Annotated in this window: 52 protein-coding genes (2 of these 52 only partly in view); 23 read left to right on the top strand and 29 right to left on the bottom strand. The window is 60.8% G+C overall.

The features are described 5' to 3' along the window. On the top strand, positions 1–1193 hold the 3' portion of the coding sequence (gene chrA, locus AD659_RS10295) for a chromate efflux transporter (RefSeq protein ID WP_053120797.1). 166 nt of this gene lie to the left of the window's left edge; 1193 of the gene's 1359 nt are visible here — the last part of the coding sequence; its start codon lies off the left edge, out of view; its stop codon occupies positions 1191–1193. Here the strand turns inward: chrA and arsN2 are convergent. Further along, the gene (gene arsN2, locus AD659_RS10290) at positions 1190–1621 is read right to left on the bottom strand and encodes an arsenic resistance N-acetyltransferase ArsN2 (RefSeq protein ID WP_053120795.1); all 432 of its coding nucleotides are present in this window, start codon (positions 1619–1621) and stop codon (positions 1190–1192) included. The genes chrA and arsN2 overlap by 4 nt on opposite strands. A 118-nt stretch (positions 1622–1739) precedes the next feature. Here arsN2 and AD659_RS10285 point away from each other — a divergent pair, with 118 nt between their 5' ends. Further along, on the top strand, positions 1740–2228 hold the full coding sequence (locus AD659_RS10285) for a hypothetical protein (RefSeq protein ID WP_053120793.1): 489 nt from the start codon (positions 1740–1742) through the stop codon (positions 2226–2228). Between the two features lie 32 nt (positions 2229–2260). Here the strand turns inward: AD659_RS10285 and AD659_RS10280 are convergent, their stop codons facing one another. Together AD659_RS10280 and AD659_RS10275 are read right to left on the bottom strand one after the other, a co-directional pair. After that, the gene (locus tag AD659_RS10280; RefSeq protein WP_153044001.1) at positions 2261–2494 is read right to left on the bottom strand and encodes a hypothetical protein; all 234 of its coding nucleotides are present in this window, start codon (positions 2492–2494) and stop codon (positions 2261–2263) included. A gap of 145 nt (positions 2495–2639) precedes the next feature. Beyond that, complete coding sequence (locus tag AD659_RS10275) at positions 2640–3857, bottom strand: MFS transporter (protein ID WP_053120788.1); 1218 nt, start codon at positions 3855–3857, stop codon at positions 2640–2642. Positions 3858–4196: 339 nt separating this feature from the next. Between AD659_RS10275 and AD659_RS10270 the strand changes: the two genes are divergently transcribed. Beyond that, positions 4197–5114 (top strand): AraC family transcriptional regulator, encoded by a 918-nt coding sequence (locus AD659_RS10270; protein WP_053120785.1) that lies wholly within the window; start codon positions 4197–4199, stop codon positions 5112–5114. 145 nt (positions 5115–5259) lie between these two features. On the opposite strand, the gene cuyB is transcribed toward AD659_RS10270, so the two are convergent. Next, entirely contained in the window at positions 5260–6774 is a 1515-nt protein-coding gene (cuyB, locus tag AD659_RS10265) for a cysteate racemase (RefSeq protein WP_053120784.1), read from the bottom strand. 10 nt (positions 6775–6784) lie between these two features. Beyond that, positions 6785–8080 (bottom strand): dicarboxylate/amino acid:cation symporter, encoded by a 1296-nt coding sequence (locus AD659_RS10260; protein ID WP_053120780.1) that lies wholly within the window; start codon positions 8078–8080, stop codon positions 6785–6787. Positions 8081–8262: 182 nt separating this feature from the next. Here AD659_RS10260 and AD659_RS10255 point away from each other — a divergent pair, with 182 nt between their 5' ends. Continuing rightward, entirely contained in the window at positions 8263–9210 is a 948-nt protein-coding gene (locus tag AD659_RS10255; RefSeq protein ID WP_053120778.1) for a LysR substrate-binding domain-containing protein, read from the top strand. A 9-nt stretch (positions 9211–9219) separates the two neighbouring features. Here the strand turns inward: AD659_RS10255 and AD659_RS10250 are convergent, their stop codons facing one another. The 3 genes from AD659_RS10250 to AD659_RS10240 all read right to left on the bottom strand — a co-directional run bounded on the left by AD659_RS10250 (position 9220) and on the right by AD659_RS10240 (position 10900). Next, positions 9220–10083 carry a nickel/cobalt efflux protein RcnA gene (locus tag AD659_RS10250; protein ID WP_053120776.1) on the bottom strand — a complete coding sequence of 288 codons (864 nt, stop codon included), beginning with the start codon at positions 10081–10083 and terminating at the stop codon, positions 9220–9222. A 7-nt stretch (positions 10084–10090) separates the two neighbouring features. Next, the gene (locus AD659_RS10245) at positions 10091–10378 is read right to left on the bottom strand and encodes a metal-sensing transcriptional repressor (protein ID WP_053120774.1); all 288 of its coding nucleotides are present in this window, start codon (positions 10376–10378) and stop codon (positions 10091–10093) included. A gap of 246 nt (positions 10379–10624) precedes the next feature. Next, the gene (locus AD659_RS10240; protein WP_013692639.1) at positions 10625–10900 is read right to left on the bottom strand and encodes a hypothetical protein; all 276 of its coding nucleotides are present in this window, start codon (positions 10898–10900) and stop codon (positions 10625–10627) included. A gap of 644 nt (positions 10901–11544) precedes the next feature. On the opposite strand from AD659_RS10240, the gene AD659_RS29755 reads away from it, so the two are divergent. From AD659_RS29755 to tal, 5 genes are all read left to right on the top strand, one after another. Beyond that, positions 11545–11715 carry a YhfG family protein gene (locus AD659_RS29755; RefSeq protein ID WP_003199786.1) on the top strand — a complete coding sequence of 57 codons (171 nt, stop codon included), beginning with the start codon at positions 11545–11547 and terminating at the stop codon, positions 11713–11715. Beyond that, positions 11715–12314 carry a putative adenosine monophosphate-protein transferase Fic gene (locus tag AD659_RS10235; protein ID WP_053120772.1) on the top strand — a complete coding sequence of 200 codons (600 nt, stop codon included), beginning with the start codon at positions 11715–11717 and terminating at the stop codon, positions 12312–12314. Before AD659_RS29755 ends, AD659_RS10235 begins: the two co-directional genes overlap by 1 nt. A gap of 93 nt (positions 12315–12407) precedes the next feature. Next, on the top strand, positions 12408–13130 hold the full coding sequence (locus AD659_RS10230; RefSeq protein ID WP_053120770.1) for a metallophosphoesterase: 723 nt from the start codon (positions 12408–12410) through the stop codon (positions 13128–13130). 196 nt (positions 13131–13326) lie between these two features. Next, the gene (gene dusA / locus AD659_RS10225; protein ID WP_082343537.1) at positions 13327–14313 is read left to right on the top strand and encodes a tRNA dihydrouridine(20/20a) synthase DusA; all 987 of its coding nucleotides are present in this window, start codon (positions 13327–13329) and stop codon (positions 14311–14313) included. A gap of 178 nt (positions 14314–14491) precedes the next feature. After that, on the top strand, positions 14492–15418 hold the full coding sequence (tal, locus tag AD659_RS10220; protein WP_053120766.1) for a transaldolase: 927 nt from the start codon (positions 14492–14494) through the stop codon (positions 15416–15418). A 231-nt stretch (positions 15419–15649) separates the two neighbouring features. On the opposite strand, the gene rssC is transcribed toward tal, so the two are convergent. The 3 genes from rssC to AD659_RS10205 all read right to left on the bottom strand — a co-directional run bounded on the left by rssC (position 15650) and on the right by AD659_RS10205 (position 18348). Next, positions 15650–16132 carry an anti-sigma factor antagonist RssC gene (gene rssC, locus AD659_RS10215; RefSeq protein ID WP_025212773.1) on the bottom strand — a complete coding sequence of 161 codons (483 nt, stop codon included), beginning with the start codon at positions 16130–16132 and terminating at the stop codon, positions 15650–15652. Continuing rightward, complete coding sequence (gene rssB / locus AD659_RS10210) at positions 16132–17313, bottom strand: two-component system response regulator RssB (protein WP_053120765.1); 1182 nt, start codon at positions 17311–17313, stop codon at positions 16132–16134. The genes rssC and rssB overlap by 1 nt, the downstream gene beginning before the upstream one ends. Before the next feature lie 345 nt (positions 17314–17658). Continuing rightward, positions 17659–18348 (bottom strand): MlaA family lipoprotein, encoded by a 690-nt coding sequence (locus AD659_RS10205; protein ID WP_053120763.1) that lies wholly within the window; start codon positions 18346–18348, stop codon positions 17659–17661. Between the two features lie 201 nt (positions 18349–18549). On the opposite strand from AD659_RS10205, the gene pcrP reads away from it, so the two are divergent. Then, positions 18550–19170, top strand: a complete 621-nt coding sequence (gene pcrP, locus AD659_RS10200) for an HAD superfamily inactivated hydrolase PcrP (protein WP_053120761.1) — start codon at positions 18550–18552, stop codon at positions 19168–19170. Positions 19171–19279: 109 nt separating this feature from the next. Then, positions 19280–19543, top strand: a complete 264-nt coding sequence (locus AD659_RS10195) for a DUF4404 family protein (RefSeq protein ID WP_053120759.1) — start codon at positions 19280–19282, stop codon at positions 19541–19543. A gap of 173 nt (positions 19544–19716) precedes the next feature. Here AD659_RS10195 and queF read toward each other — a convergent pair whose 3' ends face one another. Beyond that, positions 19717–20547, bottom strand: a complete 831-nt coding sequence (gene queF, locus AD659_RS10190) for an NADPH-dependent 7-cyano-7-deazaguanine reductase QueF (protein WP_053120757.1) — start codon at positions 20545–20547, stop codon at positions 19717–19719. 61 nt (positions 20548–20608) lie between these two features. Then, positions 20609–21130, bottom strand: coding sequence for a copper-resistant cuproprotein CopI (copI, locus tag AD659_RS10185; RefSeq protein ID WP_053120755.1), 522 nt, complete (start codon positions 21128–21130; stop codon positions 20609–20611). A gap of 152 nt (positions 21131–21282) precedes the next feature. On the opposite strand from copI, the gene AD659_RS10180 reads away from it, so the two are divergent. Further along, positions 21283–21963, top strand: coding sequence for a heavy metal response regulator transcription factor (locus AD659_RS10180; protein WP_053120753.1), 681 nt, complete (start codon positions 21283–21285; stop codon positions 21961–21963). Beyond that, positions 21960–23312: a heavy metal sensor histidine kinase gene (locus tag AD659_RS10175; protein ID WP_053120750.1), complete on the top strand. Its 1353-nt coding sequence runs from the start codon at positions 21960–21962 to the stop codon at positions 23310–23312. The genes AD659_RS10180 and AD659_RS10175 overlap by 4 nt, the downstream gene beginning before the upstream one ends. Before the next feature lie 203 nt (positions 23313–23515). Here the strand turns inward: AD659_RS10175 and AD659_RS10170 are convergent, their stop codons facing one another. The 3 genes from AD659_RS10170 to AD659_RS10160 form a co-directional block, all read right to left on the bottom strand. Beyond that, positions 23516–24760, bottom strand: a complete 1245-nt coding sequence (locus AD659_RS10170; RefSeq protein WP_053120747.1) for a lipoprotein-releasing ABC transporter permease subunit — start codon at positions 24758–24760, stop codon at positions 23516–23518. Positions 24761–24823: 63 nt separating this feature from the next. Further along, positions 24824–25507, bottom strand: a complete 684-nt coding sequence (lolD, locus tag AD659_RS10165; protein WP_162843734.1) for a lipoprotein-releasing ABC transporter ATP-binding protein LolD — start codon at positions 25505–25507, stop codon at positions 24824–24826. A gap of 7 nt (positions 25508–25514) precedes the next feature. Continuing rightward, positions 25515–26765: a lipoprotein-releasing ABC transporter permease subunit gene (locus AD659_RS10160; RefSeq protein WP_053120745.1), complete on the bottom strand. Its 1251-nt coding sequence runs from the start codon at positions 26763–26765 to the stop codon at positions 25515–25517. A gap of 94 nt (positions 26766–26859) precedes the next feature. On the opposite strand from AD659_RS10160, the gene AD659_RS10155 reads away from it, so the two are divergent. Further along, positions 26860–27456 carry a PilZ domain-containing protein gene (locus AD659_RS10155; RefSeq protein WP_053120743.1) on the top strand — a complete coding sequence of 199 codons (597 nt, stop codon included), beginning with the start codon at positions 26860–26862 and terminating at the stop codon, positions 27454–27456. Then, positions 27453–28175, top strand: a complete 723-nt coding sequence (locus AD659_RS10150; RefSeq protein WP_053120741.1) for a glycerophosphodiester phosphodiesterase — start codon at positions 27453–27455, stop codon at positions 28173–28175. The genes AD659_RS10155 and AD659_RS10150 overlap by 4 nt, the downstream gene beginning before the upstream one ends. Before the next feature lie 42 nt (positions 28176–28217). Here AD659_RS10150 and sthA read toward each other — a convergent pair whose 3' ends face one another. Both sthA and AD659_RS10140 read right to left on the bottom strand, forming a co-directional pair. Beyond that, positions 28218–29612 (bottom strand): Si-specific NAD(P)(+) transhydrogenase, encoded by a 1395-nt coding sequence (gene sthA, locus AD659_RS10145; protein WP_003183399.1) that lies wholly within the window; start codon positions 29610–29612, stop codon positions 28218–28220. A gap of 357 nt (positions 29613–29969) precedes the next feature. Next, entirely contained in the window at positions 29970–30959 is a 990-nt protein-coding gene (locus AD659_RS10140; protein ID WP_053120740.1) for an FAD:protein FMN transferase, read from the bottom strand. 205 nt (positions 30960–31164) lie between these two features. Between AD659_RS10140 and tcuC the strand changes: the two genes are divergently transcribed. Further along, positions 31165–32463 carry an MFS transporter gene (tcuC, locus tag AD659_RS10135; RefSeq protein WP_053120738.1) on the top strand — a complete coding sequence of 433 codons (1299 nt, stop codon included), beginning with the start codon at positions 31165–31167 and terminating at the stop codon, positions 32461–32463. 107 nt (positions 32464–32570) lie between these two features. On the opposite strand, the gene AD659_RS10130 is transcribed toward tcuC, so the two are convergent. Continuing rightward, positions 32571–34034 carry a glyceraldehyde-3-phosphate dehydrogenase gene (locus AD659_RS10130; protein ID WP_053120736.1) on the bottom strand — a complete coding sequence of 488 codons (1464 nt, stop codon included), beginning with the start codon at positions 34032–34034 and terminating at the stop codon, positions 32571–32573. Positions 34035–34202: 168 nt separating this feature from the next. On the opposite strand from AD659_RS10130, the gene mfd reads away from it, so the two are divergent. The 3 genes from mfd to AD659_RS10115 are packed head-to-tail and all read left to right on the top strand — an operon-like array spanning position 34203 to position 40934. Further along, positions 34203–37652 (top strand): transcription-repair coupling factor, encoded by a 3450-nt coding sequence (mfd, locus tag AD659_RS10125; RefSeq protein WP_053120734.1) that lies wholly within the window; start codon positions 34203–34205, stop codon positions 37650–37652. 10 nt (positions 37653–37662) lie between these two features. Further along, positions 37663–38229 carry a CsiV family protein gene (locus tag AD659_RS10120; RefSeq protein WP_053120732.1) on the top strand — a complete coding sequence of 189 codons (567 nt, stop codon included), beginning with the start codon at positions 37663–37665 and terminating at the stop codon, positions 38227–38229. A gap of 11 nt (positions 38230–38240) precedes the next feature. After that, entirely contained in the window at positions 38241–40934 is a 2694-nt protein-coding gene (locus AD659_RS10115) for a DEAD/DEAH box helicase (RefSeq protein ID WP_053120730.1), read from the top strand. 382 nt (positions 40935–41316) lie between these two features. Here the strand turns inward: AD659_RS10115 and nagZ are convergent, their stop codons facing one another. Both nagZ and AD659_RS10105 read right to left on the bottom strand, forming a co-directional pair. Continuing rightward, positions 41317–42315 (bottom strand): beta-N-acetylhexosaminidase, encoded by a 999-nt coding sequence (nagZ, locus tag AD659_RS10110; RefSeq protein ID WP_173667204.1) that lies wholly within the window; start codon positions 42313–42315, stop codon positions 41317–41319. A gap of 183 nt (positions 42316–42498) precedes the next feature. Then, positions 42499–43206, bottom strand: coding sequence for a TetR/AcrR family transcriptional regulator (locus tag AD659_RS10105; RefSeq protein ID WP_053120726.1), 708 nt, complete (start codon positions 43204–43206; stop codon positions 42499–42501). Between the two features lie 241 nt (positions 43207–43447). On the opposite strand from AD659_RS10105, the gene lexA reads away from it, so the two are divergent. Further along, positions 43448–44056, top strand: coding sequence for a transcriptional repressor LexA (gene lexA / locus AD659_RS10100; protein ID WP_003199651.1), 609 nt, complete (start codon positions 43448–43450; stop codon positions 44054–44056). Positions 44057–44066: 10 nt separating this feature from the next. Then, positions 44067–44540 (top strand): SOS-induced cell division inhibitor SulA, encoded by a 474-nt coding sequence (sulA, locus tag AD659_RS10095; protein WP_053120724.1) that lies wholly within the window; start codon positions 44067–44069, stop codon positions 44538–44540. A 70-nt stretch (positions 44541–44610) separates the two neighbouring features. On the opposite strand, the gene AD659_RS29185 is transcribed toward sulA, so the two are convergent. The 7 genes from AD659_RS29185 to AD659_RS10060 all read right to left on the bottom strand — a co-directional run bounded on the left by AD659_RS29185 (position 44611) and on the right by AD659_RS10060 (position 53183). Next, positions 44611–44844, bottom strand: coding sequence for a hypothetical protein (locus AD659_RS29185; protein WP_003183419.1), 234 nt, complete (start codon positions 44842–44844; stop codon positions 44611–44613). A 106-nt stretch (positions 44845–44950) separates the two neighbouring features. Continuing rightward, entirely contained in the window at positions 44951–45475 is a 525-nt protein-coding gene (locus AD659_RS10085) for a DUF6586 family protein (RefSeq protein ID WP_053120722.1), read from the bottom strand. Positions 45476–45709: 234 nt separating this feature from the next. Continuing rightward, positions 45710–48322, bottom strand: coding sequence for a type I DNA topoisomerase (gene topA, locus AD659_RS10080; RefSeq protein ID WP_053120720.1), 2613 nt, complete (start codon positions 48320–48322; stop codon positions 45710–45712). A gap of 115 nt (positions 48323–48437) precedes the next feature. Next, positions 48438–48674, bottom strand: a complete 237-nt coding sequence (locus AD659_RS10075; RefSeq protein ID WP_041020099.1) for a DUF1653 domain-containing protein — start codon at positions 48672–48674, stop codon at positions 48438–48440. A 110-nt stretch (positions 48675–48784) separates the two neighbouring features. Beyond that, positions 48785–49960, bottom strand: a complete 1176-nt coding sequence (gene fadA / locus AD659_RS10070) for an acetyl-CoA C-acyltransferase FadA (protein WP_053120718.1) — start codon at positions 49958–49960, stop codon at positions 48785–48787. Between the two features lie 30 nt (positions 49961–49990). Beyond that, the gene (gene fadB, locus AD659_RS10065) at positions 49991–52138 is read right to left on the bottom strand and encodes a fatty acid oxidation complex subunit alpha FadB (protein WP_053120716.1); all 2148 of its coding nucleotides are present in this window, start codon (positions 52136–52138) and stop codon (positions 49991–49993) included. A 607-nt stretch (positions 52139–52745) separates the two neighbouring features. Further along, the gene (locus tag AD659_RS10060; RefSeq protein ID WP_053120714.1) at positions 52746–53183 is read right to left on the bottom strand and encodes a hypothetical protein; all 438 of its coding nucleotides are present in this window, start codon (positions 53181–53183) and stop codon (positions 52746–52748) included. A 101-nt stretch (positions 53184–53284) separates the two neighbouring features. Here AD659_RS10060 and AD659_RS10055 point away from each other — a divergent pair, with 101 nt between their 5' ends. Next, the gene (locus AD659_RS10055) at positions 53285–53725 is read left to right on the top strand and encodes a universal stress protein (protein ID WP_053120712.1); all 441 of its coding nucleotides are present in this window, start codon (positions 53285–53287) and stop codon (positions 53723–53725) included. 61 nt (positions 53726–53786) lie between these two features. Here the strand turns inward: AD659_RS10055 and AD659_RS10050 are convergent, their stop codons facing one another. Next, positions 53787–55706 (bottom strand): ATP-binding cassette domain-containing protein, encoded by a 1920-nt coding sequence (locus AD659_RS10050; RefSeq protein ID WP_053120710.1) that lies wholly within the window; start codon positions 55704–55706, stop codon positions 53787–53789. 214 nt (positions 55707–55920) lie between these two features. Here AD659_RS10050 and AD659_RS10045 point away from each other — a divergent pair, with 214 nt between their 5' ends. Next, on the top strand, positions 55921–57671 hold the 5' portion of the coding sequence (locus tag AD659_RS10045; protein ID WP_053120708.1) for a transglycosylase SLT domain-containing protein. Its footprint extends 178 nt past the window's final position; 1751 of the gene's 1929 nt are visible here — the first part of the coding sequence; the start codon lies at positions 55921–55923; its stop codon lies off the right edge, out of view.

Genomic DNA, 57671 nt, shown 5'->3' with positions numbered 1-57671 from the left:
GGATTTCCGAGCGGCGCTTCCTGCATGCCCTCAATTACTGCATGTTGCTGCCAGGGCCCGAGGCCCAGCAACTGGCGACCTACCTGGGCTGGCTGATGCACCGGAGCTGGGGTGGGGTGATCGCCGGGGCATTGTTCGTGCTGCCTTCGCTGTTCATTCTCATCGCGCTGTCGTGGCTGTACATCGCCTTTGGCGAAGTGCCGGTAGTGGCAGGCATTTTCTATGGCATCAAGCCGGCCGTGACGGCCATCGTCGTGCATGCCGCCCACCGGATCGGCTCCCGCGCACTCAAGAATAATTGGCTATGGGCGATCGCGGCGGCATCGTTCACCGCGATCTTCGCCTTTGACCTCCCCTTCCCACTGATCGTGCTGGGTGCGGCTGCCGTCGGTTACTTCGGCGGGCGCTGGGCACCGGAAAAATTCAGCCTGGGCGGTCACGCTACGCAACATAAATCCTTCGGCCCCGCCTTGATCGACGACGACACGCCGACCCCGGACCACGCCCGGTTCAGCGCTGCCAGGTTGGCCCGCCTGGCAGTCGTCGGTGCCCTGTTGTGGGTCGTGCCCATGGGCCTGCTGACCGCCCTGTTCGGCTGGCACGGCACGTTGACGCAAATGGCCTGGTTCTTTACCAAGGCCGCACTGCTGACCTTCGGCGGCGCCTATGCGGTCTTGCCCTACGTGTACCAGGGCGCCGTCGGACACTTCGGCTGGCTGACGCCGACACAGATGATCGACGGCCTGGCCTTGGGCGAAACCACACCCGGACCATTGATCATGGTCGTGGCCTTCGTCGGTTTCGTTGGCGGCTACGTGATGCAGGTGTTCGGCCCCGAACAGGCCTTTCTCGCCGGGGCGGTCGCGGCCACGCTGGTGACCTGGTTCACGTTCCTGCCCTCGTTCCTGTTCATCCTGGCCGGCGGCCCGCTGGTGGAATCGACCCACAACGCGTTGAAATTCACCGCGCCGCTGACTGCGATTACCGCCGCGGTGGTCGGAGTGATCCTCAACCTGGCGTGCTTCTTCGGTTACCACGTGCTTTGGCCCAACGGTTTTGCAGGTGCCCTGGACTGGCCGTCGGCAATCATCGCAATCGCCGCGGCCATTGCGCTGTTTCGCTACAAGCGCGGAGTGATCCAGGTGTTGCTGGCGTGCGGCTTGGCCGGACTAGCGGTGCATTTGCTGCGCTAGACGAGGCGCTTGCTCAGGTACGTCGCCGAAGCCGGGCACAAGGTCTTGAACTGGGCCGTCGCGCTGATCGAAGCGGGCGCCAGCGAGCGATCCTCCAGCTGATAGCCCTGGCCGGTAAAAAACGCGGCGGCGCTGTCGGTCAACAGGTGGAGCCGCTGTGCGCCCTCGCGTTTCGCAAACGCTTCGATAGCGGCCAGCACCGCCGCGCCAGCCCCCTTGCCCCGCTGCCCCTCAAGGACAACCAGCGAGCGCAGCAACCGCTCGGCGCCCTCCCCCTCGATGCCACCAAACGCCACGTCAACACCTTGGTGGCTGAAGCTGAAGAACTGTCGACCGGGATACGTCAGGTCGTCCACGGGTAGCCCGGCCAGGGTGAGCGCATCGCGCAACGGGTCCAGGTCGTTATTGCTCAGTGCTCTCATTTGCATGACTTGCTTCCTCGCGACTGTCTCGGTGATCGTCATTGCCACCAGCCCATGACCCAGCGCAAAAGAACGCCCCAGCCCATCAGCTAAGCTCAACCTATCATCACGACAGGGAATCGACATGAGCAAGGCAGACGAGCTAGCGGCCAAACTGAGGAAAACCCAGCAGACCCGCGCGGATACCGACAATTGCGCCGACCTGGCGATCGAGCACTGGCCCGCCCAGGTCTACGAACTGTATCGCCAGATCGAAATCTGGCTGGCGCCCGTGTGCGAGGCCGGCCTGGACATTCGGCGCAACCCCACCCACGTCTTTGAAAGTCATTCCAACGGTTCGACGTACAACTACGCCATCGATCAATTGGTGATCGAAGGCAATCACCGCCGCATTTCATTCGATCCGATTGCGCGTTTCTCGCCCGAGGGCGAGGGCTGCATTGAGGTCCATATGAAGGGGCAGGAACGCTGCATCCTGCGCACACTCGGCGAGCACGGTGAATCGCTGTGGCATATCCAGGCCCTGCGTTTGACCGGGCAACCGCGCCCGGAACCTGCCGTTCTGGATGAGGACGCCTTACTCTCGCTGATAGAAGAAGGCCTTGGCCTTTAACGCAAATGGGCGACCCTTGAGGTCGCCCATTTTCATTGCGGCGCTGATTCAAGTGTTGGGTCGGTCCCTGACACCGGTAGCGTCAATGCTTGCGCCGGTCTTCCCACAAGTTTATTCAAGGCATTGTCGATTTCGTCCGCCGCACCTTGCGCATACCGGGCGTCCGCCCAGCTCCAGTACGGATCGGATATCAGCCCGCCCACGGCGTGTGCGCACAATTCATCGCTGCTGATGCCCATCTTCCCGGCAGTGGCGATCACGGCCATAAGGGCTTGCTCTAATTGGGAAGTTCGCTCGATAGTCACAATCAACCAACATGCTGGATAACAAACCCAGAGCATAACAAGCCATCAATGTGCCACCAACCTCAGGCGCCCAACGGTCGCCCTCTCTTGGCTTACAGGACTGGCCTCAACTCGCTGTGCCATAGGAGGCCGTGTCCGAAGTCAATAATGACTCACGGACCGCTGAGCGAGCCGCCAGTACCGTAAGAACAGCGGCAACGCCCAGCACGGCCGCACTGGTTTCGAAGGTCGCGTGATAACCACTCAGATCAAACAGAACGCCACCCACTGTCGCGCCCCCGGCGATGGCGAGTTGGACGATCGCTACCATCAGGCCGCCGCCGGCTTCGGCATCTTCCGGCAGCGTTCGCGAGAGCCAGGTCCACCAGCCCACGGGCGCTGCCGTGGCCACCAGGCCCCAGAGGCCAAGCAGGAGGGTCGTGATGGTTACCGAGCCGCCGAATCCCACCAGGGCGATGGCAATCGCGGCCATCAGCAGCGGGATGACGATGAGCGTCCGATAGAGGTTGTTTTTCAAGCAGGCCCCGATCAGGAAGGTGCCCAGCAGCCCCGCCACACCGATCACCAGCAACATGAAGGACAGCATGGAAACGCTCACCTGCGTCACCGACTCAAGGAACGGTCGCAGGTAGGTGAACAGCATGAACTGGCCCATGAAAAACGTGCTGACCGCCAGCATCCCCAGCGCGACCGGTGTTCGGGTCATCAACTTGAAGACGTTGGTGCTGCCCCGCTTCCCCTGCGAGGGCATGGAGGGCAGGCGCAACAGCAGCCAGACCAGGGCGATGGCGGCGACGGGCACAATGCAGAAAAACGCGCCACGCCAACCAATGATCGCTCCGAGGAAACTGCCCAGCGGCGCAGCGACCACGGTCGCCAGGGCATTGCCGCCGTTGACGAGGGCCAGTGCCTGCGGAACCTGAGCGTCCGGCACGAGCCGCATGGCCGTGGCCGCCGACAGCGACCAAAAGCCGCCAATCGCCACGCCGATCAACGCACGGCCGACCATGAATACCGCGTAGTTCGGTGCGAACGCCACCACGGTGCCTGAAACGATCATCAGCAAGGTCAGTCCCAGCAGGAGCCACTTGCGGTCGACCCGGGCGGCGATCGAGGCGATGAACAAGCTGGTGATCAGGGCAAAGGCGCCGGAGACGGCAATGCCTTGGCCGGCCTGTCCTTCGCTGATGTGGAGATCGGCCGCTACCGGCGTCAGCAAGCTGACGGGCATGAACTCAGAGGCAACGAGCACGAACGCGGCGAGGGCCATGGCAAATACCGCGCCCCAGGCAGGCGGGTCTTGTGGCGATGATTTATCGGTCATTGAGTGAGAATCCTGTATTGCTTGATGAACCTGTGGGAGCGAGCCTGCTCGCGATGGCGGCGGTACATTCAACATCACCGCCCCAGGCAGACCGCTATCGCGAGCAAGCTCGCTCCCACCGTTTTGAATGGCGGCGTTCACCTATTTCGTACCCGCCACGCATCTTGCTGGGTTGAGTGAGGTTGTATCTTCATCGCCCAGATCAATGTGCAGGTAGTGCATACCGATGAGACTCTTGCCTGATCCTGTGAGTTTTCCCAGCGCATATAGGCAGCGCTTCGCTTGGCACGTTAATGTTCTGCCTATAGCGCTTGAGCCAAGACGACACCCGGAGCCGACATGGCCATCCAACGCAGATCCGTACAAGAGACATTGACCACAGTCATTGGCGCCTGGACCCCACACCCGGGCGACTTCGAAACACCCATCCCCGGCCTTGCCTTCTTTCGACGTGAAGCTCCGGCACCGCCGGTGATCTGCATGATCGAACCGAGCATCGTGCTGGTGGCCCAAGGCATGAAGCAGGTATGGATCGGTGGCGAGGCCTACGGCTACGACACCGGGCGGTTCCTCATGACCTCCCTGGACATCCCGGCCAATTCCGAAGTGCTGCAGGCAAGTCCGGAACAACCCTGCCTGGGCTTGGTGCTGAGGCTCGATTTGCGCATGGTGGCCGACCTGATCGCCCAGGGCAGCCTGTCGCCGCCGCGTGATCGAGCGGTTGGGATTGGCGCGGGCATCGGCACCGCGACACCCGACCTTTTGGCGCCGTTCGCACGCCTGCTGGCGTTGCTGGATGAACCGGAAGCGATTCCGATACTGGCACCGTTGATCCAGCGCGAGATCCACTACCGGCTGCTGCTCAGCGACCAGGCCGCGCGGCTGCGGCAGATCGCCTCGGTCGATAGCCAGGGCTACCGGATCGCCAAGGCCATCGACTGGTTGAAGTTGAACTACACCGAGCCCGTACGCGTGGACGACCTCGCGGCGAGGGTGCAGATGAGCGCGCCGACGTTTCACCACCACTTCCGCCAGCTCACGGCGATGAGCCCGCTGCAATACCAGAAGTGGCTGCGGTTGAACGAAGCAAAACGCTTGATGCTCAACGAGCACGTGGACGTCGCGAGTGCGGCCTTCAGGGTGGGCTATGAAAGCCCTTCCCAGTTCAGCCGCGAGTACGCCCGTTTGTTTGGCGTGCCGCCCAAGCGGGACATTGCGGCGTTGCGCGGGGCAGGCAAGCACACCAAGGCGGTTTGATTGACTCAGGTTTGATCCATTGTGGCCTGATTCATTGTGGCGAGGGAGCTTGCTCCCGCTTGAGTGCGAAGCGCTCACAAAAAAAGGGGCCGCTACGCAGCCCAGCGGGAGCAAGCTCCCTCGCCACAGGGGGCAATTTCAACCGTCAGATCACAGCGAGATCATCAGTCACTTTCAGGACGCTGATCGGATCTTCAGCCTTCTGCGCCAACGCCACACACTTCAACGCCAGGATCATCGTCGGGTCAACCAGCGCCACCTTATGCCCGTTGATCTCGAACGCCTCGCAATGCGCCAACACCAGCGGCAACTCGGTACACCCCAGGATCAATACCCCTGCCCCCAACTCGCACAGGTGCTCAGCCGCCAGCAACAGTTGCTCCTTGCAAAGCCCTTGCGTGAAGCCCGCCTTGATACCGCGCGGTCCGTAGATGGCGTCCATGACCATCGCCTGGTAATCGACACCGGGCGTAAGGACCTGAAGCCCGGCATGGCGCGCCGCCTGGTGATAGACCTGGCTCTGTACCGTACCGGACGTCGCCAGCAGGCCAATCACCTTGCCCGAACCATAGGTGCGCGCGATCCACTCCACCGTCTCGCTCAGCATGTTCACGATGGGCACCCTCAAGTGCGCCTGGATCCGCTCGACGAAGGCATGGGCGGTGTTACAGGGAATTGCAATGGCGTTGGCGCCGGCACTTTCGAGACGTCTGCACGTGGCGTACATCGCCATCGTCGGATCGGTCTCGTCCCGCAACAGGCTGGCCGTCCGGTCCGGAATCTGCGGGTTCTGCTCGACCACCATCTTGATGTGGTCCTGATCCTTGCCCGCCGGCGTATTGGCCACCACCTTGGCCATGAAGTCCACGGTGGCGGCCGGCCCGACGCCCCCGACGATGCCCAGCTTGAACGGTGGCTGCCTGGACTGCGGGTCCAGTGTCGCGAAGTCGGCGTAGATCGCATTGATGTCCAGCACGGTCATCCCGCGGCGCTGCAAGTCGGCACAGACCAGGGAAAGCTCGGTCATGCCGGGCAGGATCACCGTCGCCCCCTGGGCCTGCAACGACAGGCACGCCTGGTAGACCGCTTCAAGCGGCGCGCCTTCGAGGTGACCGTCCTTGATGCCATTGAGGCCGTACATCGCCTCCATCAACCCCGCTTGATCATCTGGGTCGGGGTAAACAATCTGGAAGTCTTTGCCAAAATGTCGCTCGAACAAGCCGCAATGGCGCACGAAGTCGGAGGCAATCACCCCCAATGTCATCCGGGGCGATACCGTATGGCGAACGTGCCGGGCCAAGGCGGCCATCATGTCCAGCACCGGAATGCCCAATTCCTCCTCGATTTCAGCGCGAAACGTCTGGCTGGCGAAGCATGGGAGCATCACCGCATCGAAGCCACTGTCCTCGAACGACTTGCACACCTGAAACACATAGAACTTGCGCGACGTCATGCTCGCGCCCTGATCCAGTGGCAGCAGCACATCCTTGAAGGGGTGCTGCTCGAACAGGAAATGGTAGCGCCCCTGATCTTCGAGCACCGCCCGGGACTTGACCAACTTGTAGAACAGATCGCCTCCGGCCAGTGACCCAAGCCCGCCGACGATGCCCAACTTGCGCACAACGGAAGCCTTGCGGCTCGACTTCGCTTTAGCCTTCATGACCTTTTCCTCAAGCCACCGGCACCGGCTCGGATCGCGACCGAACCGGGACATGTGCACCCTCGTCCTCATCAGCTTCTTCGTGGGGTTCGGACTTGGCGACCACCGCCGTCGCAATGCTGTTACCCACCACGTTGGTGGCGGTGCGGGCCATGTCTAGGAACTGATCGATGCCGATGATCAACAGCAGCCCTGCCTCGGGAAGATTGAACATCGGCAACGTGGCCGCGACCACGACCACCGAAGCCCGGGCGACACCGGCCATGCCCTTGCTGGTGATCATCAGCGTCAGAAGAATCAGCATCTGCTGAGTGAAACTCAAATCGATGTTGTAGGCCTGGGCGATGAACAGAATGGCGAACGCCTGGTACATCATCGAGCCGTCGAGGTTGAACGAATAACCCAGGGGCAACACGAAACTGGACACGCGTTTGGGCGCACCAAATTTCTCCAGCGCTTCAATGGTTTTCGGGTAGGCGGATTCGCTGCTGGCGGTGGAAAAGGCCAGGAGAATCGGTTCGCGAATGAGCTTGCCGAGGTGAAAAACCGAGCGACCAAGGAACAGGTAACCGGCACCGAACAGCAATGCCCAGAGAATCAGGATCCCCAGGTAGAACTCAGCAATCAACTTGCCGTAATCCACCAGCAGACCAAGCCCCTGGGTAGTAATCGCCGAGGCGATGGCGGCAAACACCCCAATCGGCGCGAAGGCCATCACGTAGTCGGTGATCTTGAACATTACCTTTGCCAGCTCTTCGATGGAATCGGTGATCCGGGTGTAGCCCGCCCGTTTCACGCCCGCCAGTGCAAAGCCGAAGAAGAGCGAAAACACCACGATCTGCAGGATCTCGTTGTTGGCCATCGCTTCGGCAATGCTGCGGGGAAACACGTGGCCGATGAACGCCTTGAGACTGAAGTCACCGGTATTGACCGGCACGGCCGCCGTTGCGTGCTGGGCCACGTCCATGTTCAGCCCGGCACCGGGCTGAAACAAGTTGACCAGCCCCATGCCGATCAGCAGCGAGACGACCGAGGCGGTGACAAACCAGGCCATCGCCCGCGCCCCGATCCTGCCGACGGAACGGGAGTTGCCCATGCTGGCGATACCGCCCACCAACGTTGCGAAGACTAGGGGCGCGATGATCATCTTGATCATGCGCAGGAAAATATCAGTGACCATCGAGAAGTAACTGGCGATCTCTTTGGCACTTTGCTCGCTCCCTGCGAAATGGTGACACGCCCAACCGACCAGCACGCCCAGGGCAATGCCCATTGCAATTCGGCGCGGGAGCTTATTCTTCTTCACGGTGCTGTCCTCAAGTAGTTCTTGGAGTTTTTTACTTGGCAGGATCAATTCTAAGGAGCGGATCCGGAGGGATGATGAGTAATCCAGCTAGCCCCATGCGTTTTTGGAATAGTTAGTGAAAGGCCTCGCTGTGCCGGGGAATTGCGCAGTAAAATCGTGCTCTCACGGGGGGAGTTCTCGATATGCAACTCAAATGGCTGGATGATCTTCTGGCGATTGGCGAATGGAAAAACTTCTCCCGCGCGGCCGAGGTACGTTGCGTGACGCAATCGGCCCTGTCCCGGCGCATCCGCTCACTGGAGGAATGGGTGGGGGTCAAGTTGGTGGACCGGGGCACCTACCCTGTCCAGCTCACGCCCGCGGGGGTCACTTTCTGCGATGAAAGCCGAGAGGCCCTCGCCGGGTTATTGAGGTTGCGCTCGACCCTGCGCGACGTGGAACGAATGCCCGGACGCTCGATCCAGATCACCGCCGGCCATAGTTTGTCGATGACCTTCCTGCCCAAGTGGCTTTCGCAGTTCCAACAACACAACGAGCAGTTCAACGCCCGGGTGGTGGCCGCCAACATTCATGACGCCGTCATTGCGCTGGAAGAAGGCAGTTGCGACTTGATGATGGTCTACCACCACCCGCTTGCCCCCATCCTGCTGGACCCCGAGCGTTTTGGCAGCCTGGTGCTTGGCCACGACGCGTTCATTCCCCTGTGCGCGCCCAACCGCAAGGGCGAGCCGCTGTTCCGCCTGCCCGGCCGCGCCGGAAAACCGGTGCCCTACCTGGCCTACACGGCAACGACGTTCCTCGGGCGCGTCGCCGACATCGTCATCACCAACGGCCCTGAACCGATCGCGCTGGAGCGCTGCTATGAAGCGGACATGGCGATGCTGCTGATGCGCATGGCCATCGAGGGCTACGGCGTGGCCTGGTTGCCGCAGAGTGCGGTGGCCGACGAGTTGGAGCGTGGGCTGTTGGTGCGGGCCGGTGGCGAGCAATGGAGCACGCGATTGGAGATTCGCTCGTACTGTGCGATTGCCAATCGCAACCCAACGATGCGCAAGCTGTGGAAGACATTGGAAGGCGCTTCGTTGCAGCGGCCGGGCAGCGCACCCTCTGTGCCAGAAGATGCGAACTGATCCATGAGGCTAGGTGTTCAAGCCGATCCAACCGTGTATGCCCACGTAGAGGCCCACACCGATGATCAACACGCTGGACAAGTAAGGTGCCCGGCGAGCAACGGTGCCCAGCCAAGGCCAGCGATTGGACGCCTGCCTTGCGCCAATGGCCGCCGCAGCCCCAACGGTCACTAACGTCATCGCTAGGCCGATGCTGAAACACAGGACAAGCAGGCCGCCCAGCGCGACCTCTTTGACTTGCAAGCAAAGCAGCAGGACGGTAATGGCCGCAGGGCAAGGAATCAGCCCGCCCGTCAGGCCGAACAGGATGATCTGGCCCGTGGTGACCTCCCGGTTGGTGAAGCGCTTGCGGATGTCGTTGGCATGCGCTTGTTCGTGGGCGTCCTGATAACCCGCCAGTGACAGCGTCAGGCCTCTGGGTTCGGGGTGCCCGTGGTTATGTTCGTGGTGATGGTCGTGATCGTGATCGTGATCGTGATCGTGATCGTGATGATGGTGGTCATGCCTTTGTGCGAACTTGAACATCTGCTCGCCGCGCCAGGTTCGCCATAGCATCCACAGCGCGATGACAATGATCAGCGCAGAAGACGCCAGTTGGAAATAAGGCTCCGTGGTTTCGGCATCCAGCCCCTGGCCCAGGTACATGCCGCCGATAGCGACCAGCCACACCACGGCAGTGTGGGACAGCGTCGCCGCCAGTCCCAGTAACACCGCCTGTTTGACCGAGCCCCGGATCGCCACGATAAACGCCGCCATCATGGTTTTCGAATGACCAGGCTCCAGGCCATGCAAGGCGCCCAGCAAGATAGCACTGGGGAAATACAGCCAGGCGTGAGTGCCACCCTGTTGCAGCAATTCAGCAAAATTGGGCATGTCGGGCCTAGAGGTACTTGGTGATTTGTTTGAAAGCTTCCAGCGGCGCGCGCTCGCCTTTATTCAACGACGAAACGGTGTCCTCCAGGCAGTGATCGATGTGATCCTGGATCAACGTCCGCTTGGCCTGGCACACCGCTTTTTCCACCGCGTGCAACTGCTGGGCGATATCCACGCACTCACGCCCCTCTTCGATCATCGTGATGATGCTGCGCAAATGACCGTCCGCCCGCTTGAGACGCTTGACGATCGCCGCATGGCTTTGGTGGGGATGTTCGTGGTCGTGCTCAGTCATGGTTTGAGCCCTGGATTTCGATGAATTTACGCCACCATCCTATCCCCCCAGGGAGGATACAAGCAAACCCATCGAAACGCCGACCAACCTGTGGGAGCGAGCTTGCTCGCGATAACGGCATCACATCCAACATCCCCAACAACTGACCCACCGCTTTCGCGAGCAAGCCCGCTCCTACAGGGTTGCCGACTGCAAAGGGTGATGAGCAAGACAGTGCAGGCGACCTCGTGAGGTCGCCCACTTCCCTTACGACGCCAACACCTGCGCCTGCAATCGCCGCCCAATCACATCCAGCAAATCACACCCATCGCGCAGTGGGATCGCTAGCACTTGGGCAAAATCATGGAGTATCACGGCATCCGTACTGATGTCGGAACGCATGGCGAGGTTTTCCAGCAACTGGGTTACAGCGGCGATGCGGTAAGCGGCGGTATCGTGCAGCACGTCCAACGGCGCTTCTGTGTCGATCAGGAGCGCGTGGAAGTTGTTTTCGATACCGGTGATGGGCATGTAACGGGACATGAGGGGGTTACTCCTGCAGGGATGGGAGGTCAGTGGCGGATTGGGACGCCGCTGGCAAAGGGAGCGAATTCGGGATCGAAATTCGGATATTTGGCAGGAAAGATTCTTGGATGACGCTAGACGAAAGCCACCTTGGATTGGTTGTGGTTTTCGGAGGGTTAGGGGTGAGCTTTTTCATTGGCTGATTCCTTAGTGAGAAAAAATCTGCCGACATCACTTCCACATGATGGGTGGCAGCTGTACGCGGGTGTGGAAGGTCCGAGCACTAAGGATCTCGGCGCGTCCGAAGACGCCCCGCGTACAGCCGCCATAATTTAACAGCAGACATAAGAAAAGCGCCTGCTTTAAATTTTGCGACGCTACGCGTCTTAGTGAAGAGGGCTTCCACACCCTGCCGCTGAATTTGCAGCGACGGGGAAAACTTAGCGCACGGGGTGATGCGGTGGATAGTCAGCGGGGAGCGACGCGTCTTGAGGGAAATTTCCGATGGGGGTGTCCGGCGATGGATTGGGCAGCGCAGCTACGAGCACAAAGAAAAATCTCGAAACGAATAAGTGCTCACGCCTTTCGCCCGAGCCGCAACATAGGCCACGTCTGCGGGATGGGCTATAATCCGCCCACCAGCGCGATTTGAGGTCCAGCCCATGGGCAATGTCAGCCTTGAGACCAAAAAGGCCTATGCCGCCAGGACGCGTAGATCCAACTACGCGGCCAGCCTCCGTCTGGAAGGTTTCAAAACGACCTTCGCCGACGGCGAACGCAAAATGCCAACGCGTGAAGAGGTCTTGAAGGCCTTTACCCAGACCAGAACCTGATGGCTGACAAATATGGAGTCGGTGAAGACGCTTATTGCTATCCCGGCTCCACTGTCCTTCGCAACAAACTCGATATTCGAGACGAACCGACCCTGAGCGAAGCCGAACAACAGCTCTCGGCCATCGCAGCGGACAACGTCGAGTTCAGCCCTCCTCCCCACAGCCTGACCTACCTTCAAAACATTCATCGAATTCTTTTTTCTGACCTGTTCGAATGGGCCGGAGAGCTGCGCACCGTCGGCATGTCCAAACAAGCCACCCGCTTTTGCCAACCTGAGTACATGGAGAAGGAAGCCAATAAGATCTTCGCCAACATGGCCGCAGCAAACTGGTTCGAGGGCATGGCGCGGGCTGAGCTGATAGTCGTTGTGGCAGAGGCCTATTCCGACATCAACGTCGTACACCCATTCCGCGAAGGCAATGGCCGTGCGCAGCGGATTCTGTTTGAACACCTCATCATGAATGTCGGGTTTGAAATCAGTTGGTGGGGGATTGAGAAGGACGAGTGGATCTTTGCCAACATTGCGGCTTATAACGGGGTCATGGAGCCTATGGAGCAGGTTTTTGAGAAGTGTATCGGGCAGGCGATTCAAGCTTGATCGTACAAACGTTATTCCTTCGCTCACCGCCTTACGGTTTATTTCACCAAGTGATAAAGTCACCGCCAATCAACATCTGCTGAAGCACTGAACATGTACAGGACGAAATCATTCCCACCCAACAAAAAAGGTCGCGACTTTGTGGTGGGCGACATTCACGGGCATTTCAAACTTCTAACAGCAGCCTTAAACAAGCTGGATTTCAATACCGAGCTGGATCGTATTTTTTCCGTGGGAGACCTCATCGACCGAGGCCCCGACTCCATAGATGTATTGAACTGGCTTGAGAAGCCTTGGTTCCACGCCGTACGCGGCAATCACGAACAGATGCTTATTGACTGCATCTCCGGCTATGGAGACATACCCCGACATATCCGAAACGGTGGCGCCTGGCTCTACGAGTTACAACCCGACATTCAGCAAGAACTATCAAAAGCCCTGCAAGCACTTCCATTGATCATTGAAATCAATTTACCAAGCGATCAAACAATTGGAATAGTTCATGCTGAAATTCCTGTCATCCGAAGTGACGATGGATGGCAGGAAGCCAAAGACGCTATCACTGGAAGTTCTGGGGAGCCACATCAGCGACAAGCCTTGAAAACAGCGCTGTATGCAAGAGAGAAAATCGAGCAACAAGACCTCACTTCCATTAAAGGGATAGATCGGCTCTATGTTGGGCACTCAACAGTACCCAGTGTTATACGCCTGGGCAACGTCGTTTATATCGACACCGGCTGCTCATTTTCCGACGGCGCATTGAGCTTGGTAGACATCCAAACCGAAACCATAATCAGCATAAGCATGGGGCAGTGAGAATGGGGCAGTCTCATTTGCTTTGATCCTCGGTGTGAGATCAACGTGATGCCACTCCATATCCCACATTTACCCGCAGGACGGCGGCGTCTGTGAGGCTTTTTCAGATCTACACAGTAGGGAAACATTGCTCTCCCAACACGTTCTGCCCTTCCCTGATAAACTGTCCCATCCGCCTCGCTGATTCAGATTCCCAATGCCCCTACAAACTGCCCCGCTCTCCCGCCGCTTCTCCGTCGCGCCGATGATGGATTGGACCGACGCCCACTGTCGCTTCTTCCTACGCATCCTCTCCAAACACGCCCTGCTCTACACCGAAATGGTCACCACCGGCGCCCTACTCAACGGCGACCACGAACGTTTCCTACGCCACCACGAGTCCGAACACCCGCTAGCCCTGCAACTAGGCGGCAGCGTCCCAGCCGACCTGGCCGCCTGCGCCCGTATGGCCCAGGAACACGGTTACGACGAAGTAAACCTGAACGTCGGCTGCCCCAGCGACCGGGTGCAGAACAACATGATCGGCGCCTGCCTGATGGGTCATCCAGACTTGGTGGCCGATTGTGTGAAGGCGATGCGTGATGCGGTGTCGATTCCGGTGACGGTCAAGCATCGCATAGGGATCAATGGGCGGGACAGTTACGAACAACTGTGTGAGTTTGTCGGGACGGTGCGTGAGGCCGATTGCACGAGTTTTACCGTGCATGCGCGGATTGCGATTCTGGAGGGGTTGTCGCCGAAGGAAAATCGCGACATCCCGCCGCTGCGTTATGACGTAGCCGCGCGGTTGAAGGCGGATTTTCCGGAGTTGGAGATTGTGCTCAACGGTGGGATCAAGACGCTGGAGGCCTGCCACGAGCATCTGCAGACGTTCGACGGTGTGATGCTGGGGCGCGAGGCCTATCACAACCCGTATCTGCTGGCCGAAGTCGATCAACAGCTGTTCGGCAGTACCGCGCCAGTCATCACCCGGGCCGAGGCGCTGGCGCAGTTGCGGCCGTATATCGCCGATCACCTGGCCGCTGGCGGGGCGATGCATCACATCACTCGTCACGTATTGGGCCTGGGTACAGGGTTCCCGGGGGCGCGGCGGTTTCGGCAGTTGTTGTCGGTGGACATTCACAAGACCAAGGATCCGTTGGCCTTGCTCGATCAGGCGGGGCAGTTGCTGGAGGGGCGTTAACCGTCACTTGCTTTGAACCTGCGGGCGGTTTTGGCATCGTATCTACCGATACCGCCCCGGCCTTTCAAACAGCCGTTTTCAGGTTGTTGCCGCTGGGGCCCGTCGATACCTCTTCACGCCCTTGAGTGGCTGCCGGCCCTCGGGTAATGTCAACAGACCCATAGGACAGAGCACGCTCATGACTTCCAAGCTGGAACAACTCAAACAGTTCACTACCGTTGTGGCCGATACTGGCGACTTCGAGGCCATCGCCCGCGTCAAACCCGTGGACGCGACCACCAACCCTTCCCTGCTGCTCAAGGCGTCGGCCATTCATGGCTATGCCGAGCAACTGAACGCCTGCGTGGCGGACTGCAAGGGCGATGTGGGCTTGGCCAGCGACCGTTTTGCCGTGGCGGTTGGGCAAGAGATTCTGAAAGTGATTCCGGGGCGTATTTCCACTGAAGTGGATGCGCGCCTGTCGTTCGACACCGAAGCCATGTTGAAGCGTGCGCATCGTCTGATCGATCTGTACGAAAAGGCCGGTATTGGCCGGGATCGCGTTCTGATCAAGATTGCCTCCACCTGGGAAGGCATTCGCGCGGCCGAGCAACTGGAGCGTGAAGGCATCCAGTGCAACCTGACGCTGCTGTTCTCCTTCGCCCAGGCCGCGGCCTGTGCCGATGCCGGGGTGTTCCTGATTTCGCCGTTCGTGGGCCGTATTTACGACTGGTACAAGAAAGCCAATGGCAACGACTACACCGGCGCGGATGATCCAGGCGTGCAGTCAGTAACGCGCATCTACAATTACTACAAGGCCAATGACTACAAGACCGTGGTCATGGGTGCAAGCTTCCGCAACCTCAACCAGATCGAGCAACTGGCTGGCTGCGACCGCTTGACCGTCAGCCCGGACCTGCTGGAAAAACTCGCCACCGACGAAGGCAAGCTGGAGCGCAAGCTGGCGCCAGGGCAAGCCGGCGAGGCGCGCTTGATCCTCAACGAAGCGCAGTTCCGCTGGTTGTCCAACGAGGACGCCATGGCGACCGAGAAACTGGCCGAAGGTATTCGTCAGTTTGCCCGGGACCAGGAGAAGCTGGAGGCGTTGCTGCAAGCCAAGCTTTGAGCTGATTCAGCAGGCATGCAAAAAGGGCGAACCTGATTGGGTTCGCCCTTTTTTATGCGGCTTGGCTTAAGGGGTGTGGTGGATCGATAGACGCCATCGCGAGCAAGCTCGCTCCCACAGGGGGTGTCGGTTGGGCTCGGTTATGAGAACGACGCAGAACCTGTGGGAGCGAGCTTGCTCCGGGCGGCGTTCCGACGATGAGGCCAGTGCAGCCGACACAAAGCCCAAGGCTCAAGGCCGCTCCAGCGCATTCACCAGGTCATGGAACGCTTCACGATTGGAATCGTTGAGCCCCATGAGAATCTTGTGGGCCTCGAGCACCTTGATCCGCACTTCCTCTTCGGACTGGTCCTGGTCAGGCAGGTCGTCCAGGCATTCCGGGCACGGCACAGGGTCGCCGACGATGTTGAACACCTGGTCGAAGCCCATCGACTGCAGCAGACGGGTGATGTCGTTGTGGGTGGTGACGACGGTCGGCAGCAGGCCGACCTTTTGCCGCGACAGGATCGACAGTTTGGCCAACAGGCCCAACGTAGTGCTGTCGATGCTGCGGGTTTCGGTCAGGTCGATCACGATGGCGCTGAAGTTCAGCGCGGTGAAGATCCGCTCAATAGTCGCATCCAGCGCCGAACACAGGGTCAGGCGCACTTCACCGACAAACTTCAGGACGAAGGTGCCGTCCTGCTCGGCGAACTGGATTCTACCGGTACTCATCAAAGGTTCCTGCTCAACACTAACAGGGCGATATCATCCGGCATCTCCCCGAGCGTGGCTAATCCAAACACTTGACGCAAGCCTTCCAGGCTGCCGCCCGCTGCACTCACCCGTTCAGGCAAGGCCGCTTCTTTCTCTTTGAGTGTAGGTTCGGTCAAAAGGTCCAAAATGCCATCAGACATCAGCGTCAAGCTGAAGGTCGGCGGCAATTCCAGCACGTGGTCTTCGTAGGTGGCCTCGTTGAACAGGCCCACCGGCAAACCACGCCCTTCCAGGTAACGAACACTGTCTGGCGTATACAACACAGGCAACGGCAGGTGACCGCCGATGCTATAGGTCAACAAACCCGTCTCCTCGTCGATGACTCCACCGACCATTGTGACGTGTTTGCCCAGCTTACAACTGATCAGGCCTCGGTTGATATGCCCAAGGACTTCCGATGGCTTGAACTCTGGCAACGTGCCGTTGCGCTTGGATTCGAACAACAGCCGCGTGGTCATGAACTTCAACAGCACCGTCACGAAGGCCGAGGACGCACCATGGCCGGAAACGTCCGCCAGGTAAAACGCCACTCGCCGCTCGTCAACGCGGAAATAGTCCACGAAATCGCCCGACAGGTACAACGACGGGATGATCTGGTGGGCAAAACGGAAATCATCGACGGTCCAGGGGCTGACCGGCAGCATGTTCATCTGCACCTGACGCCCGGCGTTCTGGTCTTCCTGCAACAGGTTCAGGCTGGCTTCCAGCTCGCGGTTGGCGGTTTCCAGCTTCTCGCGGTAACGCTGGTTTTCCACCAACAGGCGCGAACGGTCCAACGCCCGGCGCACCGAGTGCTCGAGCACCGCGAGGTCTTCAAGGGGCTTGATCAGGTAATCCGCCGCGCCCAGACGCAACGCCTCGACCGCGTCGTTCATCACGCCCGCGCCCGACACCACGATCACCGGGGTCTGCGAGGATATCTCGGTGACCTGGCGAATGAGTTCGAGTCCGCCCATCTGCGGCATGCGCAGGTCGCAGATGACCAGGTCGGGCTTGTCTTGCTCGAATACCTGAAGACCCTGTTGGCCATTGCTGGCCTGCAGGACGCTGAAACCACTGTCTTCCAAGTAGGCTGCGAGACTGGCTCGCACCACTTCGTCATCATCGATTATCAGCAGCGTGGCACTGGTTTTTGGCATGTGGGCAAACGGCGCCAGAATTAGGTTGGCGTAGCGGGCTGGGCGGTCTGGCCTGGCACGCACTACTGGATTCGCTTTCTAGCCTCTCTGTCGTACAGCTTTCAGGCCTTTGCCCTACACGCCACTACATCAGAGGTGCCCTTCTAAGGCGCAGACGGTACTCCCATCCGCGGGGCGTTTCAAGCTCATGCAGATAGCCGCTTGCCGTCTTTATTTGTCAAAGCACAGAGAGTTATAAGAACCGAGCGAAGCGTAACTCAATGGAAGGATCAAACCCGCTCAAACACGACGCTAAAGCACAGAAGGCGGCCTTTTGGGCCGCCTTCGTGGTTTTACCGATCGAAATCAAAAGTCATCTTCGACCTGGCCATCCTTGACCTTGAATTCGCGGTTCTGCAGGTAGGCATTGCGGATGAAAACGTATTTGTCGCCGCTCACCATCTTCTCGGCCGACAGCAGGCTGGCGCGGGTGTCGACGATGTTCAGGCCCCAGATAGAGTTACGCACCGAAACGTTATCGATATAGCGATACGGGGCGGCGTAGTTATCCACCAGTTTGGCCGGCGCGTCACGCAAGGTGCTTGGGCCCATCAGCGGCAACATCACATACGGACCACTGCCCACGCCCCAATAGCCGAGGGTCTGGCCGAAATCTTCATCGCTGCGCTGCAGGCCCATCTGGGTGCCCACGTCAAAGAAGCCCAGCAGGCCGAAGGTGGTGTTGAAGATCAACCGGGCGGTATCGACCCCGGCGGCAGCCGGCTTGGCCTGCAGCACGTTGTTGGCCAGGTTGCCGACATCGCCGATGTTACGGAACATGTTGTGGATGCCGTCTTCGAGGAATTGCGGCGTCACGTATTGATAACCCTGGGCCAGTGGCTTGAGCGCATAGGTATCAAGGGTGTCGTTGAAGGTGAAGATCGGACGATTGATGCTTTCCCATGGATCGTCTTCCGTAGCGGCCTGGGCGGCGAACGGAACCAGCAGGACGCAGGCGGAAAGACACAGCTGAGCTAGACGATGGCTCCAGCGCATAAGGGAAAACTCCTTGGATTATTCAGGCAAGGGCGCCGAGCCCAGGCGGTAAGGCCGCTAGTATAAGACGGAACGCGTGGATAGGCAGCACCGAAAAACACGCAGGGCGTAGGACTTTTCCATGACTGGCGCCTTTCACTCCACTGTCACCGGACTGTCATCCGCGCGCTTTAGGCTGCTGGTTATTTCAAGGACGTTCCCATGCCCCGCGCCGAAGCCCTGCCCCTTCCAGCCCCCAGCCTGACCGCCGTACTGTTTGGCCTCAGCGGATGCCTGGTGGATTTCGGCGCACGCGTACGTCAGCCAGGAGCGGCACCGGATGAGCATGCACAGCCGACGCCTGGCGCCCTTGAGAGCTTGCACCATTTGCAGCGCCAGGAAATTCCCTGCGCCTGGCTCGATGAATTGCCGCCTGCCGTCAGCCATGCCCTGGCGGCTTCGTTGCCAACGTGGATCAAACCGCCGCAACTTCCCGCAACAAATAATCCGTGGCCGGCACCGCATGCCTGCTGGCAAGCCTTGATGGCGCTGAACGTCCAGCAACTGGACGGTTGCGTGCTGGTCAGTGGCGAACCGAAGCTCTTGCAGTCGGGGCTCAATGCCGGTTTGTGGACCATCGGCCTGGCGTCCTGCGGCTCGCTGTGCGGCCTGACACCGGGGGAATGGCAGGCGCTGAGCCAACAGGAACGGGAAACCAGGCGTGCCAAGGCCACCGTGCAATTGTTCAGCCTCGGCGTGCATTCGGTGATCGATCACCTGGGTGAGCTCGACACCTGCCTGGCCGATATCTGCCTGCGCAGATTAAAAGGCGAGAAGCCCTGACCGGGATCATGCAGGGCGCGTGAGTGTGGATTACTCTTAAGGCAGGCCATGGACTTTTGACCCGGCGTCGCGGTCCATGGCAGTGCCTATCAATAAAGGGAGTACGCCAATGCCTGCCCGCGAATTGCAAGAACAGCTCAACAAACTGCGCGAGCAATTGGAACAGAATCCACCGCTTTCCGAAGTCGAGCGCGATGACCTGCACGCACTGATGCAACAGATCGAACTTGAGCTTGAGTTGGAAACCAAAACACCGGACACCAACCTCGCCGACAATGTAAACCTGGCCGTCGAGCGCTTCGAGCTGGAGCACCCAACCCTTGCCGGGACCTTGCGCAACATCGTGCAAACCTTGGGCAACATGGGGATCTGAACCCTTCGAATGTAAAAAAGCCCTGCTATCGCTAGCAGGGCTTTTTAATTTAGGTAACTTGAAATGCAGTTCATTGTGGGAGCGAGCCTGCTCGCGATTGCGCACTGTCAGCCAACACCAATGTTGAATGTGCCGCCCTCATCGCGAGCAGACTCGCTCCCACATTTAGAGCTTTATTGACGGACCAGCCGATGGTTCGGCAGTTGAACGTCTTCGGTACTGCGATACGGGTTGATGTCCAGTCCACCACGACGCACATATCGCGCGTACACCGTCAATTTCTCCGGCTTGAGCAACCGCTGCAGGTCGAGAAAGATCCGCTCCACGCATTGCTCATGGAAATCCGAATGCTGGCGGAAGCTGACGATGTAGGCCAGCAGGCTGGCCGGGTCCAAGGCCGCGCCGCGATATTCCACCGCTACGCTGCCCCAGTCCGGCTGGCTGGTTACCGGGCAGTTGGACTTGAGCAGGTGGCTGTGCAGGCTTTGCTCGACGATGCGCGAAGCATCGCAACGCAGCAGTTCCGGCCGCGGGTGCGCGTAGGAATCGACGCTGATGGCCAAATCGTCGATGCAGGTGCCGGGCAGCGCCACGACGCCTTCACGCTCCACGTCCTTGAGGCTGCGAATCCGCACCCCCACCGATTTTCCAGCCGCCGCCGACAGGTCCTGGCGCAGTGTGGCTTCCAGGCTTGCGGTATCGGCGAACGGGGTCTGGTTCAAGGAGTTGAGGTAGAGCTTGAAGGATTTGGACTCGATGATGTTCGGCGAATCCGCCGGGATCGCGAACTCGCCGATGGCCACCACCGGCTTGCCGGACGGCAACAGCCACGACAGCTCGAAACAGTTCCAGAAGTCCACGCCCTTGTATGGCAGGGTCTCTGCCGTCAGGCCCAGTTCCGCCCATTTCGCGGTGCGCGGGATCGGGAACAGCAGTGACGGCGTGTACGTGGCGATGTATTCGCTGGATTTGCCCAGCGGCGAATGTTCGGCTGCGGGATGCATGGCGGAAACCTGACTGAAGAATCAGCGGATTCTATCAGCCTTTGCCGCCGCCTTTGAGTGCTTACTGACTGACTGTCAGGTCCCCCTTCATCCCGGCCTGGTAATGACCGGGAATATTGCAGGCAAACTCCAGGCGCGTGGCCTTGCTGAAGGTCCACGTCAGTTCGCCGGTCTTGCCCGGCTCCACCAACACACTGTTGGGGTCATCGTGGCGCATGCTCGCCTGGTCGTGGCCCATGGCGGCATGGTCCATTCCCGCCTTCATCGCGGTCGGCATCAGCTGGCCGCTCTGCTGCATCTTGAGCATTTCCTTTTGATGATCGGCATGCATGGCCGCGTTGCCCAGGTTGAATTCGTGGAGCAACTGGCCTTTATTGACCAGCACGAACCGAACCGTCTCGCCGGCCTTGATATCCAGGGCACCGGGATCGAACGTCATGTCGCCCATCAGCACCTCGATGCTGCGACTGGCCTTGGCCGCCGGCGCGGGCTGGCCAAAATCGAAATGACCCGGCGACGCCCACGACGGCGCACTGAGGGCCAGTGCGCAAGCGACCAGGATCAAGCGTTTTCCCATCAACATGTCCATACTCCAATCAGATTCAGCGTGTGGGAAACTCTATCGTTGCAGGCCTGCCAGTCGGCTTACAGCTCGATTACAACTTTGTCAGGTTGCGCCACGGACCCACCTGCCACGGTATAACGCCCTCGTCCCAACCCTGCATTGAGCCGCCCATGAAACTGCTGATCGTCGAAGACCAAACCAAAACCGGCCAATACCTGCGCCAGGGCCTCGGCGAGGCCGGGTTCACCGCCGACCTGGTGGCCGATGGCATCACCGGCCAGCAATTGGCCTTGAGCGGCGAATACGCCTTGCTGATCCTCGACGTGATGTTGCCCGGTCGCGATGGCTGGCAGATTCTCCAAGCCGTCCGCGGGGCCGGGCTGGATACCCCGGTGCTGTTCCTCACCGCGAGGGACGCGGTACAGGATCGGGTCCATGGCCTGGAGCTGGGCGCCGATGATTACCTGGTCAAGCCCTTTGCTTTTTCCGAGTTGCTGGCACGGGTGCGCAGCCTGTTGCGTCGAGGCAGTTCGACGCAACAGGAAACCAGCCTGCAACTGGCCGACTTGCGCCTGGACCTGATCCGCCGTCGCGTCGAACGTAGCGGCCGGCGCATCGACCTCACCGCCAAGGAATTCGCCCTGTTGGAAATGCTTCTGCGCCGCCAGGGCGAAGTACTGCCCAAGTCACTGATCGCCTCTCAGGTCTGGGACATGAATTTCGACAGCGACACCAACGTCATCGAAGTCGCCATCCGACGCCTGCGCATCAAGATCGACGATGAGTTCCCCAATAAGCTCATCCACACCGTGCGCGGCATGGGTTATGTGCTTGAAGAGCGCAGCCTGTGAGGGGCCGGTGGTCGCTGAGCAGCCGCCTGGCGCTGCTGTTCGCCGCCTGCGCCGCGGTGGTGTCGCTGTTCGCCGGGGTCTTGTTCAGCCGTGGCAGCGAGGCGCATTTCATCGAGCTGGACCAGCAACTGCTCGAAGGCAAGCTGATCGGCCTGCGCCGGGCCCTGCAAGACCTCGACGCGGAGCAGACCCAGCGTCGCCTGGAGGATGAACTGAGCCGTCAGGCCGACCTGGCGTTGCGCATCAAGGGCAGTGACGGCGTGCGCTGGTACGACAGCTCGATCCGGATTCCGGCGCAATTGCCGGAGCGTCCCGGCCTGTCGACCCTCAGCGATGCCGACAACGATTACCGGGTGTTGAATGCGCCGCTGTATCCCGACCGAGCCGATTCACCGCAACTGACACTGTTGCTGGACATCACTCATCACCAGCATTTCCTGCAACGCATGCAGCGGTTGATCTGGCTGACCGTCGGCCTCTCGGCGCTGGCCACCGCACTGCTCGGTGCCTGGGCCGCCCGGCGTTCCTTGCGACCGTTGCGACGCATGGGCGCCATCGCCGGCAACGTCTCGGCCCGCTCCCTCAACGCCCGACTGCCCGAAGAGCAAATGCCCGCCGAACTGGCGGAATTGGCCCACAGCATCAACGCCATGCTCGGACGCCTCGACGATGCGTTTCAGCGGCTCTCCGCGTTCTCCGCCGACATCGCCCATGAATTGCGCACGCCGCTGTCGAACCTGCTGACCCACACCCAGGTCACCCTCACCCGCGAACGCTCCCTGGAGGATTACCGCGAGGCCTTGCACAGCAACCTCGAAGAACTGCAATGGATGGCGCAACTGGTCAACGACATGTTGTACCTGGCCAAGGCCGACCATGGCCTGCTGGCGCTCCATCGCGAACCGCTGCAATTGGCCGAGGAAGTCGACGTGTTGCTGGACTTCTTCGCGCCGCTGGCCGAAGACGCCAATGTACGCCTGAGCCGCGAGGGCGAAGGCCGCATCGAGGGTGACCGCAACATGCTGCGCCGGGCCCTTTCCAACCTGCTGGACAACGCCCTGCGCTTCACCCCCGCTGACGGCGAAGTGCGGGTGCGAATGGTCGATGGGGCTCAAGGGGTGAGTGTCTGCGTGGAGAACAGTGGCGAGGGGATTGCAGCGGACTTGTTGCCGCGCCTGTTTGACCGCTTCTACCGCGCCGACCCGGCCCGCCAGGAAGGCAGCAGTGAACATGCGGGGCTTGGACTGGCCATCACCCGCTCGATCATCCGCGCCCATGGCGGGCAGATCCGCTGCGAATCGGCCGATGGCTGGACGCGGTTTCTGATCGAGCTACCGAAGGGTGAGTGAGTTCTGACACAACCCTTGTGGCGAGGGAGCTTGCTCCCGCTGGGCTGCGCAGCAGCCCCAAAAAGCTGCGCGCTCATGCGACATGACGTGCAAACTTTCAGGTTTTTTGGGAGCGCTTCGCGCTCCAGCGGGAGCAAGCTCCCTCGCCACAGGGGCCGTGTCCCTGCCCCCAAGCACGGCAGCCTCAGCGTCCTGCGACAGTCTCAGGAATACCGCAACGCCTGCGCCGGTTCGATCTTCGCCGCACGCCACGCCGGGTACACCGTGGCGAGGAAGCTCAGGATGAACCCGGCCGAGCAGATCAGCACCACGTCCCCCCGCTGCAGTTCCGACGGCAGGTTGCTGACGAAGTACACGTCGGAACTGAAGATATGCTGGCCACTGACCCGTTCCAGCCAGCCCACCAGCGCACTGACGTTCAACGCCGCGACCACGCCCAGCACGCCACCAATGAGCGTGCCGACGACGCCGATCACCGTGCCCTGGACCATGAAAATCGCCATGATCTGCCGCGGCGTGGCGCCAATGGTGCGCAGGATCGCGATGTCCGCACCCTTGTCGTTCACCACCATGATCAGCGTAGCGATGATGTTGAACGCCGCCACCGCGACGATCATCAGCAACAGCAAGCCAATCATGGTCTTTTCCATTTTCATGGCGCTGAACAGGCTACCCTGGGTGTGGGTCCAGTCATCAGCCTTGTAGGTCGCGCCCAGACCGGTGGCGATGTCACCGGAAACCTTCGGCGCCGCGTACAAGTCTTTCACCGCCAGGCGCACGCTTTGCACCTGGTTCGGCTGCCAATGCTGCATCTGCGCGGCGTCGGCCAAGTGGATCAACGCCATGGAGCCGTCCAGCTCCGCACCGACCTTGAACACACCCACGACATTCAAGCGCTGCATCCGCGGGGTGATGCCGCCCGGCGCGGTGCTGACTTCCGGCACGATCAACGTCAGCTTGTCGCCGACATTCAAACGGAAACGCCGCGCTGTGATCTCGCCGATGACCACACCGAATTCGCCTGGCTTCAAGGCATCGAGACGCCCCTGGACGATATGCTGGGCGACGATGGACACCTTGCCTTCCTGGGCCGGATCGATGCCGCTGATCTGGATCGGCTGCATCGAACCTTTATGGCTCAGCATCCCTTCCATCTCGGTAAATGGCACGGCCGCGGTGACTTCGGGATTTTTCAGCGCTGCGGCGGCCACCGGCTGCCAGTCATCGATCGGACTGACACCGACGATGGTGGCGTGAGGGACCATGCCGAGGATGCGCGAGCTCATTTCGCGCTGGAAGCCGTTCATCACCGACAACACCACGATCATCGCCAGCACGCCCAGGGCGAGGCCGATCATCGAGGTCATGGAGATGAACGAAACAAAGCGATTGCGGCGCTTGGCGCGGGTATAGCGCGTGCCGATAAAGATCGATAACGGTCTGAACATTCGCGGGGCACCGTATGAAAATAAAAGACCCGGTACTGGTTTCCAGCGCCGGGTTTCGGTCGGTCAGATGGGCGTCAGGCAACCTTCCTGCAAGTGCAGGACGCGGTCCATCTGCCGGGCCAGGTTCATGTCGTGGGTCACCACCAGGAACGCCGTGCGCATCGAGGTGCTGAGCTCCAGCATCAAATCCTGGATGCCCTGGGCGGTGTGGGAGTCGAGGTTGCCGGTCGGCTCGTCGAGCATCACCAGGCCAGGCTTGTTGACCAAGGCCCGGGCAATCGCTACGCGCTGGCGCTCGCCACCGGACAGCTCGGCCGGCTTATGTTCCAGGCGATGCCCCAGCCCTACCCGCTCCAACAGCGCCGTGGCGCGCTGACGGGCCTCGGGAATCGCCGTGCGGCCAATCAACAGCGGCATGCAGACGTTTTCCAGCGCGGTGAACTCGGGCAGCAGATGGTGGAACTGGTAGACAAAACCCAGGGAGCGGTTGCGCAGCAGGCCACGGGCCTTCTCGTTCAGCGCCGACAGTTCTTCGCCAGCCAGCCAGACACTGCCGGCAGTGGGTGTATCCAGGCCGCCCAGCAGGTTGAGCAAGGTACTTTTGCCCGACCCGGAGGTGCCGACAATCGCCACGCGCTCGCCAGGGTGCAACTCCAGTTGCAGGCCCGACAACACCACCACCGACTCCGGGCCTTCCTCGTAGGATTTGCCCAGGTTGCGGCAGCTCAAGATTGCTTTTTCACTCATGCCCGACTCACTCATAACGTAACGCCTCCGCAGGCTGGGTGCGCGCGGCACGCCAGGCAGGATACAGGGTGGCGAGGAAACTCAGGACCAACGCGGCGCCGCAGACCATCAACACGTCATCGGACTGCAACTGCGAGGGCAGGTAGTCGATGAAGTACACGTCGGCGTTGAGGAACTTGTGCCCGATCAGGCCTTCAAGGCCGGCGATCGCGGCGCTGACATTCAGCGCGGCAAACATCCCGACCAGGGCGCCGACGAACGTGCCGATCACGCCGATGACCGTGCCCTGGACCATGAAGATGCGCATGATCTGCCCCGGCGTGGCGCCGAGGGTGCGCAGGATGGCGATGTCGCCCTTCTTGTCGTTCACCACCATCACCAGGGTGGAGATGATGTTGAACGCTGCCACGGCAACGATCAGCAACAGCAGCAGGCCGATCATGGCTTTTTCCATGCGGATCGCCTGGTACAGGTTGCCGTGGGTGCGGGTCCAGTCCCGGGCATAGTAGCGGTCTTCGCCGAGTTGCTGGGCGATGGTCCAGGCCACACGCGGGGCCTGGAACAGGTCGTCGAACTTCAAGCGCAGGCCCTGGACCTGGTCCGGTTTCCAGCGATGCAGGCGGGCCAGGTCCTGGAGGTTGGTGACCCCCAGGTAACCGTCCAGCTCGCCGGCGCCGACATGGAAAATGCCGACCACGGTAAAGCGTTTCATGCGCGGGAACATACCGCCCGGGGTCACGGTAACTTCCGGGGCGACGAAGGTCAGCTTGTCGCCAATGGCCACGCCGAGCTTGGCTGCGGCCTTGTCGCCGATGACGATGCCGAAGCTGCCGGGCGCCAGGTCGTCGAGTTTGCCCTGTTGCATGAAGTTATCGATGATCGATACTTGCCGCTCCAGTCCAGGGTCGATGCCATTGAGCAACACCTTGGACACCTTGCCGTCGTTGGTCAGCAGCCCTTGCATCTGGGTGAAGGGCGCAACGGCCAGCACCTGCGGGTTCTGCTTGACCTTGGCGGCCAGGCTCGGCCAATCGCTGATGGCTTCGCCCGTTTCGAGGGTCGCGTGGGGCACCATGCCCAGCACGCGGGTGCGCATCTCATGGTCGAAACCGTTCATCACCGACAGCACGACGATCATCACGACCACGCCAAGGGCCAGTCCGATGATGGACGTCAGGGAAATGAACGATACGAAATGATTGCGACGCTTTGCACGGGTATAACGCGTGCCGATAAATACGAAGAGAGGTCTGAACATGTCGGGGCTTGTTCGGAGGGAAAAGGAACGTCCTTGTGGCGGGGGTCACAAACCAGCTTTACACTCAGACCACCGCCGCTACCATGGGTTCGCCATGTCGACATTAGATGAAGAAGATCGCCGCGAATACTACCGTATCGAGGACACGATCGCACTGGAAATTCGGCCCCTGTCCATTCCTGAAGCTGCTGGCCAGGAAGTGTTGCAGGATGCTTCTCCGTTGTTCAATCTGCTCAGCGAACTGCACCTGAGCGAATTCGAGTCACAGCACCTGCTGCGCCAGATCAGCGAGCGCGAACGCAGCATCGCGGCGTACCTCAAGGCGATGAACAAACGCATCGACCTGCTCAGCCAGGTCATTGCCCTGACGGTGCTCGGCGAAATCGGCGAACCGCAGCCGGTGATCATTTCCGAAGGCGGCATCGACTTCCAATACCCCACCCCCATCGCCGTCGGTACCCACCTGTCGATCAAACTGGTGCTGATGCCCCAGGCCCTCGGCTTGTTGCTGCGGGCGCGGGTCACCCACTGTGACCCCAAGGGCGACGGCTACGACGTGGGCACCGAGTTCGAACGCCCGACCGACGCCCAGCGCCAGTTGCTGGCCCGCTACATCCTGCAGAAACAGGCGCAAGAACGGCGCCTGGCCCGGGAACTGAACGAATCAGGTATCAATAAGGAAGAACCGTGACCCTCATTTATGGCCACCGCGGCGCCAAGGGCGAAGCGCCGGAAAACACCCTGACCGGTTTTCAGGAGTGCCTCAAGCACGGCGTACGCCGTTGCGAGCTGGACCTGCATCTTTCAATGGACGGCGAGTTGATGGTGATCCACGACCCGACCCTCAAGCGCACCACCGACCGGCGCGGCAAGGTGGTGGAGCATTCCGCCGCCGAGCTGGTGACCTACGATGCGCGCAAGGGGGGGCCGGGCTGGATCAAGCCGTGCCCGATCCCACGCCTGGAGGAGTTGTTCGAGCAGTGTGATTTCGAGCATTGGCAACTGGAGGTCAAGAGCGCCTCACGCACCCGCGCCGCCGCCACGGTGCTGGGCATCCGCGAAATGGCCCAGCGTTTCGGGCTGCTGGACAAAATCACCATCACCTCCAGCTCCCGGGAAGTGCTCAAGGCAGCCCTGGACCTGACCCCGGACATTTCCCGTGGGCTGGTGGCCGAATACGCCTGGCTAGACCCGCTGAAGGTCGCCCAGAGCTACGGCTGCGAGATTCTGGCGCTGAACTGGACCCTGTGCACGCCGGAACGCCTGGCCAAGGCGCAGCGCCAGGGCTTGCATGTGTCGGTGTGGACGGTCAACGAGCCCGCGCTGATGCGCAGGCTCGCCGACTTTGGCGCTGACAGCCTGATTACAGACTTTCCCGGTTTGGCCACTGCCACGCTCGAGAATTGCTGAAATCGGTCTCCCCGGCCGGCTCAGGCCACCGGCCGGAGCCGCTCAAAAAAGCCGGTTGAGCCCGTCATAGGCGGCGACCCGATAGGCCTCGGCCATGGTCGGGTAGTTGAACGTGGTGTTGACGAAGTACTTCAACGTGTTCAGTTCGCCCGGCTGGTTCATGATCGCCTGGCCGATGTGCACGATCTCCGATGCCTGGTAGCCGAAGCAGTGCACGCCCAGCACTTCCAGGGTCTCGCGGTGGAACAGGATCTTCAGCATGCCTTGCGGCTCGCCGGCGATCTGCGCGCGCGCCATGCTCTTGAAGAAGGCCTTGCCCACTTCGTACGGCACCTTGGCCTGGGTCAGCTCCTGCTCGTTCTTGCCGATCGAGCTGATCTCCGGAATGGTGTAGATGCCGGTCGGCACGTCGTTGACGAAGCGCCAGCTGCCATTGTCGACAATGCTGCCAGCAGCCGAACGGCCCTGGTCGTGGGCAGCACTGGCCAGGCTCGGCCAGCCGATCACATCGCCGGCACCGTAGATGTTCGGCACGCAAGTGCGGTAGTTCTCGTCGACTTCGATCTGGCCACGGCTGTTGACCTTCACACCGATGTTTTCCAGGCCCAGGGTGTCGGTGTTGCCGGTACGGCCGTTGCACCAGAGCAAGGCGTCGGCCTTGATCTTCTTGCCGGACTTGAGGTGCAGGATCACGCCATTGTCGACGCCTTCGACGCGGTCGTAGTCTTCGTTGTGGCGCACGGTGATGTTGTTGTTGCTGAAGTGATAACTCAGGGCCTGGGAGATTTCCGAGTCCAGGAAGCTCAGCAACTGGCCGCGGTTGTCCACCAATTCCACCAGCACACCCAGGCCGCTGAAGATCGAGGCGTATTCGCAACCGATCACGCCAGCGCCGTAGACGATGAGCTTACGTGGGGTATGACCCAGGCTCAGGATGGTGTCGCTATCGTAGATCCGCGCATGGTTGAAATCGATGTCGGCCGGGCGATACGGGCGCGAACCGGTGGCGATGATGATGTGCTTGGCCACCAGCTTCTCGACCACGCCGTTGCCACAGACCACCTCGACCGTCTGCTCGTCGGCAAAGCTGCCGGTGCCGAAGAACACGTCCACACGGTTGCGGGCGTAGTAGCCGGTACGCGAGGCCACTTGCTTGGAGATGACCTTCTCGGCGCTCTTGAGCACGTCCGGGAAGGAGAACCAGCGCGGCTCGCCGATGGCCCGGAACATCGGGTTGGTGTTGAACTGCATGATCTGCCGGACCGAGTGACGCAAGGCCTTGGACGGGATAGTGCCCAGGTGGGTGCAGTTGCCGCCGACCTGCCGACGGCTGTCGACCATCGCCACCTTGCGCCCTGCCTTGGCCGCGTTCATTGCCGCGCCTTCCCCCGCCGGGCCGGAGCCCAGTACCACCACGTCGTAGTTGTAGACAGCCATGCGTACTCCTCAGAACAGGCCGCGATGCCACATTTGACACCGACGGCTAAATCATGCCGGCCTGCGGCATGAAGGAACAATTTGGGGCCGGTTCACGAGCCCGGCCACAGTCTATAGAAGCGTCAACGCCGCGCACATTACCCCTTGGTCGCGTCGTAGGCTAGTTTTGCCTGCGCTATTTCGCCACAGGCAACCTTTCAAAACGCTGTCAGCGTTCACTTAAAATTTGCCCGAACCATCGTGGCGAGGGAGCTTGCTCCCGCTGGGCTGCGAAGCGGCCCCTTTTGTGAGCGCTTCGCACTCAAGCGGGAGCAAGCTCCCTCGCCACGGGTTTATCGGTGAATGACACGTCGGTGTTCATTGGTTTTTTCCGCCCGTCATCCGTTCAAAGGCATCATTGGTGCGAACGACGAAACGGTCATTGTCCCGCAATACAAAAAATACCCCGATGCCATGTTCCTGGGCATAGTCCCAACCCCGTTCAGGGCCGAGAATCAGCAACAGCGTCGATAGTCCATCGGCCATTAGCGCCGAAGGATGAATCACCGTGACGGACGCCAGATTGTGTAGGACCGGCGTACCCGTACGCGCATCAAAAGTGTGGGAATAGCGCTGACCGTCCTGCTCGAAATATTTACGGTAGTCACCCGAGGTTGAAACCCCGTAGCCGTTGACCTCGATGACACGCTCGGCCACCTGCCGGTCGTCCCGGGGCTCTTCCAGGGCGATACGCCAGGCCGAGCCATCGGGTTTGCGCCCGACGGCCTTGAGTTCGCCGGTGGCTTCGGCCAGGTAACTGTCGATGCCCAGGGCCTGGAGCCTGGCCGCGATGCGGTCGACGGCATAACCGGCGGCGATACTGTTGAAATCGACTTCCACTGCGGCGTCCTTGCACAACCGGTCGCCCTCAATGCGCAAATGACCATGACCGACGCGCTGGCGCGCCAAGGCCAACGCTTCGGCGCTAGGTACTGTTTCTCCGCGGGACTGGGGACCGAAGCCCCACAGGTTCAGCAGCGGCTCCACCGTCAGGTCGAAAGAGCCATCGCTTTGACCCGAAAACTGCTCGCCCACGCGGATCAACGCCAGGACCGGGCCAGGCATGACCTGGCAACTGTGGGCCGGCAATGCATTGAAGCGCTCAATGTCCGAGTCACTGCGATAGGTCGAGAGTTGCCGATCCACTTCGGCCAGGATGTTTTCCACCTCGGTCTGCACCTTTTTCGGAGCGGGCCCGGCGGAATGCCTGACGTACTGAATGGAATAATGGCTGCCCATGGTCGGACCGCCGAAGCGCTCCAGGGTGTCGTCGCTGCCGCAACCGGACAACACGCCGGCCAGCACCATAAGCCCTATCCATCGTCCAGTTAACAAATCTTCATCTCCCCTCAAAACCGCGCCCGCCATTATGAACGCCAGCGCACGCAAAAAACCTTGTGGGAGCGAGCTTGCTCGCGATAGCGGTGCGTCAGTCCTGCCGCCATCGCGAGCAAGCTCGCTCCCACAGGGTGCAGCGCTTTCATACAAGATTTACCAGAGTGAGTACCTACCCATGTCTTCCAATACGAGCAACGGCAAGGCGATTTTTCGCGTTGTCAGCGGCAACTTCCTGGAGATGTTCGACTTCATGGTCTACGGCTTCTACGCCACGGCCATCGCCAAAACGTTCTTCCCCGCCGACAGTGCGTTCGCCTCGCTGATGCTGTCCCTGGCCACGTTTGGCGCCGGATTCCTGATGCGTCCCCTGGGGGCGATTTTTCTCGGCGCCTACATCGACCGCCACGGCCGTCGCAAAGGCTTGATCATCACCCTGGCGCTCATGGCCATGGGCACCATACTGATCGCCTGCGTACCGGGCTACGCCGTCCTCGGCGTGGCGGCGCCCTTGCTGGTGCTGCTGGGCCGCTTGCTGCAAGGTTTCTCCGCTGGCGTGGAATTGGGTGGCGTGTCGGTTTACCTGGCGGAAATCTCCACGCCGGGGCGCAAGGGTTTCTTTGTCAGTTGGCAATCCGCCAGCCAACAGGCGGCCGTGGTGTTTGCCGGCCTGCTGGGGGTTGGCCTCAATCACTGGCTGAGCCCCCAGGAGATGGGTGATTGGGGCTGGCGCGTACCGTTCCTGGTGGGTTGCATGATTGTCCCGGCGATCTTCATGATCCGTCGCTCGCTGGAAGAAACACCGGAGTTCCAAGCGCGAAAACATCGTCCCAGCCTGTCGGAAATTGTCCGTTCCATCGGTCAGAACTTCGGTATCGTCGTGGCCGGTATGGCGCTGGTGGTGATGACCACCGTGTCGTTCTACCTGATCACCGCCTACACACCGACCTTCGGCAAGGCCGAGTTGAACCTCTCGGACCTGGATGCGCTGCTGGTCACGGTGTGCATCGGCTTGTCGAATTTCTTCTGGCTGCCTGTGATGGGGGCATTTTCCGACAAGATCGGCCGCAAACCCCTGCTGCTCGGTGCGACTGTCCTGGCGATCCTGACCGCCTATCCCACGCTGTCCTGGCTGGTGGCTAACCCCAGTTTCAGCCATTTGCTGATCGTCGAGCTGTGGCTGTCGTTCCTGTATGGATCCTACAACGGCGCAATGGTCGTGGCCTTGACGGAAATCATGCCGGTCGAGGTGCGCACCACCGGTTTCTCCCTGGCTTACAGCCTGGCGACGGCAACGTTCGGCGGGTTTACCCCGGCGGCCTGTACCTACCTGATCCATGTGCTCGACAACAAGGCGGCACCGGGCATATGGCTCAGTGGGGCGGCGGTGCTGGGGTTGATTGCGACGCTGGTGCTGTTCAAGGGCAATCGGCATGAACTGCGGACGGCGCAGGCCTCCGTAGTGGGCGGCGCCTGATAAATCGTCATCGCGAGCAAGCTCGCGAAGAGGCCAGTCCAGGCACCACAAAACCCAGACAAAAAAACGCCCCGACAAGTCGGGGCGTTTTCACAAGCGGCTAAGGCTTAGCGCGGGAACGCTGGCGGGTTTACCCCGGCCATGTCTTCCATCACGCGAACCACCTGGCAGCTGTAACCGAACTCGTTGTCGTACCAGACGTACAGGACAACGCGGTTGTCTTGGCTGATGGTGGCTTCAGCATCCACCACACCGGCGTGGCGCGAGCCCACGAAGTCGGTGGACACCACTTCCTGGGAATTGACGAAGTCGATCTGCTTGTGCAGGTCGGAGTGCAGCGCCATGTAGCGCAGGTACTCGTTCATCTCTTCACGGGTGGCCGCTGTCTCAAGGTTCAGGTTGAGAATGGCCATCGACACGTTCGGCGTCGGCACGCGGATCGCGTTGCCGGTCAGCTTGCCGGCCAGTTCAGGCAGGGCCTTGGCGGCAGCGGTGGCGGCACCGGTCTCGGTGATGACCATGTTCAGCGCGGCGCTGCGGCCACGGCGATCGCCCTTGTGGAAGTTGTCGATCAGGTTCTGGTCGTTGGTGTACGAGTGAACCGTTTCGACGTGACCATTGACGATGCCGAACTTGTCGTTCACAGCCTTGAGCACCGGCACGATGGCGTTGGTGGTGCAAGAGGCGGCGGAGACGATCTTGTCGTCAGCGGTGATGTCGCCGTGGTTGATACCGTGAACGATGTTCTTCAGCTTGCCCTTGCCAGGCGCGGTCAGGACAACGCGGTCGACACCCGGGCAGGCCAGGTGCTGGCCCAGGCCGTCGGCATCACGCCATACACCGGTGTTGTCCACCAGCAGTGCGTCCTTGATGCCGTACTGGGTGTAATCCACCTCGGTCGGGTTCTTCGCGTAGATCACCTGGATCAGGTTGCCGTTGGCGGTGATGGTGTTGTTTTCTTCGTCGATGGTGATGGTGCCGTTGAACGAACCATGGACCGAATCGCGACGCAGCAGGCTGGCGCGCTTGGTCAGGTCGTTCTCGGCGCCCTTGCGCACCACGATGGCGCGCAGGCGCAGGCCGTCGCCACCACCGGTTTTTTCGATCAGGATGCGCGCCAGCAGACGGCCGATACGACCGAAGCCGTACAGGACCACGTCGGTGCCTTTGCGAGCCGAAACGTTCTGCTGGCCAACCACATCAGCCATCTCTTCACGCACGAACTGCTCGGCGCTACGGCCGTTGCCTTCGTTGCGGAATTTGAACGCCAACTTGCCCAGATCCACCGAAGCCGCGCCGAGCTTGAGCTCGCTCATGGCCTTGAGCAGGGGGAATGTTTCGTGGACGGAGAGTTCGCTGTCGTCGGAAGAACGGTGGCGAGCAAAGCGGTGGGCTTTGAGGATCGCGATGACAGACTGGTTGATCAGGCTGCGGCCATAGATCGAGCTCACCACGTTGTTATTGCGGTAGAGCTGACCGATGAGAGGGATCATCGCTTCGGCGAGCGCTTCACGATCAATCCATTCACCAAGACACTGGTCGGGCTTCTGAGTCACGGTAACCTTCCACATGTAGGGGCTGAAAAAAGGGGCTACATTATGCCGCCGAGTCCTCGGCGGAGCAATGCGCGCCCGTCGCGCCGTGGTTTTCCTGCCTGCCTGGGTAGTCTACGACTGACAGCAGCCCCCTTCCCCCGCTACAATTGTCGACTTTGTCGCAATGCTGGAGCTCAATCTTCCGTGCCCGTTCTGCGTCTTCCGCTTCTCCCTGCCGCGGCAGGTAAACAGCACTGGGGCAACCTGCCCGGTGCCGCCCTGAGCCTGGCCATCGCCGAGGCTGCCAGCGCTGCAAAGCGTTTCACCCTGCTACTGACCGCCGACAGCCAAAGCGCCGAACGGCTGGAACAGGAGCTGAGCTTCTTCGCTCCGGATTTGCCGGTCTTGCATTTCCCGGACTGGGAAACCCTGCCCTACGATCTGTTTTCACCGCACCAGGACATCATTTCCCAGCGAATCGCCAGCCTTTATCGGTTGCCGGAGCTCAGTCATGGCGTTTTGGTAGTGCCGATCACCACGGCCCTACATCGCCTCGCACCGACCCAATTCCTGCTCGGCAGCAGCCTGGTACTGGACATCGGCCAGAAGCTCGACGTCGAGCACATGCGCACCCGTCTCGAGGCCAGTGGCTATCGCTGTGTGGACACAGTGTACGAACACGGCGAGTTCGCGGTACGCGGCGCCTTGATCGACCTGTTCCCGATGGGCAGCAAACTGCCGTATCGCATCGACCTGTTCGATGACGAAATCGAGACCCTGCGCACCTTCGACCCGGAAAACCAGCGTTCCATCGACAAAGTACAGTCGATCCGCCTGTTGCCGGCCAAGGAATTCCCACTGCAGAAAGACGCGGTGACCCGCTTCAAGGCGCGCTTTCGCGAGCGTTTCGATGTGGATTTCCGCCGCTGCCCGATCTTCCAGGACCTGAGCAGCGGGATCACGCCCGCCGGTATCGAGTACTACCTGCCGCTGTTTTTCGAAGAAACCTCCACCCTGTTCGATTACCTGCCCCAGGACACCCAGGTGTTTTCCCTGCCGGGCATCGAGCAAGCGGCAGAAAATTTCTGGAACGACGTGCGCAACCGCTACGAAGAGCGTCGCGTCGATCCTTCCCGGCCTTTATTGCCGCCGGCCGAGCTGTTCCTGCCGGTGGAAGACTGCTTTGCCCGCCTCAAGAGCTGGCCAAGGGTGGTGGCCAGCCAGCAGGACGTGGAAACCGGCGTCGGCCGTGAACGTTTCCCGGCCAAGGCATTGCCGGACCTGGCCATCGAAGCCAAGGCCACGCAACCTTTGGCGGCGCTTGCCGGATTCCTCGACGAATTCCCCGGGCGAGTGCTGTTCACCGCCGAATCCGCGGGCCGTCGCGAAGTACTGCTGGAACTGCTCGAACGCCTGAAGCTGCGACCGAAGACCGTCGACAGTTGGCCGGACTTCGTCGCCGGCAAGGATCGCCTGGCGATCACCATCGCGCCGTTGAACGACGGCTTGGTTCTGGATGACCCGGCCCTGGCACTGGTGGCAGAAAGTCCTTTGTTCGGCCAGCGCGTCATGCAGCGTCGCCGTCGCGAGAAACGCGCCGACGCTGCCAACGACGCGGTCATCAAGAACCTCACCGAGCTGCGCGAAGGCGCGCCCGTGGTGCACATCGATCACGGCGTGGGCCGCTACCTGGGCCTGGCGACACTGGAAATCGACAACCAGGCCGCCGAGTTCCTGACCCTGGAATACGCCGAGGGCGCCAAGCTCTACGTGCCAGTGGCGAACCTGCACCTGATCGCCCGCTACACCGGCAGCGACGACGCCCTGGCCCCGCTGCATCGCCTGGGCTCGGAAACCTGGCAGAAAGCCAAGCGCAAGGCGGCCGAACAGGTGCGCGACGTGGCCGCCGAACTGCTGGACATCTACGCCCGTCGTGCGGCTCGCGAGGGCTACGCCTTCGCCGATCCGAAAGCCGACTACGAAACCTTCAGCGCCGGTTTCCCGTTCGAAGAAACCGTCGACCAGCAAACCACCATCGAAGCCGTGCGCGCCGACATGCTCGCGCCCAAGCCCATGGACCGGCTGGTGTGTGGCGACGTAGGCTTCGGCAAGACCGAAGTGGCGATGCGCGCCGCATTCATTGCCGTGCACGGTGGCAAGCAGGTGGCGATCCTGGTCCCGACCACCCTCCTCGCCCAGCAGCACTACAACAGTTTCCGCGACCGCTTCGCCGACTGGCCGGTGACCGTGGAAGTAATGAGCCGTTTCAAATCCACCAAGGAAGTGAACGCCGCCGTGGCCGACCTGGCCGAGGGCAAGATCGACATCGTCATCGGTACGCACAAGCTGCTGCAGGACGATGTGAAGATCAAGAACCTGGGGCTGGTGATCATCGACGAAGAGCACCGTTTTGGCGTGCGCCAGAAAGAACAGCTCAAGGCCCTGCGCAGCGAAGTCGACATCCTGACCCTGACCGCCACGCCAATCCCGCGCACGCTGAACATGGCGGTGTCGGGCATGCGCGACCTGTCGATCATCGCCACGCCGCCGGCCCGGCGCCTGTCGGTGCGCACGTTCGTCATGGAACAGAACAAGAGCACGGTCAAGGAAGCCTTGCTGCGTGAATTGCTGCGTGGCGGCCAGGTCTATTACCTGCACAACGACGTGAAGACCATCGAGAAATGCGCCGCCGACCTGGCCGAACTGGTGCCGGAAGCGCGCATCGGCATCGGCCACGGGCAGATGCGCGAGCGTGAACTCGAACAGGTCATGAGCGATTTCTACCACAAGCGCTTCAATGTGCTGATCGCCTCGACCATCATCGAAACCGGCATCGACGTGCCGAGCGCCAACACCATCATCATCGAGCGCGCCGACAAATTCGGCCTGGCCCAACTGCACCAGTTGCGCGGCCGGGTCGGGCGTAGCCACCACCAGGCCTATGCCTACCTGTTGACGCCACCGCGCCAGCAGATCACCCCGGACGCGGAAAAGCGCCTGGAAGCCATCGCCAATACCCAGGACCTCGGCGCCGGTTTCGTGCTGGCCACCAACGACCTGGAAATCCGTGGTGCCGGCGAATTGCTCGGCGACGGCCAGAGTGGCCAGATCCAGGCCGTCGGCTTCACCTTGTACATGGAAATGCTCGAGCGCGCGGTCAAGTCGATCCGCAAGGGCGAACAACCGAACCTCGATCAACCCCTGGGCGGCGGGCCGGAAATCAACCTGCGAGTGCCGGCACTGATCCCGGAAGACTACCTGCCGGACGTCCATGCACGACTGATCCTCTACAAGCGCATCGCTTCGGCCAGCGACGAGGACGGCCTCAAGGACCTGCAGGTGGAGATGATCGACCGTTTCGGCCTGCTGCCGGAACCGACCAAGAACCTGGTGCGCACCACGCTGCTCAAGCTCAAGGCCGAGCAACTGGGCATCAAGAAAGTCGATGGCGGCCCCAACGGCGGCCGGATCGAGTTCGAGGCCCAGACGCCGGTCGATCCACTGGTGCTGATCAAGTTGATCCAGGGCCAGCCCAAACGCTACAAGTTCGAAGGTGCCACGATGTTCAAATTCATGGTGCCCATGGAACGCGCGGAAGAGCGCTTCAATACCGTAGAGGCGCTGTTCGAGCGCCTCACCCCGACCACTGCTTGAAGGACGCCCCATGCGCCTGTTTCGCTCACTGACCTTGTTGTTGACCCTGGTCGCTCCCCTGGCGTTTGCCGACGACCTGTATCAAGTTGAAATGATCCTGGTGCGCCAGAATGCCGAGCCGGCGATTGTCAGCCGCGCCGCACCGGAAGACTGGGACACCGGCGCGCAACGCTTGGGCGCGGATAGCCAGCGCACGCCGGCCCTGGGCAACGTCGTCGAGAAACTCACCGCCAGCGGCCAATACACCGTATTGATGCACAAGGCCTGGCAGCAGACCCTCGGTGAACAGGGCCGCAAAGTCGCCATCAGCGACGGTGCCGAACAGTTCGGTCAGTTTCCCATCGAGGGCACCTTGGAACTGAAACTGGGCCGCTTCACCGACGTGGATGCCGATTTCTGGATCAACCAGATCGACGCCAATGGCCTGGTCACCGCCAGCGAGCGCCTCAAGCAGCAGAGCCATACCAAGAATGGCCAACTGAACTTCCTCGACAACGGCCACCTCGGCCTGCTGATCAAGATCACTTCGCTGACTGCGCCCGCACCCCGGCAGGCACCTGAAGTCATTCCGGACTGATTGGCGCGCCTATGTCCTCGCCCCTGAGCAAACCCCTGGCACCTTCCTGGGTCAATCGATTCAAGGAACAGAGCCTGGAGCGCGGGCGCCGTTATGCGCTGGAAAACCGTGTCAGGATCGTCGAGGCCGGCGACAGCACCATCACCGCCAGTTGCGAAGGCTCTGGCGGTAACGTCTACCGTCAGACCATTCGCCTGAAAGAGTCAGCCAAGGGCGCGCTGATTCTGCTCGAGGCCGCGTGCTCCTGCCCGGTGCGCATCAACTGCAAGCACTGCGCGGCGGTGTTGCTGCAAGTCCAGGAAACCCTGGCCTACCCGGCCGCCGAAAAAGACGCGCAGTTGTTGGAAAAACTCCAGGCCGTGCTGGACAACCGCAGCCCCAAGGCCCCGCCGCAAGTGCTGGTGGACAACGTACAACCGGTGCCGCGCCTGTGGCTGGCCAGTATCGAGTTCAGCGCCTTCGAGCCCCGCAATGGCAAGATGCAACGCTACATCCAGCACCGTGCCGCCCTGTCCTTCAGCTACCTGGACGAGTACGTCAGTGGCCAGCGCAACACCGACGTGTTGATCCGCCAGGAAACCCAGACGTTGCGGATAAAACGCCACACCGATGTGGAACAGTCCTACCGCGAGCAGCTACGAATCCTCGGCTTCAAGGTCGCGACCCGACAAAGCAAGGCCCTGCCGGAAAGCGCCGGCGAACTGTACGAGATGGTCAACGACAGTGCCTGGCTGACGTTCACCCTCAACGACCTGCCAAAATTGCGCACCCAGGGCTGGGAATTGCAGATCGACGAGGACTTCGGCTTTGACCTGACAGCCGTGGACGAGTGGTACGCCACGGTCGAGGAAACGCCGGAGCGGGACTGGTTCGACCTGGAACTGGGGATCATCGTCAACGGCGAGCGCCTGAGCCTGCTGCCGATCCTGTTGAACCTGATGCGCTCGCACATCGAATTGTTCAACCCGGAACGCCTGGCCAGGCGTCGGGACGATGAACTCATTCTGGTCAACCTGCCCAACCGTCCGAACTCGGAGTTCGGCCCGCAGCAGGTGGCCCTGCCCTATGGCCGGTTGAAACCGGTGCTGGCGACCCTGGGCGAGTTTTACCTGCAAGAGCCCGGCACCACCAAGCTGCGCCTCAACAGTGCGGACGCCTTGCGCTTGAACCCACTGCAGGACATGCCGTTGACCTGGGAAGGTGGCGAGCACATTCGCGGCCTGGCCCAACGCCTGCGGGATATCAAGGATTACACCGCCACCGCGCCAGAGGGCCTGAACGCGACGCTGCGGCCTTATCAACTCGAAGGCTTGAGCTGGATGCAATCGCTGCGACAGTTGGAGGTCGGCGGCATTCTTGCGGACGACATGGGCCTGGGCAAAACCCTACAGACCCTGGCGCACATTCTCAGCGAAAAAAACGCCGGACGCCTCGACCGGCCGTGCATGGTGGTGATGCCCACCAGCCTGATCCCCAACTGGCTCGACGAAGCATCCCATTTCGCGCCGCAACTCAAAGTACTGGCCCTGTATGGGGCTGGCCGCAAAAAACATTTCAAGCGGCTCGCCGATTACGATTTGATCCTCACCACCTACGCCCTGCTGCCCAAGGATGTCGAGCGCCTGGCCGCACAGCCCTTGCACGTGCTGATCCTCGACGAAGCCCAGTACATCAAGAACCCCACCAGCAAAGCCGCCCAGGCCGCCCGCGAACTCAACGCCCGCCAGCGGTTGTGCCTGTCCGGTACGCCCCTGGAAAATCACCTGGGCGAATTGTGGTCGCTGTTTCACTTCCTGCTGCCGGGGTGGCTTGGGGACGTCAAGAGTTTCAACCGCGATTACCGTGTACCGATCGAAAAGCGCGGCAGCGATGTACGACTGCAGCACCTCAACGGTCGGATAAAACCCTTCCTGCTGCGCAGGACCAAGGAACAAGTGGCGACGGAGTTGCCACCCAAGACCGAGATCATCCATTGGGTCGAGCTCAGCGACGCCCAGCGGGACGTCTACGAAACCATGCGCCTGGCAATGGACAAGAAGGTCCGCGACGAGATTACCCGCAAAGGCGTGGCCCGCAGCCAAATCATCATTCTCGAAGCGCTGCTCAAGCTGCGCCAGGTCTGTTGCGACCTGCGCCTGATCAACGACGCCCCCCCGCCCGCCCGAGGCAGCACCTCGGGCAAGCTCGACAGCCTGATGGAAATGCTCGAAGAGCTGTTCGAAGAAGGGCGCCGGGTGCTGCTGTTTTCCCAGTTCACGTCCATGTTGGCGCTGATTGAAGATGAGCTGAAGAAGCGCGGCGTCGACTACGCCATCCTGACCGGCCAGACCCGGGATCGGCGCACGCCCGTCAAGGAATTCCAGAGTGGCAAGCGTCAGATCTTTCTGATCAGCCTGAAGGCCGGTGGTGTAGGCCTGAACCTGACCGAGGCCGACACGGTGATTCACTACGACCCGTGGTGGAACCCGGCCACCGAAAACCAGGCCACCGACCGCGCCTACCGCATCGGCCAGGAAAAACCGGTGTTCGTCTACAAGCTGATTGCCCGAGGCACGGTGGAAGAGAAGATCCAGCTGCTGCAAAAAGAAAAATCCGCCCTCGCAGCCGGCGTGCTGGACGGACGCGTGGCCGGGGATTGGAAATTGCAGAGCGACGATATCGAGGCGTTGTTCGCTCCGTTGCCGGACAAACTGGAAAAGCGCTGACGCCCCCCTGTGGGAGCCGAGCTGCTCGCGATCGCAGTGGTTCAGTTGCCGCAAATGTTGACTGTGCGGCCGTCATCGCGAGCAAGCTCGCTCCCACAAGAGAAGTTGCGGCGGTCACAAAAACCAGAATCCACCACACTTCCAATGTGGGAGCGAGCTTGCTCGCGATAGCGGTGGTTCAGTTGCCGCAAATGTTGACTGTGCGGCCGTCATCGCGAGCAAGCTCGCTCCCACAGGAGGAGTTGCGGCGGTCACAAAAACCAGAATCCACCACACTTCCAATGTGGGAGCGAGCTTGCTCGCGATAGCGGTGGTTCAGTTGCCGAAAATGTTGACTGTGCGGCCGTCATCGCGAGCAAGCTCGCTCCCACATTGCTCAGCGCTAATCAATCAGCTGCGCAGCCCTTAGCGCGCCGAGCGCCTCGAGCCAGCGAGGGTCCTGGCGGTATTCCGTGGAAGCGTAGGCCTGGCTTCGCATACGGGCGATCCGCGCCGAAGGCTTGACCTTCAGGCGTTGGGCAGCGCTCAGGGCCAGTTCCGCGGCGGCGCGATCATTGCACACCAGGCCCATGTCGCAACCCGCCGTCAAGGCCGCCTCGATACGACTGGCTGCATCACCGACCACATGGGCGCCGGCCATCGACAGGTCATCGCTGAAGATCACACCGTCGAATTGCAACTCACCGCGCAGGATGTCCTGCAACCAGCGACGGGAAAAACCAGCTGGATTGGCGTCAACTTGCGGATAGATAACATGAGCCGGCATGACGGCCGCCAGTTGCTTGCTCAGCCGGGCGAACGGCACCAGGTCGCTGGCGCGAATCTGCTCGAGGCTGCGCTCATCGTTCGGGATCGCCACATGGGAATCAGCCTCGGCCCAACCATGACCCGGGAAATGCTTGCCAGTGGCCGCCATCCCGGCGGCGCTCATGCCACGGATGAAGGCGCCGGCCAGCAACGCTGCGCGCTCTGGGTCACCTTCGAAGGCACGACTGCCGACGACGGCGCTGCGCTGGTAATCGAGGTCCAGCACCGGGGCAAAACTCATGTCGAGACCGACCGCCAACACTTCGGTGGCCATGATCCAGCCGCACTGCTCGGCCAGGTATTCGGCGTTCGGGTTGTCGGCTATCGCCCGCATCGCCGGCAACCGCACAAACCCTTGGCGCAACCGTTGAACACGGCCGCCTTCCTGGTCGACCGCCAATAGAAGGTCGGGGCGGATGGCGCGGATCGACGCACTCAACTCGCGCACTTGCCGCGGATGCTCGATATTGCGGGCAAAGATGATCAGGCCGCCTACTTCAGGCTGGCGCAACAAGTGGCGATCCTCAGCCGTCAGCCAGGTACCGGCGACGTCCACCATCAACGAGCCTTGCAGGCCAGCAGTCATAGTATTTCCTTAATAACGATGAACCCGTGCAATGACGCAGACACGACTACACCGCCGGGCCCAAGGCCCGGCAGGTCGCGGTCATGCGATAAAGAATGGAACGGATTCGAGACGAGAGTCGGCATGGGCGGCTAGCTTAGCGGATGTAGGCAGCCGCGCCCACCCGTGCGCTCAAGCCTTGGCCAGCGCCGGTGTCGATTTGCTGCGTGGACGCAGTTGCGCGGCCGCCATGGCCTCATCGGTGACGCCACTTTCGGCACGCATGCCGGCTGCCAGGAACGGCACCATCAGGCGCATCACCTGCTCGATCGAGGTGTTCAAACCAAAATCGGTTTCAGCGATGGCCCGCAGCGCTTTGATACCAGACATGCTGAACGCGGCGGCACCAAGCATGAAGTGGACGCGCCAGAACAATTCGATAGGCGGAATGCGCGGTGCGGCTTCGTTGACCAGCAGCATGTAGCGACGGAAGACCTTGCCGTACATGTCTTCCAGGTAACGCCGCAGGTGGCCCTGGCTCTGGCTGAAGGCAAGGCCCAAGAGGCGCATGAAAATGGACAGATCGTTACCGCTGCGCGGTTGCACGACGAGGGCTTGCTCGACCAGGATCTCCAGCAGTTCTTCCAAGGTCGGCTTGACGTCAGGCTTGGCCTGGCGCCGCTCCAGTTCGCGATCGAGACTCAGGCAGAAGGGCCCGAGAAATCGCGAGAAAACCGCTTGGATCAGGGCTTTTTTCGAGCCGAAGTGATAGTTCACCGCCGCCAGGTTCACCCCGGCCTTGCTGGTGATCAGACGCAACGAGGTTTCAGCGAAACCTTTTTCCGCGAACAACTGCTCGGCAGCATCGAGAATGCGTTCAACGGTTTCCGACTGGGCCATGGTTACTCCGCCTGACAAACACTTGTTTGAAACATACGTTTCAGCCTAGGGGTTGTCAAGCCTGCCGGGGCGTTTTGCGAACGCCTGGTCACGTATTTAACCACACCTTTTCGCAGGCGGTAGCCCTGCCCAATCCAACAAGCCGACCGACCGTCCAGCGGCCTTTGAAAAAAGGAGGATTGCCAAGCGGCGTCCACTGTATATAATCCCAGTCACTGTATAAAAAGACAGAGCGATCAATATGCTAAAGCTGACGCCACGCCAAGCAGAGATTCTGGCCTTCATCAAACGCTGCCTCGAAGACAACGGATACCCGCCGACCCGTGCGGAAATCGCCCAGGAACTGGGTTTCAAGTCGCCCAATGCGGCTGAAGAACACCTCAAGGCGCTGGCGCGCAAGGGCGCGATCGAAATGACCCCGGGTGCATCCCGTGGCATTCGCATCCCCGGCTTCGAAGCCAAGGCCGACGAAACCACCCTGCCGATCATCGGCCGGGTCGCGGCAGGCGCACCGATCCTCGCCCAGCAGCATGTCGAGGAATCCTGCAACATCAACCCTTCGTTCTTCCATCCCCGTGCCGATTACCTGCTTCGTGTACACGGCATGAGCATGAAGGACATCGGCATCTTCGACGGTGACCTCCTGGCCGTCCACACCACTCGCGAGGCCCGCAATGGCCAGATTGTCGTGGCACGCATCGGCGACGAGGTGACCGTCAAGCGCTTCAAGCGCGACGGCAGCAAGGTCTGGCTCATTGCCGAGAACCCGGAGTTCGCCCCCATCGAAGTGAACCTGAAAGATCAGGATCTGGTCATCGAAGGCTTGAGTGTCGGCGTCATTCGCCGCTAAAGGAGGCTTTATGCAGTTCCCTCACACACCACAACACACACAACTTCCGCTGTTCGAGGCATTCATGGCCCAACCGCTGGTTCCAGTCCTGAAAGAGGTCATCGAGTCGCCCTGGGGCATCGAACCCGAGGCTTTCAGCGAACTGTCGTTACGTGGTGCGGCCGGAAACTGCCTGAACCTGCTGGCTCCGATTCTGCGAGAACTCAGCCAGGACCAGGATGCTCGCTGGTTGACGCTGATCGCACCACCAGCCAGCGTCACCCAGGCCTGGCTGCGGGATGCGGGACTGAATCGCGAACGCATCCTGTTGTTGCAGCCACGGGGCACCCAAAGCGCCCAACAGTTGACCTGCGAAGCCTTGCGCCTGGGCCGCAGCCACACCGTGGTCAGCTGGCTCAATCCGCTGACCGCGACAGCACGGCAACAACTGATCAGCGCCGCCCGCACTGGGGACGCACAGAGCCTGAATATTCGATTGGGCTAGGACAAACATGGGCTTCTCCAAGGTAGAGAAGCCGGACAGTCACACTATCCAAAAAAGCCGACAGACGGGATCAATGAAGAACCCGCGGCCCCTCTTCCTTGTTGAATTCGCCTTCAACCAGGCGACCGGCCATCTGGACGCCCACGCTCAGCATCGCCTTGGCGACTTCGACGTGTTGGCCTTGGAGGAACACCTTGGCATCTTCGGAGAAGTTCAGGGTAACCAGAGAACCCTCGTCCTCAGCCCTGCGCAGCTCGATGCGGCCATCAGGAAGTTCGACAATTTCTAGAAAGGACGTAGGCATAAAAGTCTGTTCTCCACGAAAGGCGAGGATTATATAGTCATCGGCCAGGCTCCGCTCGGGATCTTGACCAAGCGTTATCAACGAACGTAACGAGCCGAAGGGAAACTCAGCACTCGTTCAACCCCTCACGAAAGCGTATCGCCAAGCTCTTGAGGTTCTGGCGCCAGCTCTCCAACTCCTCACGGCTCAACTCCTGCTCAGGTTCTTGTTCGTCCAGATTGACCGCCACGATCAACGGCTGGGTCACGTCCCCCTTGGGCTTGCGCGGGGCTCGTGGCGGTTCGAACAGCGCCGCATGGGCTGCCAATAGCTTCGCCAGCCAGGTTTCCGGGTTGTGTGCCAGTTCGACCATTTCGGCCATTTCCGGAATGGCAATGGTTTCCAGCACTTCGCGGGTCAACAGCAGCTCGGCCCGTGGCGCATTCGCTTGTGGCAGGCGATAGAAACCGGCGATTTCATGGCACAACCCCAACAACGCACCGTATAGGTGAAACAGCGCGGACTCACGTCCTGCCTGGAGCAGCGCCGGGGAATTCATCGCACGCCCGTCTTCGGCCCGGGTGAGCGCTTCGAGCGACAAACCGGCGAAATAAATCTTCTGATTGGTGCGGGTATAGAGTTCGTGGGCCATGGCGGCATCTCCCCAACGAAATGAAAACTTCACGCAAGTGTGACAGTGTCGTGGATCAACCAAGGCCACTGCAAGCCAAAAACAAAAAGGCCGCATGAAAACCCATGGGTTGTCATGCGGCCTTTTGTTCAGTGGGGACAACTGCGTCCGAAACGTCAGAGCGTCCCAGCGGGAGCAAGCTCCCTCGCCACAGGGAACCTCGCTTAGCCCCTATCTTCAAACAAACACTATCAATCAGCGCTTGTCTTCAACCGTCCACTTACCGCCGTCGTAGTAGGCTTTCCAGCCGGTCGGCTTGCCGTCCACTTCGGTCTGCACGTACTGCTCCTTGGTCTTGCGGCTGTAGCGAATGACCGCCGGACGCCCTTCCGGATCCTTCTGTGGTGCTTCACAGAGGAAATGGTACTTCGGATCGATTTCGTTCTTGTGCGGCACGATCTCCATCACCAATGGCGCACGGGTCTCACGGTTTTTCGGGAACTGGCTGGCCGCCAGGAACAGGCCGGAGGCGCCGTCGCGCAGGATGTAGGTGTCGTTGACCTTCTCGCACTTGAGCTCAGGCATCTTCACCGGGTCCATCTTCGGCGGCGCTGCGTCACCGCTCTTGAGCAGTTTGCGGGTGTTCTTGCAGGTCGGGTTGGTGCAACCGAAGAACTTGCCGAAACGGCCGGTCTTGAGCTGCATTTCGCTGCCACACTTGTCGCATTCCAGGCTCGGACCTTCGTAGCCCTTGATGCGATAAGTACCCTCTTCAATCTCGTAGCCGGCACAGTCCGGGTTGTTACCGCAGATGTGCAGCTTGCGCTTCTCATCCAACAGGTAGGCATCCATCGCCGTGCTGCAGATCGGGCAACGATGCTTGCCGCGCAGCACCAGGGATTCCGACTCGCCCTCGTCGTCCGCAGCGATTTCGTCGCCTGGCACCAGGTTGACCGTGGCCTTGCAGCGCTCCTTGGGTGGCAGGCTGTAGCCCGAGCAACCGAGGAACACGCCGGTCGAGGCGGTACGGATTTGCATCGGACGCCCACAAGTCAGGCACGGGATGTCGGTCATGACCGGCTGGTTGGCGCGCATGCCGCTGTCAGGGCTTTCGGCCACTTCGAGTTTTTTCTTGAAGTCGCCGTAGAACTCGTCGAGGACGTTTTTCCAGTCGCGCTCGCCCTGGGCCACATCGTCGAGGTTCTCTTCCATGCCGGCGGTGAAGCCGTAGTCCATCAGGTTCGAGAAGCTCTCGGACAGACGCTCGGTGACGATGTCACCCATCTTTTCCGAATAGAAACGACGGTTGTGCAACGCCACATAACCGCGGTCCTGGATCGTGGAAATGATGGCGGCGTAGGTCGAAGGACGGCCGATGCCGCGCTTTTCCATTTCCTTGACCAGACTGGCTTCGGAGTAACGGGCCGGCGGCTTGGTGAAGTGCTGGGTCGGATCAAGCTTGATCAGCTTCATCACGTCGCCCTGGGCCATGTCCGGCAGGACGTCGTCATCCCCAGGCTTGGTGATTTGCGGCATGACGCGGGTGTAACCGTCGAACTTCAGGATGCGGCCCTTGGCACGCAGCTCGAAGTCGCCAGCACCGACGCTGACCGTGGTCGACAGGTATTGTGCCGGCAGCATCTGGCAGGCCAGGAATTGGCGCCAGATCAGCTCGTAGAGACGCTCGGCATCGCGCTCCATGCCCGACAGTTTGCTTGGCTCGGTATTGGCATCGGACGGACGAATCGCTTCGTGAGCTTCCTGCGCGCCTTCCTTGCTGCTGTAGACGTTCGGCGTCTCCGGCAGGTACTTCTTGCCGAACTCGCTTTCTATATAAGTGCGCGCCATCGTCACGGCATCGGCCGACAGGTTGGTCGAGTCGGTACGCATATAGGTGATGTAGCCGGCTTCATACAGACGTTGGGCCATCATCATGGTTTTCTTCACGCCAAAGCCCAGGCGATTGCTCGCGGCCTGCTGCAACGTGGAGGTGATGAACGGCGCCGACGGCTTGCTGCTGGTCGGCTTGTCTTCGCGCTTGACGATGCTGTAGCTGGAAGCCTTGAGCTTCTCCAGTGCAGCCATGGCCTGGGCTTCGTTGAGCGGCTTGAAGGCTTCACCCTTCTCGCGGGCCACGTCGAAGCGCACAGTCGCGCCCTTGGCCGTGCCGAGGTCGGCATGGACTTCCCAGTACTCTTCAGGGATGAACGCCCGGATCTCGCGCTCGCGCTCCACCACCAGCTTCACGGCGACCGACTGCACACGCCCGGCCGACAGGCCACGGGCGATCTTGGCCCACAGCAGCGGCGAGACCATGTAGCCCACCACGCGGTCGAGGAAGCGCCGCGCCTGCTGGGCGTTGACCCGGTCGATATCCAGCTCGCCCGGCTGGGAGAAGGCTTCCTGGATGGCCTTCTTGGTAATTTCGTTGAACACCACGCGCTTGTAGCGGCTGTCATCCCCACCAATGGCTTCGCGCAGGTGCCAGGCAATGGCTTCCCCTTCGCGGTCCAAGTCCGTCGCGAGATAGATGGTGTCGGCATCCTTGGCGAGCCGACGCAGCTCTTCGATGACCTTTTCCTTGCCCGGGAGGATCTCGTACTTGGCTTTCCAGCCGTGTTCCGGATCGACCCCCATGCGTGAGACCAGCTGCTTGCGCGCCTTGTCTTTCGGCGACAGCGCCGGCGCTTCACCGGCAGCAGCCTTGCCGCGCTTGGCGACTGGCTCCTTGCTGGCGCTAGCCGAACCGCTGGTGGGCAGGTCTCGGATATGGCCGATACTCGACTTCACCACGTATTGGTTGCCCAGATACTTGTTGATGGTCTTGGCCTTAGCCGGGGATTCCACAATGACCAGCGATTTGCCCATGGATCAGAAAATTCCTGAATTCTAAAAAGTGAAAGGCGGTTGGCGCCTGACGCGGCACCGCTATATATAGTGGCTGCAAGGTGAGGTCAAGCGCAGGGTCACCCGCATGCCGGCCTCAAGGCTTGGGAAAAATGCTTTCCTCGGCCTGCACCAAAGCAAAGCGTGGCACCTGTTCGCCGTCAACCTCGACGGACTCCTGGAACATGCTCAAGGGACGCACCCAAAAGCCGTAATCGCCATACAGGGCTTGATAGAAGACCACTTCTTCCTCGGTCTCGGAATGCCGCGCGATGCTGAATACGCGGTACTGCGGACCTTTGTAATGCTGGTAGAGCCCAGGTTGTATCGGCATGCTTTGGCCCTCACTCAAATTTTTTCAAAATAAAAACAAAATCTTTTTTTTACCAAACCCGAAAAAACAAAAACCGGGGCACTTGGCCCCGGCTTCCGTCGACGCAACGCTTAGACGCGTTCGAAGACAGTGGCGATGCCCTGGCCGAGGCCAATGCACATGGTCGACACACCGAAGGTGCCGCCATTCTGCTTCATGACGTTGAGCAGCGTGCCGGAGATACGTGCACCGGAGCAACCGAACGGGTGACCCAGGGCGATCGCGCCGCCGTGCAGGTTAACCTTCTCGTTCATCTTGTCGAGCACTTTCAAATCTTTCAGCACCGGCAGGGCCTGTGCGGCGAAAGCTTCGTTGAGCTCGAAGAAGTCGATATCGGCGATACTCAGGCCTGCACGCTTCAGGGCTTTCTGCGTGGCCGGTACTGGACCATAGCCCATGATCGCCGGGTCCACACCCGCCACGGCCATCGAACGAATCACCGCCATCGGCTGGATACCCAGGTCCTGGGCACGCTGGGCCGACATCACGATCATGCACGAGGCACCGTCGGTGATCTGCGACGAAGTACCGGCTGTCACGGTGCCGCCCTTCGGATTGAAGGCCGGCTTGAGGGCCGCCAGGCTTTCCAGGGTGGTTTCCGGACGAATGGTTTCGTCGTAGTCGAACAGCTTCAGGAAGCCGTTCTCGTCATAGCCCTGCATCGGGATGATCTCGTCCTTGAACTTGCCTTCCACGGTCGCCTTGTGGGCGAGCTGGTGGGAGCGCACGCCAAAGGCGTCCTGCTGCTCGCGGCTGATGCCGTGCATTTTGCCCAGCATTTCCGCGGTCAGGCCCATCATGCCCGAGGCCTTGGCCGCGTACAGCGACATGTGCGGGTTCGGATCGACACCGTGCATCATGCTCACGTGGCCCATGTGCTCAACCCCACCGACCACGAATACATCACCGTTGCCGGTCATGATCGCCTGGGCGGCGGTGTGCAGCGCGCTCATGGACGAACCGCACAGGCGGCTGACGGTCTGGCCGGCCGCTGTGTGAGGAATCTGGGTCATCAGCGAGGCCATGCGGGCGATGTTCCAGCCCTGCTCCAGGGTCTGGTTCACACAGCCCCAGATCACATCTTCGACTTCGTTGGGGTCGACCTTGACGTTGCGTTCCAGCAGCTTGCTGATCAGGTGCGCCGACATGTCTTCGGCGCGGGTGTTGCGGTGCATGCCGCCCTTGGAGCGGCCCATCGGCGTACGACCGAAGTCGACGATCACGACGTCTCTAGGATTCAAGCTCATAAATGTTCTCTCGCTCTAGTCGTTGGGCGCTTAACCGAAGAAACGCTGGCCATTCTTGGCCATTTCACGCAGCTTCGCGGTCGGGTGGTACAGCGCGCCCAGATCAGCGTACTGGTCAGCCAGGGCAACGAACTCGGCCACACCGATCGAATCGATGTAACGCAGCGCACCGCCACGGAATGGAGGGAAACCGATACCGTAGACCAGACCCATGTCGGCTTCGGCGGCGGTTTCGACAATGCCGTCTTCCAGGCAACGCACGGTTTCGAGGCACAGCGGGATCATCATCCAGTTGATGATGTCCTCGTCGGTGACTTCGCGCTGCTCGTAGACGATCGGCTTGAGCACTTCCAGCACCGACGAGTCGGCGATTTTCTTCTGCTTGCCGCGCTTGTCGGTCTCGTAGGCGTAGAAGCCTTTGCCGTTCTTCTGGCCCAGGCGCTTGGCTTCGTAGAGCACGTCGACGGCCGAACGACGGTCGTCTTTCATGCGGTCCGGAAAGCCTTCAGCCATGACATCGCGACCGTGGTGGCCAGTGTCGATGCCGACCACGTCCATCAAGTACGCCGGGCCCATCGGCCAGCCGAATTTTTCCATGATCTTGTCGATGCGCACGAAGTCCACACCGGCGCTGACCAGCTTGGCGAAACCGCCGAAATACGGGAACAGCACGCGATTGACCAGGAAGCCCGGGCAATCGTTGACGACAATCGGGTTTTTGCCCATTTTCTTGGCGTAGGCCACGGTGGTGGCAACCGCCAGCTCGCTGGACTTCTCGCCACGGATCACTTCCACCAGCGGCATCATGTGCACTGGGTTGAAGAAGTGCATGCCGACGAAGTTCTCCGGACGCTTGAGGGCCTTGGCCAGCAGCGAAATGGAGATGGTCGAGGTGTTCGAGGCGAGGATGGTGTCCTCCTTGACCTTGTCTTCGACTTCAGCCAGTACCGCCTGCTTGACCTTCGGGTTCTCGACAACCGCTTCGACCACCAGGTCGACATGGCCGAAATCGCCGTAGGACAGGGTCGGACGAATGCCGTTGAGCACTTCGGCCATCTTAGCCGCGGTCATGCGACCCTTGTCGACACGACCGACCAGCAGCTTGGCGGCTTCGGCCAGGCCCTGCTCGATCCCGTGTTCGTTGATGTCTTTCATCAGGATCGGCGTGCCTTTGGACGCCGACTGGTAGGCGATGCCGCCACCCATGATGCCGGCGCCGAGCACGGCGGCCTGCTTCACGTCACGGGCGATTTCGTCGTAGGCCTTGGCCTTTTTCTTCAGTTCCTGGTCGTTGAGGAACAGACCGATCAGGCTTTGCGCAGCCGAGGTCTTGGCCAGTTTGACGAAACCGGCGGCTTCGACTTCCAGGGCCTTGTCACGGCCGAAGTTCGCGGCTTTCTGGATGGTCTTGATCGCTTCGACCGGCGCCGGGTAGTTCGGGCCTGCCTGACCTGCCACGAAACCCTTGGCGGTTTCGAAGGCCATCATTTGTTCGATGGCATTGAGCTTGAGCTTTTCCAGCTTCGGCTGACGCTTGGCCTTGTAGTCGAACTCGCCGCTGATGGCGCGCTTGATGGTTTCAAGGGCTGCTTCCTGGAGCTTGCCAGGTTCGACCACAGCATCCACGGCACCGACTTTCAGCGCATCTTCGGCACGGTTTTCCTTGCCGGCGGCAATCCACTCGATGGCATTGTCGGCACCGATCAGGCGCGGCAGGCGCACGGTGCCGCCGAAGCCCGGGTAGATGCCCAGCTTGACTTCCGGCAGGCCGATCTTGGCCGTGGTGGACATGACGCGGTAATCCGCCGCCAGGCACATTTCCAGGCCGCCACCCAGGGCGATGCCGTTGATAGCCACGACGGTCGGTACGTTGAGGTCTTCGAAGTCGCTGAAAATACGGTTGGCTTCGAGGTTGCCAGCGATCAGTTCGGCATCGGGCAGCTTGAAGTTGTCGACGAATTCTGTGATGTCGGCACCGACGATGAACACGTCCTTGCCGCTGCTGACGATCACACCCTTGATCGAAGCATCTGCCTTGATAGTGTCTACGGCCTGACGCAATTCATTCAGGGTTAGACGGTTGAACTTGTTGACGGACTCACCCTTGAGGTCGAATTTCAGTTCGACGATGCCACTTTCAAGAGCCTTAACCGTGATGGCTTTACCTTCGTAAATCATCAACTGATCTCCACGATATGGAAGCTGAACAGTACACGTTGAACGCTGACCGCAGGTGTGGCACTGACGTTACCGTCGATGCTACGCCAATCCGCCAGGCACACCCGCCAACGCGATAGTCGGGGTCTGTAGGAGCAGTCTGAAAATACAAACGCTCAATTCATACGCCCGTTTGATTTGGGTACGTCACCTTCACGGAATTTCCGACAATTGTCAATCGCCCTAAACACAGGCGTGAACGCGACTTTACGGTCATTTCCGTACCGTACGGATCCGTAACACGGCGCCGCATGTGCAGCTATTCATAGAATCAATCATTAGAAAAATCGCCCTAATTCCAGACATATCGGATCCAGTCGACTACGCTGTCGGGAGCGCGATTGAAATTTGCGAAACGAAGGGCGTAACGAACGCACGCCCTGACACGAGATGGATTACCGGCCTGCCTGGCCAACCCGCCCGATGAGACTGTCGGGCTTTTTTATGCCAGTAGGAGCTGCCGAAGGCTGCGATCTTTTGATCTTTTGATCTTTCACTTGAGACTCAATGGCCTGGGTGAAGATCGCAGCCTCGCTTCGCTCGACAGCTCCTACGCAGCAAAAATCGCTCAGGCCAGCGCCTTGAGTGTGCTGGCAATGTCCTGCAAAACAATGGCTTCGCCTTTTTCGCCCCAGTACAAGGCGATCATTTGCCGGTCGGCTTCAACTTTGTAGACGTTGGTCGGCAATTTTTCGAAATGATCGAGCAGGGACTCATCCAGGCAGACTTCCCGCCACTGATTGACCCAGATGCCCGGCGCCGTTTGCCAGTAGCTCCAACAGGCCGGCTGGCTGCCTCGCCGAGGCCGATAGTACTGGGCACAGGGGCTTGGCGGCTGCTGGCCGAGCCAGTGCGGCCATTCCTGTGGCGCCAGTTGCATGGCCAGGCCCAGGCGTCGCGCCTCCATGCGCAGAGCCATGCGACCGCTCTGTACACGAGATGGACGCAACCATGCCAATGGACTTAACACCACCAACAGGATTGACAGCACTATCCAGACCGTCATATTCGTACTCCCCGATTCTGATGAGCCATTGACCCAGATCGCCGTCAATGCGCTTGAAACCAGCCATACTTACCGTATCGCAATTCTCTGGAGTGCCTTCCATGTACTACAACCACATTCTGGCCGCCGTTGACCTCACTGAAGAATGCGATCCGGTCGTCAAGCGCGCCCTCGCCCTTTGCGAAGGCCGCGACACCCAGCTGTCGCTGGTGCACATCGTCGAACCGATGGCCATGGCCTTTGGCGGCGACGTGCCCATGGACCTTTCCCAGTTGCAGCAGCAGCAATTCGACCAGGCCAAGGAACGCCTTGACCGACTGATCGTGAAATACCCGGCCCTGAAGAAGGAGTTCAGCCACCTGACCTACGGCCAGCCGCGCCAGGAGATCCATCACCTGGCCAAGGAACAGGGTTGCGACCTGATTGTCGTCGGCAGCCATGGTCGCCATGGCCTGGCGCTTTTGCTGGGCTCGACCGCCAATGATGTGCTGCATGGCGCGCCTTGCGATGTGCTGGCGGTGCATTTGGTCAAGCGCACATAAAACCCTGACCTTGTGGGAGCGAGCTCGCTCCCACAGGGACCGGGATTTCTATCTCAAAGGATCAAGCGTCCAGCTCAGCCCAACGCTCGACCAGTGCGTCCAGCTCTGCCTGCAACTGCTCCAACTGCGCGATGACCTTGGCGGTTTCGGCAGCAGGTCGCTGGTAGAAGCCGGCGTCAGCCATCTCGGCCTCCACGGCAGCGATCTGCTGTTCCTTCGCGTCGATATCGCCCGGCAGCGCCTCCAGCTCGCGCTGCAGCTTGTAGCTGAGTTTCTTCTTGGCCGGTGCCGGGGCCGCCGCGGCAGCTACCGGGGCTGGCTCGGCCTTGACCACGGCCGAATTCAGGTCGGCCTTGCCGGACTTGCTTTCGGTGACCCCCAGCAGACGCGGCGAACCGCCTTGGCGCAGCCAGTCCTGATAGCCACCGACGTACTCGCGAACCAGGCCTTCGCCTTCGAACACCAAGGTGCTGGTGACCACGTTGTCGAGGAATGCCCGGTCGTGACTGACCATCAGGACGGTGCCGTTGAAGGTCAGCAGCACCTCTTCCAGCAATTCCAGGGTTTCCACGTCCAGGTCGTTGGTCGGCTCGTCGAGCACCAGCAGGTTCGCCGGCTTGCTGAACAGCTTGGCCAGCAAGAGACGGGCGCGCTCACCGCCCGACAGCGCCTTGACTGGCGTACGGGCACGCTGGGGGCTGAACAGGAAGTCGCCGAGGTAGCTCAGCACATGGCGGCTCTGGCCATCGATGTCGATGAAATCGCGGCCTTCGGCCACGTTGTCGATCACGGTCTTTTCCAGGTCCAGTTGATGACGCAACTGGTCAAAGTAGGCGACGTCGATCTTCGTGCCTTCTTCCACCTTGCCGCTGGTCGGCACCAGGCCACCGAGCATCAGCTTGAGCAGAGTGGTCTTGCCGGTACCGTTGGCGCCCAGCAGGCCGATGCGATCGCCACGTTGCAGGACCATGGAGAAGTCCTTGACCAGGAACGGGCCGCCTGGATGGGCGAAACTGACGCTCTCCAGCACCATGACCTGCTTGCCGGACTTGTCGGCCGTTTCCAGCTGGATGTTGGCCTTGCCGGTACGCTCACGGCGTTCGCTGCGCTCAACGCGCAGGGCCTTGAGGGCCCGTACACGACCTTCGTTACGGGTGCGACGGGCCTTGATGCCCTGGCGAATCCAGACTTCTTCCTGGGCCAGGCGCTTGTCGAACAGCGCGTTGGCGGTTTCTTCCGCCGCCAGCACCGCTTCCTTGTGCACCAGGAAGCTGGCGTAGTCGCCGTTCCAGTCGATCAAGCCGCCGCGGTCCAGTTCAAGGATGCGCGTCGCCAGGTTTTGCAGGAAGGAACGGTCGTGGGTGATGAACAGCACCGCCCCCTGGAAATCTTTCAGGGCTTCTTCAAGCCAGGCGATGGCGCCGATGTCCAGGTGGTTGGTCGGTTCGTCGAGCAGCAGCAGGTCCGGTTCGGAGACCAGGGCCTGGGCCAGCAGGACGCGGCGACGCCAACCGCCGGACAACTCGGCGAGGGTCTTGTCGGCCGGCAATTGCAGGCGGCTCAGGGTGCTGTCGACCAGTTGCTGCAGGCGCCAGCCGTCTCGGGCCTCAAGGTCGTGCTGCACGTGCATCAACTTGTCCAGGTCGGCATCGGTGACGATGTTCTGGCTCAGGTGGTGATACTCGGCCAACAGCGCGCCGACACCGTCCAGGCCTTCGGCGACCACGTCGAACACGGTCCGCTCGTCGGCTACCGGCAATTCCTGGGGCAATTCGCCGATCTTCAGGCCTGGCGCACGCCAGACCGAGCCGTCGTCGGGCTTTTGATCGCCCTTGACCAGCTTCATCATGCTGGACTTGCCAGTGCCGTTGCGGCCGATGATGCACACCCGCTCACCACGGGCGATCTGCCAGGACACCTTGTCCAACAACGGCATAGCGCCGAAAGCAAGGGACACATCGCTGAATTTGAGCAGGGTCATGAGCTTCTCCAAAAACCGGGCGCGCATTCTACCTGAGATGAGCACTCAGGGGTCCGCCAATTTCGCTACTGAAGCACTCTGCATAACAAATGTTGCGAAGCTTGCACCGACGGCCCCGCAAAGCTTTCGCCGGCTGCTGGCAAAAGGCTAAGCTACAGACAGTTACCCTGGGTTAACCCTTGGGCTTGTCATGTTTTTTCTGCTCGGACGTCTCATGCGCAGTCGCCTTTTCAGTGTTTTATCGTGTCTTTTTGTATGTGCCACTGCCGTTCAATCCGCTCAGGCGGTGGATATCTCCACTCAGCGCCAATATTACAACGAGGCCAAACGGGCCTTGGCCAAGGGTGATTCCGGCCCTTACTTTCGGTACAGCCAGGCCCTGCGCGATTACCCGCTGGAACCGTACCTGGCCTATGACGAACTGACCGCTCGCCTCAAGAGCGCCAGCAACGCCGAAATCGAGAAATTCCTCGCCGAGCACGGTGACCTGCCCCAGGCCAACTGGATGAAGCTGCGCTGGCTGCGTTGGCTGACCGAGCGCGGCGACTGGGAAACTTTCGTCAAATATTACGACCCCAAACTCAACTTCACCGAACTGGACTGCCTCAACGCTCAGTATCAGCTCAACCATGGCCTGAAGGCTGAGGGCTACGCCAACACTGAAAAGCTGTGGCTCACTGGCAAGTCCCAGCCCCAGGCCTGTGATGCGTTGTTCGGCCTGTGGGCATCCCAGGGCCAGTTGACCGAGCAGAAACGCTGGGAGCGCACCAAGCTGGCCGCCCAGGCGCGCAATTATCCCCTGGCCAACAGCCTGGTCAGTGGCCTGACCACCCTCGCCCCCCGTGGCAAGTTGCTGGTGGATGTGGCGCAAAAGCCCGAACTGCTCAACCAGCCTTCGCGCTTCACCCCGGCCGATGAACCGATGTCCGATATTGTCAGCCTCGGCCTGCGTCGCCTGGCCCGCCAGGACCCGGAAAAAGCCATGGCACTGTTGGACGGCTACGCCAGCACCATGCATTTTTCCCGGGATGAAAAAGTCGCGATTGCCCGGGAAATCGGCCTGACCCTGGCCAAGCGCTTCGACAGCCGCGCCCTCGATGTGATGACAAAATACGACCCGGAGCTGCGCGACGACACCGTTTCGGAGTGGCGTCTGCGCCTGCTGTTGCGCCTGGCCCGTTGGGACGATGCCTATCAATTGACCCGCCGCCTGCCCGAGTCATTGGCCAGCACCAACCGCTGGCGCTACTGGCAAGCCCGCACACTGGAGCTGGCGCAGCCGCAGAACCCCGAGGCCCTGGCGCTCTACAAGCATCTGGCCCGTGAGCGGGACTTCTATGGCTTCCTGGCTGCCGACCGCTCTCAGTCGCCGTATTCCCTCGTCAACAAACCACTGGTCATGAGCCAGGCGCTGATCAATAAGGTGCGCAACACGCCCGGCGTGCGGCGGGCACTGGAGTTTCATGCCCGCGGGGACATCGTCGACGGACGCCGCGAGTGGTATCACGTCAGCCGGCATTTCAACCGGGACGAGATGGTCGCCCAGGCGAAACTGGCCTACGACTTGAAATGGTATTTCCCGGCCATTCGCACCATCAGCCAGGCCAAGTACTGGGACGACCTGGACATCCGCTTCCCGATGGCCCACCGCGACACCCTGGTGCGCGAAGCCAAGATCCGCGGCTTGCATCCAAGCTGGGCATTCGCCATTACCCGGCAGGAAAGTGCGTTCATGGATGATGCCCGCTCCAGCGTCGGCGCCGCCGGCCTTATGCAACTGATGCCCGGCACCGCCAAGGAAACCGCGCGCAAGTTCAGCATTCCCCTGGCCTCACCCCAACAGGTGTTGAACCCGGACAAGAACATCCAATTGGGCGCGGCCTACCTGAGCCAGGTTCACAGCCAGTTCAATGGCAACCGCGTCCTCGCCTCGGCGGCCTACAACGCCGGCCCCGGTCGCGTGCG

This window comes from Pseudomonas thivervalensis (genome assembly GCF_001269655.1).
In the GTDB taxonomy this organism is placed as follows: domain Bacteria; phylum Pseudomonadota; class Gammaproteobacteria; order Pseudomonadales; family Pseudomonadaceae; genus Aquipseudomonas; species Aquipseudomonas thivervalensis.
Note: the sequence above shows the minus strand (reverse complement) of the source record. Positions and strands in the feature narration are given on the sequence as shown.

Excerpts from the sequence above, each read along its gene's own strand:
- AD659_RS10050 (WP_053120710.1), bottom strand. The coding sequence starts at position 55,706 with ATGACCCTGCTCAAATTCAGCGATGTGTCCCTTGCTTTCGGCGCTATG.
- tcuC (WP_053120738.1), top strand. The coding sequence starts at position 31,165 with ATGTCTTCCAATACGAGCAACGGCAAGGCGATTTTTCGCGTTGTCAGC.
- queF (WP_053120757.1), bottom strand. The coding sequence starts at position 20,547 with ATGCATCCCGCAGCCGAACATTCGCCGCTGGGCAAATCCAGCGAATAC.
- AD659_RS10205 (WP_053120763.1), bottom strand. The coding sequence starts at position 18,348 with ATGCGCTGGAGCCATCGTCTAGCTCAGCTGTGTCTTTCCGCCTGCGTC.
- AD659_RS10130 (WP_053120736.1), bottom strand. The coding sequence starts at position 34,034 with ATGTGGAAGGTTACCGTGACTCAGAAGCCCGACCAGTGTCTTGGTGAA.
- arsN2 (WP_053120795.1), bottom strand. The coding sequence starts at position 1,621 with ATGCAAATGAGAGCACTGAGCAATAACGACCTGGACCCGTTGCGCGAT.
- rssB (WP_053120765.1), bottom strand. The coding sequence starts at position 17,313 with ATGCCAAAAACCAGTGCCACGCTGCTGATAATCGATGATGACGAAGTG.
- copI (WP_053120755.1), bottom strand. The coding sequence starts at position 21,130 with ATGTTGATGGGAAAACGCTTGATCCTGGTCGCTTGCGCACTGGCCCTC.
- sthA (WP_003183399.1), bottom strand. The coding sequence starts at position 29,612 with ATGGCTGTCTACAACTACGACGTGGTGGTACTGGGCTCCGGCCCGGCG.
- AD659_RS10120 (WP_053120732.1), top strand. The coding sequence starts at position 37,663 with ATGCGCCTGTTTCGCTCACTGACCTTGTTGTTGACCCTGGTCGCTCCC.
- AD659_RS10235 (WP_053120772.1), top strand. The coding sequence starts at position 11,715 with ATGGCTGACAAATATGGAGTCGGTGAAGACGCTTATTGCTATCCCGGC.
- AD659_RS29755 (WP_003199786.1), top strand. The coding sequence starts at position 11,545 with ATGGGCAATGTCAGCCTTGAGACCAAAAAGGCCTATGCCGCCAGGACG.
- AD659_RS29185 (WP_003183419.1), bottom strand. The coding sequence starts at position 44,844 with ATGCCTACGTCCTTTCTAGAAATTGTCGAACTTCCTGATGGCCGCATC.
- AD659_RS10105 (WP_053120726.1), bottom strand. The coding sequence starts at position 43,206 with ATGGCCCAGTCGGAAACCGTTGAACGCATTCTCGATGCTGCCGAGCAG.
- AD659_RS10195 (WP_053120759.1), top strand. The coding sequence starts at position 19,280 with ATGCCTGCCCGCGAATTGCAAGAACAGCTCAACAAACTGCGCGAGCAA.
- AD659_RS10075 (WP_041020099.1), bottom strand. The coding sequence starts at position 48,674 with ATGCCGATACAACCTGGGCTCTACCAGCATTACAAAGGTCCGCAGTAC.
- AD659_RS10250 (WP_053120776.1), bottom strand. The coding sequence starts at position 10,083 with ATGCCCAATTTTGCTGAATTGCTGCAACAGGGTGGCACTCACGCCTGG.
- topA (WP_053120720.1), bottom strand. The coding sequence starts at position 48,322 with ATGGGCAAATCGCTGGTCATTGTGGAATCCCCGGCTAAGGCCAAGACC.
- AD659_RS10230 (WP_053120770.1), top strand. The coding sequence starts at position 12,408 with ATGTACAGGACGAAATCATTCCCACCCAACAAAAAAGGTCGCGACTTT.
- AD659_RS10180 (WP_053120753.1), top strand. The coding sequence starts at position 21,283 with ATGAAACTGCTGATCGTCGAAGACCAAACCAAAACCGGCCAATACCTG.
- AD659_RS10280 (WP_153044001.1), bottom strand. The coding sequence starts at position 2,494 with ATGGCCGTGATCGCCACTGCCGGGAAGATGGGCATCAGCAGCGATGAA.
- AD659_RS10115 (WP_053120730.1), top strand. The coding sequence starts at position 38,241 with ATGTCCTCGCCCCTGAGCAAACCCCTGGCACCTTCCTGGGTCAATCGA.
- AD659_RS10060 (WP_053120714.1), bottom strand. The coding sequence starts at position 53,183 with ATGACGGTCTGGATAGTGCTGTCAATCCTGTTGGTGGTGTTAAGTCCA.
- sulA (WP_053120724.1), top strand. The coding sequence starts at position 44,067 with ATGCAGTTCCCTCACACACCACAACACACACAACTTCCGCTGTTCGAG.
- AD659_RS10170 (WP_053120747.1), bottom strand. The coding sequence starts at position 24,760 with ATGTTCAGACCGTTATCGATCTTTATCGGCACGCGCTATACCCGCGCC.
- rssC (WP_025212773.1), bottom strand. The coding sequence starts at position 16,132 with ATGAGTACCGGTAGAATCCAGTTCGCCGAGCAGGACGGCACCTTCGTC.
- AD659_RS10160 (WP_053120745.1), bottom strand. The coding sequence starts at position 26,765 with ATGTTCAGACCTCTCTTCGTATTTATCGGCACGCGTTATACCCGTGCA.
- fadA (WP_053120718.1), bottom strand. The coding sequence starts at position 49,960 with ATGAGCTTGAATCCTAGAGACGTCGTGATCGTCGACTTCGGTCGTACG.
- AD659_RS10270 (WP_053120785.1), top strand. The coding sequence starts at position 4,197 with ATGGCCATCCAACGCAGATCCGTACAAGAGACATTGACCACAGTCATT.
- tal (WP_053120766.1), top strand. The coding sequence starts at position 14,492 with ATGACTTCCAAGCTGGAACAACTCAAACAGTTCACTACCGTTGTGGCC.
- dusA (WP_082343537.1), top strand. The coding sequence starts at position 13,327 with ATGCCCCTACAAACTGCCCCGCTCTCCCGCCGCTTCTCCGTCGCGCCG.
- AD659_RS10255 (WP_053120778.1), top strand. The coding sequence starts at position 8,263 with ATGCAACTCAAATGGCTGGATGATCTTCTGGCGATTGGCGAATGGAAA.
- AD659_RS10240 (WP_013692639.1), bottom strand. The coding sequence starts at position 10,900 with ATGTCCCGTTACATGCCCATCACCGGTATCGAAAACAACTTCCACGCG.
- AD659_RS10155 (WP_053120743.1), top strand. The coding sequence starts at position 26,860 with ATGTCGACATTAGATGAAGAAGATCGCCGCGAATACTACCGTATCGAG.
- AD659_RS10140 (WP_053120740.1), bottom strand. The coding sequence starts at position 30,959 with ATGGTGCTGGCCGGCGTGTTGTCCGGTTGCGGCAGCGACGACACCCTG.
- AD659_RS10085 (WP_053120722.1), bottom strand. The coding sequence starts at position 45,475 with ATGGCCCACGAACTCTATACCCGCACCAATCAGAAGATTTATTTCGCC.
- cuyB (WP_053120784.1), bottom strand. The coding sequence starts at position 6,774 with ATGAAGGCTAAAGCGAAGTCGAGCCGCAAGGCTTCCGTTGTGCGCAAG.
- AD659_RS10275 (WP_053120788.1), bottom strand. The coding sequence starts at position 3,857 with ATGACCGATAAATCATCGCCACAAGACCCGCCTGCCTGGGGCGCGGTA.
- AD659_RS10285 (WP_053120793.1), top strand. The coding sequence starts at position 1,740 with ATGAGCAAGGCAGACGAGCTAGCGGCCAAACTGAGGAAAACCCAGCAG.
- fadB (WP_053120716.1), bottom strand. The coding sequence starts at position 52,138 with ATGATTTACGAAGGTAAAGCCATCACGGTTAAGGCTCTTGAAAGTGGC.
- lolD (WP_162843734.1), bottom strand. The coding sequence starts at position 25,507 with ATGAGTGAAAAAGCAATCTTGAGCTGCCGCAACCTGGGCAAATCCTAC.
- AD659_RS10055 (WP_053120712.1), top strand. The coding sequence starts at position 53,285 with ATGTACTACAACCACATTCTGGCCGCCGTTGACCTCACTGAAGAATGC.
- pcrP (WP_053120761.1), top strand. The coding sequence starts at position 18,550 with ATGCCCCGCGCCGAAGCCCTGCCCCTTCCAGCCCCCAGCCTGACCGCC.
- lexA (WP_003199651.1), top strand. The coding sequence starts at position 43,448 with ATGCTAAAGCTGACGCCACGCCAAGCAGAGATTCTGGCCTTCATCAAA.
- AD659_RS10245 (WP_053120774.1), bottom strand. The coding sequence starts at position 10,378 with ATGACTGAGCACGACCACGAACATCCCCACCAAAGCCATGCGGCGATC.